Origin of the sequence: Actinoallomurus sp. NPDC050550 (genome assembly GCF_040655075.1) — a bacterium.
GTDB lineage: Bacteria > Actinomycetota > Actinomycetes > Streptosporangiales > Streptosporangiaceae > Actinoallomurus.
In genome coordinates, this window is the sequence record NZ_JBFAJC010000065.1 from 1 (window position 1) to 55871 (window position 55871).

Annotated in this window: 59 protein-coding genes and 1 pseudogene (1 of these 60 running past the window's edge); 28 read left to right on the forward strand and 32 right to left on the reverse strand. The window is 70.0% G+C overall.

The genetic code is table 11. The annotated features are described in order from the left end of the window. Positions 1-122: 122 nt before the first annotated feature. From AB0I04_RS47150 to AB0I04_RS47165, 4 genes are all read left to right on the forward strand, one after another. Positions 123-263, forward strand: a complete 141-nt coding sequence (locus AB0I04_RS47150) for a putative leader peptide (protein ID WP_360900580.1) — start codon at positions 123-125, stop codon at positions 261-263. 255 nt (positions 264-518) lie between these two features. After that, a complete protein-coding gene (locus AB0I04_RS47155; RefSeq protein WP_360900584.1) occupies positions 519-2357 on the forward strand; it encodes a 2-oxoacid:acceptor oxidoreductase subunit alpha in 1839 nt (612 codons plus the stop codon). Further along, positions 2354-3385 (forward strand): 2-oxoacid:ferredoxin oxidoreductase subunit beta, encoded by a 1032-nt coding sequence (locus AB0I04_RS47160; RefSeq protein ID WP_360900587.1) that lies wholly within the window; start codon positions 2354-2356, stop codon positions 3383-3385. The genes AB0I04_RS47155 and AB0I04_RS47160 overlap by 4 nt, the downstream gene beginning before the upstream one ends. A 46-nt stretch (positions 3386-3431) precedes the next feature. Continuing rightward, positions 3432-4232 carry a crotonase/enoyl-CoA hydratase family protein gene (locus tag AB0I04_RS47165; RefSeq protein ID WP_360900590.1) on the forward strand — a complete coding sequence of 267 codons (801 nt, stop codon included), beginning with the start codon at positions 3432-3434 and terminating at the stop codon, positions 4230-4232. Here the strand turns inward: AB0I04_RS47165 and AB0I04_RS47170 are convergent, their stop codons facing one another. From AB0I04_RS47170 to AB0I04_RS47205, 8 genes are all read right to left on the reverse strand, one after another. Continuing rightward, positions 4233-5471, reverse strand: a complete 1239-nt coding sequence (locus tag AB0I04_RS47170; RefSeq protein WP_360900593.1) for a hypothetical protein — start codon at positions 5469-5471, stop codon at positions 4233-4235. Positions 5472-5522: 51 nt separating this feature from the next. After that, entirely contained in the window at positions 5523-5717 is a 195-nt protein-coding gene (locus tag AB0I04_RS47175; protein ID WP_360900596.1) for a hypothetical protein, read from the reverse strand. Between the two features lie 66 nt (positions 5718-5783). Further along, positions 5784-6329 (reverse strand): hypothetical protein, encoded by a 546-nt coding sequence (locus AB0I04_RS47180; RefSeq protein ID WP_360900599.1) that lies wholly within the window; start codon positions 6327-6329, stop codon positions 5784-5786. A gap of 13 nt (positions 6330-6342) precedes the next feature. After that, the gene (locus AB0I04_RS47185; protein WP_360900602.1) at positions 6343-6855 is read right to left on the reverse strand and encodes a hypothetical protein; all 513 of its coding nucleotides are present in this window, start codon (positions 6853-6855) and stop codon (positions 6343-6345) included. 3 nt (positions 6856-6858) lie between these two features. Then, entirely contained in the window at positions 6859-7575 is a 717-nt protein-coding gene (locus tag AB0I04_RS47190) for a hypothetical protein (protein WP_360900605.1), read from the reverse strand. Beyond that, a complete protein-coding gene (locus tag AB0I04_RS47195; RefSeq protein WP_360900608.1) occupies positions 7572-9032 on the reverse strand; it encodes a HAMP domain-containing sensor histidine kinase in 1461 nt (486 codons plus the stop codon). Before AB0I04_RS47195 ends, AB0I04_RS47190 begins: the two co-directional genes overlap by 4 nt. Further along, positions 9029-9703, reverse strand: coding sequence for a response regulator transcription factor (locus AB0I04_RS47200; RefSeq protein ID WP_360900611.1), 675 nt, complete (start codon positions 9701-9703; stop codon positions 9029-9031). Before AB0I04_RS47200 ends, AB0I04_RS47195 begins: the two co-directional genes overlap by 4 nt. A 46-nt stretch (positions 9704-9749) precedes the next feature. Next, positions 9750-11516, reverse strand: coding sequence for a hypothetical protein (locus AB0I04_RS47205; protein WP_360900614.1), 1767 nt, complete (start codon positions 11514-11516; stop codon positions 9750-9752). Positions 11517-11648: 132 nt separating this feature from the next. On the opposite strand from AB0I04_RS47205, the gene AB0I04_RS47210 reads away from it, so the two are divergent. Further along, complete coding sequence (locus AB0I04_RS47210) at positions 11649-14351, forward strand: alpha/beta fold hydrolase (protein WP_360900617.1); 2703 nt, start codon at positions 11649-11651, stop codon at positions 14349-14351. Continuing rightward, positions 14348-15196 carry an ABC transporter permease subunit gene (locus AB0I04_RS47215; RefSeq protein WP_360900620.1) on the forward strand — a complete coding sequence of 283 codons (849 nt, stop codon included), beginning with the start codon at positions 14348-14350 and terminating at the stop codon, positions 15194-15196. The genes AB0I04_RS47210 and AB0I04_RS47215 overlap by 4 nt, the downstream gene beginning before the upstream one ends. Before the next feature lie 9 nt (positions 15197-15205). Here the strand turns inward: AB0I04_RS47215 and AB0I04_RS47220 are convergent, their stop codons facing one another. Continuing rightward, positions 15206-16036, reverse strand: coding sequence for a maleylpyruvate isomerase family mycothiol-dependent enzyme (locus AB0I04_RS47220; RefSeq protein ID WP_360900623.1), 831 nt, complete (start codon positions 16034-16036; stop codon positions 15206-15208). Positions 16037-16508: 472 nt separating this feature from the next. Between AB0I04_RS47220 and AB0I04_RS47225 the strand changes: the two genes are divergently transcribed. Beyond that, complete coding sequence (locus AB0I04_RS47225; protein WP_360900626.1) at positions 16509-17759, forward strand: IS256 family transposase; 1251 nt, start codon at positions 16509-16511, stop codon at positions 17757-17759. Between the two features lie 478 nt (positions 17760-18237). On the opposite strand, the gene AB0I04_RS47230 is transcribed toward AB0I04_RS47225, so the two are convergent. Together AB0I04_RS47230 and AB0I04_RS47235 are read right to left on the reverse strand one after the other, a co-directional pair. Beyond that, positions 18238-18387, reverse strand: a complete 150-nt coding sequence (locus AB0I04_RS47230; protein ID WP_360900629.1) for a hypothetical protein — start codon at positions 18385-18387, stop codon at positions 18238-18240. A gap of 194 nt (positions 18388-18581) precedes the next feature. Further along, positions 18582-18794, reverse strand: a complete 213-nt coding sequence (locus tag AB0I04_RS47235) for a hypothetical protein (protein ID WP_360900632.1) — start codon at positions 18792-18794, stop codon at positions 18582-18584. Between the two features lie 17 nt (positions 18795-18811). Between AB0I04_RS47235 and AB0I04_RS47240 the strand changes: the two genes are divergently transcribed. Continuing rightward, positions 18812-20272 (forward strand): amidase, encoded by a 1461-nt coding sequence (locus AB0I04_RS47240; RefSeq protein ID WP_360900635.1) that lies wholly within the window; start codon positions 18812-18814, stop codon positions 20270-20272. A gap of 142 nt (positions 20273-20414) precedes the next feature. Continuing rightward, positions 20415-21056 carry a hypothetical protein gene (locus AB0I04_RS47245; RefSeq protein ID WP_360900638.1) on the forward strand — a complete coding sequence of 214 codons (642 nt, stop codon included), beginning with the start codon at positions 20415-20417 and terminating at the stop codon, positions 21054-21056. Between the two features lie 45 nt (positions 21057-21101). On the opposite strand, the gene AB0I04_RS47250 is transcribed toward AB0I04_RS47245, so the two are convergent. From AB0I04_RS47250 to AB0I04_RS47260, 3 genes and pseudogenes are all read right to left on the reverse strand, one after another. Continuing rightward, on the reverse strand, positions 21102-21515 hold the full coding sequence (locus AB0I04_RS47250) for a metallophosphoesterase (protein WP_360900642.1): 414 nt from the start codon (positions 21513-21515) through the stop codon (positions 21102-21104). Between the two features lies 1 nt (position 21516). Beyond that, positions 21517-21753 (reverse strand): annotated as a pseudogene (locus AB0I04_RS47255) (metallophosphoesterase); the annotation flags it as partial. Between the two features lie 130 nt (positions 21754-21883). After that, entirely contained in the window at positions 21884-23362 is a 1479-nt protein-coding gene (locus AB0I04_RS47260) for a helix-turn-helix transcriptional regulator (protein ID WP_360900645.1), read from the reverse strand. 36 nt (positions 23363-23398) lie between these two features. On the opposite strand from AB0I04_RS47260, the gene AB0I04_RS47265 reads away from it, so the two are divergent. Then, a complete protein-coding gene (locus AB0I04_RS47265) occupies positions 23399-23860 on the forward strand; it encodes a hypothetical protein (protein ID WP_360900648.1) in 462 nt (153 codons plus the stop codon). A 140-nt stretch (positions 23861-24000) separates the two neighbouring features. Continuing rightward, on the forward strand, positions 24001-24663 hold the full coding sequence (locus AB0I04_RS47270) for a class I SAM-dependent methyltransferase (RefSeq protein WP_360900651.1): 663 nt from the start codon (positions 24001-24003) through the stop codon (positions 24661-24663). A gap of 333 nt (positions 24664-24996) precedes the next feature. Here AB0I04_RS47270 and AB0I04_RS47275 read toward each other — a convergent pair whose 3' ends face one another. The 3 genes from AB0I04_RS47275 to AB0I04_RS47285 are packed head-to-tail and all read right to left on the reverse strand — an operon-like array spanning position 24997 to position 26098. After that, positions 24997-25323, reverse strand: coding sequence for a hypothetical protein (locus tag AB0I04_RS47275; RefSeq protein WP_360900654.1), 327 nt, complete (start codon positions 25321-25323; stop codon positions 24997-24999). After that, positions 25320-25616, reverse strand: a complete 297-nt coding sequence (locus AB0I04_RS47280; RefSeq protein ID WP_360900657.1) for a hypothetical protein — start codon at positions 25614-25616, stop codon at positions 25320-25322. Before AB0I04_RS47280 ends, AB0I04_RS47275 begins: the two co-directional genes overlap by 4 nt. Further along, on the reverse strand, positions 25613-26098 hold the full coding sequence (locus AB0I04_RS47285; protein ID WP_360900660.1) for an ATP-binding protein: 486 nt from the start codon (positions 26096-26098) through the stop codon (positions 25613-25615). Before AB0I04_RS47285 ends, AB0I04_RS47280 begins: the two co-directional genes overlap by 4 nt. Positions 26099-26192: 94 nt before the next feature. Between AB0I04_RS47285 and AB0I04_RS47290 the strand changes: the two genes are divergently transcribed. Both AB0I04_RS47290 and AB0I04_RS47295 read left to right on the forward strand, forming a co-directional pair. Beyond that, entirely contained in the window at positions 26193-27128 is a 936-nt protein-coding gene (locus AB0I04_RS47290; RefSeq protein WP_360900663.1) for a helix-turn-helix transcriptional regulator, read from the forward strand. Positions 27129-27155: 27 nt separating this feature from the next. Next, entirely contained in the window at positions 27156-27248 is a 93-nt protein-coding gene (locus AB0I04_RS47295) for a DUF397 domain-containing protein (protein WP_360900666.1), read from the forward strand. A 284-nt stretch (positions 27249-27532) separates the two neighbouring features. On the opposite strand, the gene AB0I04_RS47300 is transcribed toward AB0I04_RS47295, so the two are convergent. Beyond that, entirely contained in the window at positions 27533-27985 is a 453-nt protein-coding gene (locus AB0I04_RS47300; RefSeq protein ID WP_360900669.1) for a GNAT family N-acetyltransferase, read from the reverse strand. 511 nt (positions 27986-28496) lie between these two features. On the opposite strand from AB0I04_RS47300, the gene AB0I04_RS47305 reads away from it, so the two are divergent. After that, positions 28497-29831 carry a nitroreductase/quinone reductase family protein gene (locus AB0I04_RS47305; protein ID WP_360900672.1) on the forward strand — a complete coding sequence of 445 codons (1335 nt, stop codon included), beginning with the start codon at positions 28497-28499 and terminating at the stop codon, positions 29829-29831. 152 nt (positions 29832-29983) lie between these two features. Here the strand turns inward: AB0I04_RS47305 and AB0I04_RS47310 are convergent, their stop codons facing one another. The 3 genes from AB0I04_RS47310 to AB0I04_RS47320 are packed head-to-tail and all read right to left on the reverse strand — an operon-like array spanning position 29984 to position 33561. Then, a complete protein-coding gene (locus AB0I04_RS47310; RefSeq protein WP_360900675.1) occupies positions 29984-31582 on the reverse strand; it encodes an alpha/beta hydrolase in 1599 nt (532 codons plus the stop codon). Between the two features lie 39 nt (positions 31583-31621). Further along, entirely contained in the window at positions 31622-32617 is a 996-nt protein-coding gene (locus tag AB0I04_RS47315; RefSeq protein WP_360900678.1) for an ABC transporter permease, read from the reverse strand. Next, entirely contained in the window at positions 32614-33561 is a 948-nt protein-coding gene (locus tag AB0I04_RS47320) for an ABC transporter ATP-binding protein (protein WP_360900681.1), read from the reverse strand. Before AB0I04_RS47320 ends, AB0I04_RS47315 begins: the two co-directional genes overlap by 4 nt. Before the next feature lie 119 nt (positions 33562-33680). Here AB0I04_RS47320 and AB0I04_RS47325 point away from each other — a divergent pair, with 119 nt between their 5' ends. The 10 genes from AB0I04_RS47325 to AB0I04_RS47370 all read left to right on the forward strand — a co-directional run bounded on the left by AB0I04_RS47325 (position 33681) and on the right by AB0I04_RS47370 (position 43928). Further along, positions 33681-34841 carry a histidine kinase gene (locus AB0I04_RS47325; protein WP_360900684.1) on the forward strand — a complete coding sequence of 387 codons (1161 nt, stop codon included), beginning with the start codon at positions 33681-33683 and terminating at the stop codon, positions 34839-34841. After that, positions 34838-35485, forward strand: coding sequence for a response regulator transcription factor (locus AB0I04_RS47330; RefSeq protein ID WP_360900687.1), 648 nt, complete (start codon positions 34838-34840; stop codon positions 35483-35485). The genes AB0I04_RS47325 and AB0I04_RS47330 overlap by 4 nt, the downstream gene beginning before the upstream one ends. An 89-nt stretch (positions 35486-35574) precedes the next feature. Continuing rightward, complete coding sequence (locus AB0I04_RS47335) at positions 35575-36525, forward strand: ribose-phosphate pyrophosphokinase (RefSeq protein ID WP_360900690.1); 951 nt, start codon at positions 35575-35577, stop codon at positions 36523-36525. A 160-nt stretch (positions 36526-36685) separates the two neighbouring features. Next, entirely contained in the window at positions 36686-38119 is a 1434-nt protein-coding gene (locus AB0I04_RS47340; protein ID WP_360900693.1) for a serine hydrolase, read from the forward strand. A 196-nt stretch (positions 38120-38315) separates the two neighbouring features. After that, on the forward strand, positions 38316-38840 hold the full coding sequence (locus tag AB0I04_RS47345; RefSeq protein WP_360900696.1) for a DJ-1/PfpI family protein: 525 nt from the start codon (positions 38316-38318) through the stop codon (positions 38838-38840). A gap of 106 nt (positions 38841-38946) precedes the next feature. Beyond that, on the forward strand, positions 38947-39540 hold the full coding sequence (locus AB0I04_RS47350; protein WP_360900699.1) for an HD domain-containing protein: 594 nt from the start codon (positions 38947-38949) through the stop codon (positions 39538-39540). A gap of 180 nt (positions 39541-39720) precedes the next feature. Next, on the forward strand, positions 39721-41520 hold the full coding sequence (gene asnB / locus AB0I04_RS47355; RefSeq protein WP_360900701.1) for an asparagine synthase (glutamine-hydrolyzing): 1800 nt from the start codon (positions 39721-39723) through the stop codon (positions 41518-41520). Between the two features lie 83 nt (positions 41521-41603). Next, positions 41604-42461 (forward strand): hypothetical protein, encoded by an 858-nt coding sequence (locus tag AB0I04_RS47360; protein ID WP_360900704.1) that lies wholly within the window; start codon positions 41604-41606, stop codon positions 42459-42461. 249 nt (positions 42462-42710) lie between these two features. Next, positions 42711-43325, forward strand: coding sequence for a glyoxalase (locus AB0I04_RS47365; protein ID WP_360900707.1), 615 nt, complete (start codon positions 42711-42713; stop codon positions 43323-43325). A gap of 150 nt (positions 43326-43475) precedes the next feature. Next, positions 43476-43928 (forward strand): DUF1801 domain-containing protein, encoded by a 453-nt coding sequence (locus tag AB0I04_RS47370; RefSeq protein ID WP_360900710.1) that lies wholly within the window; start codon positions 43476-43478, stop codon positions 43926-43928. A gap of 61 nt (positions 43929-43989) precedes the next feature. Here AB0I04_RS47370 and AB0I04_RS47375 read toward each other — a convergent pair whose 3' ends face one another. Continuing rightward, positions 43990-45279: a D-arabinono-1,4-lactone oxidase gene (locus AB0I04_RS47375; protein WP_360900713.1), complete on the reverse strand. Its 1290-nt coding sequence runs from the start codon at positions 45277-45279 to the stop codon at positions 43990-43992. Between the two features lie 219 nt (positions 45280-45498). Between AB0I04_RS47375 and AB0I04_RS47380 the strand changes: the two genes are divergently transcribed. Both AB0I04_RS47380 and AB0I04_RS47385 read left to right on the forward strand, forming a co-directional pair. Continuing rightward, positions 45499-47274, forward strand: a complete 1776-nt coding sequence (locus AB0I04_RS47380) for an ABC transporter ATP-binding protein (RefSeq protein WP_360900716.1) — start codon at positions 45499-45501, stop codon at positions 47272-47274. Continuing rightward, positions 47271-49076, forward strand: a complete 1806-nt coding sequence (locus AB0I04_RS47385) for an ABC transporter ATP-binding protein (protein WP_360900719.1) — start codon at positions 47271-47273, stop codon at positions 49074-49076. Before AB0I04_RS47380 ends, AB0I04_RS47385 begins: the two co-directional genes overlap by 4 nt. A gap of 140 nt (positions 49077-49216) precedes the next feature. Here AB0I04_RS47385 and AB0I04_RS47390 read toward each other — a convergent pair whose 3' ends face one another. Beyond that, entirely contained in the window at positions 49217-49306 is a 90-nt protein-coding gene (locus AB0I04_RS47390) for a DUF397 domain-containing protein (RefSeq protein WP_360900752.1), read from the reverse strand. Continuing rightward, positions 49303-50070 (reverse strand): helix-turn-helix transcriptional regulator, encoded by a 768-nt coding sequence (locus tag AB0I04_RS47395; RefSeq protein ID WP_360900722.1) that lies wholly within the window; start codon positions 50068-50070, stop codon positions 49303-49305. Before AB0I04_RS47395 ends, AB0I04_RS47390 begins: the two co-directional genes overlap by 4 nt. A 39-nt stretch (positions 50071-50109) precedes the next feature. On the opposite strand from AB0I04_RS47395, the gene AB0I04_RS47400 reads away from it, so the two are divergent. Next, positions 50110-50550: a hypothetical protein gene (locus AB0I04_RS47400; RefSeq protein WP_360900726.1), complete on the forward strand. Its 441-nt coding sequence runs from the start codon at positions 50110-50112 to the stop codon at positions 50548-50550. Between the two features lie 218 nt (positions 50551-50768). On the opposite strand, the gene AB0I04_RS47405 is transcribed toward AB0I04_RS47400, so the two are convergent. The 4 genes from AB0I04_RS47405 to AB0I04_RS47420 all read right to left on the reverse strand — a co-directional run bounded on the left by AB0I04_RS47405 (position 50769) and on the right by AB0I04_RS47420 (position 53178). Beyond that, positions 50769-50972, reverse strand: a complete 204-nt coding sequence (locus AB0I04_RS47405) for a hypothetical protein (protein ID WP_360900729.1) — start codon at positions 50970-50972, stop codon at positions 50769-50771. A 130-nt stretch (positions 50973-51102) separates the two neighbouring features. Continuing rightward, positions 51103-51819, reverse strand: coding sequence for an HD domain-containing protein (locus tag AB0I04_RS47410; RefSeq protein ID WP_360900732.1), 717 nt, complete (start codon positions 51817-51819; stop codon positions 51103-51105). A 79-nt stretch (positions 51820-51898) separates the two neighbouring features. Further along, a complete protein-coding gene (locus tag AB0I04_RS47415) occupies positions 51899-52534 on the reverse strand; it encodes a hypothetical protein (RefSeq protein WP_360900734.1) in 636 nt (211 codons plus the stop codon). Positions 52535-52608: 74 nt separating this feature from the next. Continuing rightward, positions 52609-53178, reverse strand: a complete 570-nt coding sequence (locus tag AB0I04_RS47420; protein WP_360900755.1) for an RICIN domain-containing protein — start codon at positions 53176-53178, stop codon at positions 52609-52611. Positions 53179-53221: 43 nt separating this feature from the next. Between AB0I04_RS47420 and AB0I04_RS47425 the strand changes: the two genes are divergently transcribed. Next, positions 53222-53605, forward strand: a complete 384-nt coding sequence (locus AB0I04_RS47425) for a hypothetical protein (protein ID WP_360900737.1) — start codon at positions 53222-53224, stop codon at positions 53603-53605. Positions 53606-53862: 257 nt separating this feature from the next. Here the strand turns inward: AB0I04_RS47425 and AB0I04_RS47430 are convergent, their stop codons facing one another. The 4 genes from AB0I04_RS47430 to AB0I04_RS47445 form a co-directional block, all read right to left on the reverse strand. Next, positions 53863-54288 carry a pyridoxamine 5'-phosphate oxidase family protein gene (locus tag AB0I04_RS47430; RefSeq protein ID WP_360900740.1) on the reverse strand — a complete coding sequence of 142 codons (426 nt, stop codon included), beginning with the start codon at positions 54286-54288 and terminating at the stop codon, positions 53863-53865. 85 nt (positions 54289-54373) lie between these two features. Then, on the reverse strand, positions 54374-55543 hold the full coding sequence (locus AB0I04_RS47435; protein WP_360900743.1) for a hypothetical protein: 1170 nt from the start codon (positions 55541-55543) through the stop codon (positions 54374-54376). Between the two features lie 101 nt (positions 55544-55644). Then, positions 55645-55785: a hypothetical protein gene (locus tag AB0I04_RS47440; RefSeq protein WP_360900758.1), complete on the reverse strand. Its 141-nt coding sequence runs from the start codon at positions 55783-55785 to the stop codon at positions 55645-55647. 46 nt (positions 55786-55831) lie between these two features. Beyond that, a protein-coding gene (locus AB0I04_RS47445) for a hypothetical protein (RefSeq protein WP_360900746.1) crosses the window boundary here: on the reverse strand, positions 55832-55871 show its end. The gene runs 218 nt beyond the window's last position; only the last 40 of its 258 coding nucleotides appear in the window; its start codon lies off the right edge, out of view; the stop codon is at positions 55832-55834.

Sequence of the window (55871 nt, forward strand, 5' to 3'; positions counted from 1 at the left end):
GGCTTCACCGGGGCCGGGGGCGGGGGGCCGCTGCGCCGCGGGGGGGGCGCGGGGGGGGGGGCCCCCGCCCCGTCGGCCCAGGGCCGTCGGCCTCGCGCCGACGATCCGCCGAACCCGGTGACATGCCGTCGCCGCCCCGCTTCGGGGAGCGCCCAGGGCGAGGCCCTATAGTTCGGCACGTGCCCCCACTCCTGCTCTTCGCACGGCTGCACGTCGACCTCTGCCGGTCGGCGAGCGCCCTGTGTCCGGGATCGGCGGCCTGATCCGGCCGCCTCTGGCGGCGCGCCGAGGCGCCTTCGCATGCATGGCCATGCCCTGACCTGGGAAATCAGTACGGTCGGGGACGTCGACGGGGCGGATCACTCGGCGCTGCGACGCATCTCACAAGCCTGGCTCTAGCAGCCGATGTTGAAATATCCATGTGATCCGGGACGTAGCATGAAGGTAAGCCTAAGTGGCACGTCGGACGCGGATGCCTCCCTCCGCCCGAGTGCCGCTCGTCGAGGAGGTCCTGCTCTGTGACCAAACAGGTCCGGCAACTCGACCGCGTCATCATCCGTTTCGCCGGTGACTCCGGTGACGGCATGCAGCTGACCGGCGACCGCTTCACTCAGGAGACGGCCGCCTTCGGCAATGACCTGTCAACACTGCCCAACTTCCCCGCCGAGATCCGCGCGCCGGCCGGCACGCTGCCCGGCGTTTCCAGCTTCCAGCTGCACTTCGCCGACCACGACATCCTCACGCCGGGTGACGCGCCGAACGTTCTCGTCGCGATGAACCCCGCCGCGCTGAAGGCCAACGTCGGTGACCTGCCGCGCGGCGCGGACCTCATCGTGAACACCGACGAGTTCACCAAGCGTGCCCTGGCCAAGGTCGGGTACGCCGCGAACCCGCTCGAGGACGGCTCGCTCGACGAGTACCGCGTGCACTCGCTGCCGCTGACGTCGATGACGGTGAAGGCGCTCGAGGACTTCGACATCTCCAAGAAGGACGCGGAGCGGGCGAAGAACATGTTCGCGCTCGGTCTGCTGTCCTGGCTGTACCACCGGCCGACCGAGGCGACGGTCCGCTTCCTCGAGGTGAAGTTCGCCAAGAAGCCGGAGATCATGAAGGCCAACATCGCGGCCTTCCAGGCGGGCTGGAGCTACGGCGAGACGACCGAGTCGTTCTCGGTGTCGTACGAGGTGAAGCCGGCGACGCTGCCGCCGGGGCTGTACCGCAACATCTCCGGCAACATGGCCCTGGCGTACGGGCTGATCGCTGCGAGCGTGCGGTCCGGACTGCCGCTGTTCCTCGGCTCGTACCCGATCACGCCGGCCTCCGACATCCTGCACGAACTGTCCAAGCACAAGCGGTTCGGCGTGCGCACCTTCCAGGCCGAGGACGAGATCGCGGCGGTGGGCGCCGCACTCGGCGCGTCGTTCGGCGGTGCGCTCGGCGTGACGACCACGTCCGGTCCGGGCATCTCGCTGAAGAGCGAGACGGTGGGCCTGGGCGTCTCGACGGAGCTGCCGCTGATCGTCATCGACGTGCAGCGGGCGGGCCCGTCGACGGGCATGCCGACCAAGACCGAGCAGGCCGACCTGCTGCAGGCGCTGTACGGCCGCAACGGCGAGGCGCCGGTGCCGGTGGTGGCGCCGAGCACGCCGTCGGACTGCTTCGCGGCCGCCATCGAGGCGGCACGGATCGCGGTGAAGTACCGCACGCCGGTGATCGTGCTGTCCGACGGTTACCTCGCGAACGGCTCCGAGCCGTGGCAGTTGCCGGACGTCGACTCGCTGCCGGAGATCGAGCCGGCGTTCGCGCAGGCGAGCGAGGAGGAGTTCCAGCCGTTCAAGCGCGACCCGGACACCCTGGCGCGGCCGTGGGCGGTGCCGGGCACTGCGGGGCTGGAGCACCGCATCGGCGGCATCGAGAAGGCCGACGGCAGCGGCAACATCTCCTACGACCCGAACAACCACGACCTGATGGTGCGGCTGCGCCAGGCGAAGATCGACGGCATCGCCCGCGACATCGCGCCGCTGGCCGTCGACGACCCGTCGGGCGACGCGCGCGTGCTCGTGCTCGGCTGGGGCGGCACGTACGGCGCGATCACCGCGGCGGTCCGCCGCATCCGCAACTCCGGAGAGCAGGTCGCGCAGGCGCACCTGCGCCACCTGAACCCGTTCCCGGCCAACCTCGAAGAGGTGCTGCGCTCGTACGACAGGGTGGTCGTGCCGGAGATCAATCTGGGTCAGCTCGCGCTGATCCTGCGCGGTCGCTTCCTCGTCGACGTGATCGGCTACAACCGCGTCCGCGGCCTTCCGTTCAAGGCGGAGGAGCTCGCGAGCGTCATCCGGGATGTGATCAACTCATGAGCGACCCTCTCGCCCTCGTTCCGAAGGACCCCGAGCGGCAGACCGCGAAGGACTTCAAGACCGACCAGGAGGTCCGCTGGTGCCCCGGGTGCGGTGACTACGCGATCCTCGCCGCGGTGCAGGGCTTCCTGCCGGAGCTCGGTCTGAAGCGGGAGAACATCGTCTTCGTGTCGGGCATCGGCTGCTCGTCGCGGTTCCCGTACTACATGAACACCTACGGGTTCCACTCGATCCACGGGCGCGCCCCGGCGATCGCGACCGGGCTGGCGTCCTCGCGCCCGGACCTGTCGGTGTGGGTGGTGACCGGCGACGGCGACTCGCTGTCGATCGGCGGCAACCACCTGATCCACGCGCTGCGCCGCAACGTCAACCTGAAGATCCTGCTGTTCAACAACCGGATCTACGGGCTGACCAAGGGCCAGTACTCCCCGACGTCGGAGGTCGGGAAGATCACCAAGTCGACGCCGCTGGGGTCGCTGGACTCCCCGTTCAACCCGATCTCCCTCGCGATCGGCGCGGAGGCGTCGTTCGTGGCCCGGACGATCGACTCCGACCGCAAGCACCTGCAGTCGGTACTGCGGGAGGCCGCCCAGCACAACGGCACGGCGCTCGTGGAGATCTACCAGAACTGCAACATTTTTAACGACGACGCGTTCCTGCCGCTGAAGGATCCACAGACCCGCGACGACGTGACGATCCGGCTGGAGCACGGTGAGCCGATCGTGTTCGGCGCCGACGGCGAGAAGGCACTGCGGCGGTCGGCCTCCGGTTCGCTGGAGGTCGTGCCGGCGGACTCCCCGGACATCGTGGTGCACGACGCCAAGAACCCGGACCCGTCGCTCGCGTTCGCGCTGTCGCGGCTGGACTCGCCGACGTTCGAGCACACGCCGATCGGGATCTTCCGGCAGGTGGAGCGCCCGTCGTACGACGAGCTGATGCGCGCCCAGATCGACGAGGCCATCGCCCAGCAGGGCGCGGGCGACCTGGCCGCCCTGCTCGGCAGCGGGGACACCTGGCGCATCGACTGACCCATACCGTTCCGCCCGCACGCGAATCATGGAATCGTTCTGTGTCATGAGCGTGCGGGTGGAAAAGCAGGGGCCGGTGACAACGGTGGTGCTGGCCCGTCCCGACGTGCGCAACGCCGTGGACGGGCCGACAGCGCGGGCGCTGGCCGAGGCGTTCCGCGCGTTCGACGCCGACGGTGAGGCGAGCGTCGCCGTGCTGTGGGGCGAGGGCGGCACATTCTGCGCGGGTGCCGACCTGAAGGCGCTGGGCACCGAGCGCGGTAACCGGGTCGACGCGCCGAGCGCCGGAGCCTCGGCCCACGACGTGTCCCATGCCGCCGAGGGCCCGATGGGCCCGACCCGGATGCGGCTGTCCAAACCGGTCATCGCGGCGATCAGCGGGCACGCCGTCGCGGGCGGGCTCGAACTCGCGATCTGGTGCGACCTGCGCGTCGCCGAGGAAGACGCCGTCCTCGGGGTGTTCTGCCGCCGCTGGGGCGTCCCTCTCATCGACGGCGGCACCGTACGCCTGCCGCGCCTGATCGGCGCGTCCCGGGCGGCGGACCTGATCCTGACCGGCCGTGCCGTGCCGGCGCCCGAGGCGTACGACATGGGCCTGGTGAACCGCGTCGTGCCGCCCGGGCGGGCGCGAGAGGCCGCGGAGGAGCTGGCCGCGCAGATCGCGGCGTTCCCACAGACCTGCCTCCGGCACGACCGCATGTCCCTCATCGAACAGCAGGGGCTTGACGAGGACGCCGCGATCTCCAATGAGTTCCGGCACGGCAGGGCCGTGCTCGGGGAGACCGGCCTGACCGACGTCCAGCGGTTCCGCGACGGTGTGGGCCGCCACGGCTCGTTCGACGGCTGATCAGACCGACAGAGGTGTGCGCGAGGCCGTCGTCTTCGTGGTCGCGCCCGGGGTCGCCGACTGGGTGGGCGAGGTCGTCGAGGAGTTCGGGGACGTCGTCGTCGAGTTCGACCCCGTGGTCGGCCCCGTCGTCGGAGGGGTCGTCGGCGCGGTGGGCGGAGTGGTCGTCGCCGGAGGTTGCCAGGTCGGCGCCGGCGAGGGCGCCGGCACCGCCTTTCCGTCCTTGAGGCGAGCGACGATGTCCTCGGCGGCGCTGCGGGTGAGGTTGCCGGTGATGAGCACCCGTCCCTTGGTGATGGGGGCGTCCACCCGGGGCGCGGCCACGACCTGTTCGCGGACGGTCAGCGCGAAGGCCCGTCCCGCGGCGTTGCGGGTGAGGTTCTTCAGCGCCCTGCCGTCGGCTGGGGTCAGGCTGAGGGAGACGGCGTATCCGCCGGTTTTGGCCTTGGCCCGCTCGACGTGGATGTCGTTCACCCGCTTGATGGTGATGCCGGTCGCCAGCTCGTAGCAGACGGGGCCGAGGTTGCTCTGGCCCGCGATCCCCTGCACGCCGGCCGGGCACTGCTGGCCGACGAGCTGCTGGGTGACGGGGTAGATCTTCAGCGGCGCGGGAAACTTCGCCGGGTGCTCCTGGGAGAACGCGACGATCAGCGTCCCGGTCAGCGCGATCGCGGCGATGACCAGCCACAGGATGAGGACGATCGCGATCAGCCCCGGCCGTGTGCCGGCACGCCGCGCGGTCCCCGCGGCCGACCTGCCGCCGATGCCCCGTGTGGCACCCGCGGCCGGGCCGCGATCCGACCGACCGCCGCCGCGCCGCCCGATCCGCATCACCGACCTCCGATCCTCCCCCGTGGAGGACGGTTCGCCGCCGCCGGCGGTTGTCGTGTCGGCGCGAACCGGCGGCATGGGGGCCGGAGTCGGCGGCCAGGGCCGCGTGGCGGTGCCCTCGGCGTCGCCCGCCGTCCCCATGGCAGGCCCGGTGGTCTTGGCGCCGCTCGCCGACGCCGGAGCGGACGAGGGCGGAGGCAGCGGGCGCGTGGCGCCCGTCCCGGCGCCGCTCGCCTGCGCGGAGGCGGTCTCGGCGCCGCTCGCCTGCGCGGGGGCGGTCTCGGCGTGGCCCGTCGATTCCGGGGTAGGCGGCGCCACGCGTCCGGACTCGGCGTCGTCGGCCGGCTCGGGGGAGTGCCCGTGCGGGGAGGCCGGTCGGCGCGCCGACCGGTGAACCGCGAACCTCAAGGTGTCGTCTCCTCCGCGTGGGGGGCGGGCGGAAGTCTCGCCTGGATCAGGTCATCGTCGAGTCAATCGCATCATGGGGAAGGCCCGGCGCGCCAGGGTCGTCGGCGCCGTCTCCCCGCCCTCCTCCGTCTCGCCGCGGGACCCCGCTCGATCGCACCGGGACGACCATCCCATGTTTTCGCTGGTCTTGTCCGGGTAGCCGCCGGTTTCGACGAGGTCGCCATGGTGCAGGTCGGCGCTGAACACCAGGACTTCTTCATGTCCTGGGCCGAACGTGAGCTGCTGCCGGCGCTGCGGTCGCGGTGAACCCGGTCACGACGCCATCAGGTCGGCGTACTGGGAGCACTTCCTCTCGCGGTCGACGGTGATCGCCCAGCCCGGCGGAGGATTCTGGTAGTCCCACCTGGGCTGGGTATCGCCGGGGCCTTTGTACGTCCAGCCGACCAGCTGTACCCGGCGAACGGCCGGCTGGGCGGTCCCGGAGCACACGATCTGGGCCTTGACCAGGCGCGATAGCGGTGCGTCGCGATAGTAGTCGACGACGAGCAGGCCCTGGTGGAAGGTGATGTCGAGCAGGCTGATGTCGTCGGCGGGGTTGCGCATGCCGCCCGCGAACTCCGTGGACGTCGCCCCGCGGCTCCACAGGTCGTACAGCGCCGCCTGTGGGGCGCCGGGGAACGCGACGCGGCGCACCGGGACCAGCCGCTCGCTGCGGGCCAGGTAGACGGTCGTCTGCGGGACGGCCTGCTGGGCCACGGCCGGTTCCCCCGCCCCGATCACCCCGGTGGGCCGTACCCCGCAGGCGGTCACCAGCACCGCCAGGACGAAGGCGACCGCGAAGCGCAGGACTTGTCTCATTCGATCTCCCCGCTCAGCCGGCCAGGTACCGGCCGAACGAGGAACACCGCAGCGGCCGCCCCAGGACCGAGGCGCCCTGATCGGCGAGCTGGACGCGCTGGACGCCGGGCTGTGCCGTGCCGGAGCACACGATCTGGGCCCGGAGCAGGTCCGTCACCGGCCGGCGGGAGGAGAACGAGGCCATCAGGACACCCGGTGGGAGATCTCCCCTGTTGAAGATCGCGTGGAACTCATCGAGGTCCGCCAGCGGATTCGACATGCCCTGTGCCTCCTCCGGAACCTTGGCGCGCTGTTCCCACAGGGCGTTCAGCGCGGCCTGCGGGGCGCCGGGGAACGCGACCCGGCGCACCGGGACCAGCCGCTCGCTGCGGGCCAGGTAGACGGTCGTCTGCGGGACGGCCTCCTGAGCCACGACCGGCGCTCCGGAACCGATCACCCCGGTCGGCCGCACCCCGCAGGCGGCCACCGGCGCCACCACGATGAGCGGGACCACGCTGCGCAGGGCTCGTCTCGTTCGGTGTCTCATGGCTCAGCCCACCAGGTATCGGCTGAAGTGCGAGCATTTCGGCGACTGCACGTGGGCGGTATGGATGTCGATCAGCCGCACGAGCCGCACGCTGGGCTGGGCGGCTCCGGAGCACACGATCTGCGCGCGAAGCAGGTCCGACACCGGCCGGCCGGTCAAGAAGAAGACGGTGAGGACCCCGGAAGGCATGCCGCTCCTATCGAAAACGACATCGAACTCCTTGAGGTCCGCCAGCGGATTCGACAACCCCTGAGCGGCCTCCGGCACCTTGGGACCCTCCTGCCACAGCGCGATCAACGCGGCCTGCGGAGCGCCGGGCAGCGCGACCCGGCGTACCGGCGTCAGCCGTCCCTGCCGCGCCAGGTAGACGGTCGTCTGCGGCACGGCCTGCTGCGCCAATGCGGGGTCTCCGGCGCCCATCACGCCGGTCGGCCGCACTCCGCAGGCTGCGACGAGGAGCCCGGCGAGCAACGGCAGACCGTCGCGGACCCGTACGGGCGGCAGGCCCTGGCGGAACCGCGCGAGCCGCCGGCCGTGCCGGACCCGCTCGGGCGGCAGACCCTGTTGGACCCGCGCGAACCGCAAACCGTGCCGGACCCGCACGGGCGGCAGACCGTCGCGGAACCGCGCGAACCGCAAGCCGTCGCGGACCCGCTCGAGCGGCAGACCCTGGCGGAACCGCGCGAGCCGCCGGCCGTGCCGGATCCGTGCGGGCGTCATGCGGTCTCCGCCGGGATGTCGGGGAGCCACAGCTCGAACGTCGTGCCCGTGTCGGTGTCGAGGAGGTGCAGCTCGCCGCCGTGCAGCTCGGCGTTGGCGCGGGCGATCGCCAGGCCCAGGCCGCTGCCCTCACTCCGCGTCCGCGCGGCGTCTGCCTTGTAGAACCGCTCGAACACGTGCTTGCGCACATCCTTGGGAATGCCGGGGCCGCTGTCGGAGACGCGGAGCCGGATGCCGGGCCCGTTCGGCACGTACGAGCGGCGCAGCCGTACGGTGACCGGAGGTTCGCCGTGCCGGAGCGCGTTGCCGACCAGGTTGGCCAGGATCATGTCGAAGCGGCGCGGGTCGACGCGGGCGCGCAGCTCCGGGACGAGGTCGGTCTCCACCTTCTCCTGCCAGTCGCGCAGCCGCAGGCTCTGCTGGACCAGCTGCGACATGTCCACGTCGTCCAGAACGAGCGCCGCCGCCCCGGCGTCGAACCTGCTGATCTCCAGCAGGTGACCGATCAGGGTGCGCAGCCGGCGCGTCTCCTCCGCCACGAGGCCGGCGGCCGTCGCGGCGCTCCCGGTGGCCTCCTCCTCCAGCGCGTCCGTGACGGCGGTCATCGCGGTCAGCGGCGTGCGCAGCTCGTGGGACACGTCGGCCACGAAGCGGCGGGCCGAGCGTTCCATGTCGCGCAGCTCGGCGACGCTGGCCTCCAGGGCCTCGGCGCTGGAGTTGAAGATCCGGGCGAGGCGCGCCAGCTCGTCGCGGCCCCGGACCTCGACCCGCCGGTGCAGGTCTCCCGCGCCCAGTCCCTGGGCGGCGGCGGCCAGCCGCCGGACGGGCCGCAGCACGCTCCGCGCGGCGAGCAGGGCGAGCAACAGGGCCACGAAGACGGCCGCGCCGCCCCCGACGGCGACCGAGGTGGCCATCCGGTCGAGGTCGTCGCGTTCCCGCGTGAGGCTCACGATGACGTACGCCTCGATCGGGCTCGCGACGCGCGAATTGGTGGTCGGCAGGTAGACCGGCGTGCCGACGACCAGGTACGGAATGCCGTGGAAGCTGATCCGCTGGAAGTAGATCTGCTGTCCTCGCAGCGGCCGGGCGAGCTCGTCGTGGTGGCCCGCGCCGCGGACCGTGGCGATCAGCTTGGGCGGGATGCGGAGATGAGGGAACCTCGGGCCGCTCGTGGCCCATCCTCCGGGCTCGTTGCCGAGCACCCAGGACTGGCGGTCGGTTTGCCGGGCCAGGGCGTCACTGATCGGCTGGAGAAGGTCGGCGGTCAGCGTCATGTCGGGCAACTGCGTCGGCACGGTCTGGGCCAGGGTGGTCCGCACGTCGTTGACGACGGCGTTCTGCACCCGCTCGAGCATCGCCAGCCGCACGAGCCAGTACGCGATCCCCGCGGTGATCGCCGAGGCCAGCAGCGCCACGGCGGCGAACGCCGCGACGAGCCGTGCGCGCAGGCCGATCACGGGGCGACGAAGCGGTAGCCGAAACCGCGCACGGTCTCGATGAACTTCGGCCGGGACGGCACGTCCTCGACCTTCGACCGGACGCGCTGGACGGTGGCGTCCACGAGCCGGGAGTCGCCGAGGAAGTCGTGCTCCCAGACGGAGGCGAGGAGTTGCTGGCGGGTCAGCACCTGTCCCGGGTGGCGGGACAGCTCGAGGAGGAGCCGGAGCTCGGTGGCGGTGAGGTGCACGTCCTGGCCGGCCCGCCGCACCTTCATCGTTCCCCGGTCGATGACCAGGTCGCCGTAGGTGGAACGGTCCCCCGGGTCGCGCTCGACCCGGCGCAGCACCGCCCGCAGTCGCGCGTCGAGCACGCGCGGCTCGACCGGCTTGACGACGTAGTCGTCGGCCCCGGCCTCCAGGCCGACGACCACGTCGATGTCGTCGCTGCGGGCGGTGAGCAGGATGATCGGCAGTGAGTCCTCGGCGCGGATCCGCCGACAGACCTCGACCCCGTCGATGCCCGGGAGCATGACGTCGAGGATGACGAGCTCCGGGCGCTGCGTGCGCACCTGCTCCAGCCCGAGTTCGCCGGTCTCCCGGGCGGTCACGGAGTGTCCGAGCCGGGACAGCGCGAACTCCAGAGCCGCCCGTGCGGAAGGGTCGTCCTCCACCAGCAAGATTGTCGCCACGGGGCCCATTATCAGGACCGCAAGCGCAGTGGTCAGAACAAAAGGATCATGTCACAACTCTGTGACAGGACGAACTTTTCCAGGCCGCCCAGGGTGCGGGGGCCGTTCCCGAGGCCGTGACCCGCCAGCCGACGGGGTGCCGTGGCCACGACGTCGCGGGCGCCGCACCGCCCGTCACCGGCACGATCACCATGCAGGTCCCCTTCGGCGGCTGCCCGTTCGCCGCGTGGAAGAAGGTCAGCGGCGTCCACCAGACCTGGTACGCCTGCCGGACCCACACGCGCCACGTCAGGCTCGCGTCGACCGCCACCCCGCCGTACCCCGGGCCGGCCCGGAAGATCGGCTCACGCGGCGGCAGCCAGGGCTTCGCGATGACGGTGGCGGCGACGAGATTGAACGCCGCGAGCCCCACGGCGATCGTCCACGCCGAGCGGGGCGTGTACGCCACGGCGACCAGGACGCCCAGCAGCGCGAGTGCCGCCAGGGAGGCCGTGCCGAGCTGCAGAGACGTCCAGTCCCAGGTCAGGAAGCACGTCTCGGGGAAGTCGAAGGCGATGAAGTTGTAGTCGGTGAGCCGGTCCCCGGCGTAGACCGCGGCGGACAGCCCCGCCCCCGCGCACACGACGCCCGCCGCGAGGGCGTACCCGACGCTGGACCGGCGCCGCCGCATGAGCACCGCGAGGCCGCACAGCGCGTGCGCCACGGCGAGACACGCCAGGTAACGGCCGTAGAAGTAGTTGCCGACCCGGTGCTCGTCCGGCAGTGCCGCCGAGGACGCCAGGGCGGTTCCGAAGGTCGCGGCCAGCAGCACTCCGGACAGGACCCGGGCGGCCGGGTCGCTCCGGGGCCGCCACAGCGTACGGGCGGCGGCGACCAGCCCGATCCCCGCCAGGCCCCACGTCGCGACGACGAGGTACCAGATCTGCCCGGCCGCGCCGAAGACCGCCCATTCCAGGCCCCCGACCGTGGTGAGCCGCGCGGACAGCAGCCCGCCGAGGTCGCGGACGCCGTGCGGATAGAGCGCGGTCCGTACCGCGCCGTTCAGCGCCCAGCCCGCGGCCGCTGCGGCGAAGGCGACGGCCCCCGGAACCAGCGCCGCCTTTACCGCCGGACGCCGCGTGACGAGACCGTACGTCACGACTCCCGCCACGACGAGAAGATGCACGGCGAGGATCACGGTGCCGCGCGCGTGCGTCGTGTAGGCGTAGGCCGCGGCCAGGCTCGCCAGTGAACCGGCCACCGCCACGCGCCGCCCGTCCGTGTCCTGGAACCAGGCACGGACGAACGAGTGCAGCGCCAGCAGCCAGCCGAGGATGAGCGTCGGCAGCACCGCGTCGGTCAGCGCGAGCGGGCCGAACACCGTCGCCGCGGGCAGCAGCGCGGCGGCGAAGGCGAGCACGTACGCGTGCGGCCGGGGCAGCCGCATCCGGCGCAGCGCGGCCACGGCCAGCGGGAAGATCGCGGCGCCGACGAGGGCGTTGATCCCCAGCACGATCCGGTAGCAGGTCTGCGGGTCGTGGCTCAGCCAGAACGCCGGGCTGACCAGCAGCGGATACCCGCCCTGGTAAAAGGTGCTGCCCGACAGGTCACCTCCCGGACCGCCCGCCAGCCACCGCGCGGCCAGCAGATAGCCGCTCTCGTCCGGGAACGCCGCCGGGACGCCCTGCCCACCGGCGAGGACCAGCCGGATGCCGACCTGGGCCAGCCAGCCCGCCAGGACGAGCAGCGGCCAGGACGGCCGCCACGTGCGGACCGACGGCGATGGCCGCGGCCGGTCCGGTGTCCGGACGTCGAGAGTGCTGGAAATGGTCATGCCGACCAAGATCGCGAACGAGTGTCATGGCGCCGTCCGCACGATGTCCGCGTTCTGTTACACGGGCGAGGGTCTTGCTTCGTGAGGCAGGGACGGTGGGCGGCCTGTTTCCACGGGCTAGGGTCATGCGTCATGAGGCGGGGACGGTGGGCGGCGGTCGTCGGCGTGGTGGCTGCGGTCGCCGGGGGCATCACCTGGGCGGCGTCGGGCGACACGCCGCACGTACGGACGTTCGACCAGCGCATCCAGGTCGTGGACGGCCCGAAGAACGACCAGCACGTCGGCCTGGACACCACGTTCTTCGCGCCCGCCGGCGGGGGACGCGCCCCGGCGGTGCTGCTCGCGCACGGGTTCGGCGGCAGCAAGGACGACACGCGGGACGAGGCCGAGCGGCTGGCGCGGCACGGGTACGCCGTGCTCACCTGGTCGGCGCGCGGCTTCGGCCGCTCGGACGGCGAGATCACCCTCGACTCCCCCGACTACGACGTGAAGGACGTCCGGCAGCTGATCGACTGGCTGGCCCGCCGCCCGGAGGTGCGCCTCGACGGCCCCGGCGATCCCCGTGTCGGTCTCGCCGGCCAGTCGTACGGCGGCGGGATCACCCTGTTGTCCGCCGCGTACGACCGGCGTATCGACGCCATCGCCCCGCAGATCACCTGGTACGACCTCGCCGACTCCCTGTTCCCCGACGCCACGGGCAAGGGCGCGGCGCTTCCCCCCGACCAACCGACCCCGACCGACCTCCCGGGCGGCGTGTTCAAGAAGGTCTGGGCCGGCGTCTTCTTCACCGGCGGCGCGTCGTCCACAGCCTGTGGACGATTCCTGCCGTCGCTGTGCGCGATGTACCAGAAGGTCGCCGAGACCGGGCGGCCCACACCCGAGGCGATCGCGACCCTGCGCCGGTCCAGCCCCTCGTCCGTGGCCGGCCGGATCCACGTCCCCACCCTCCTCGTCCAGGGCCAGGCGGACTCCCTGTTCCCCCTCGACCAGGCCGACGGCAACGCCCGCGCGGTCACCGGCGCGCCGGTCAAGGTGGTCTGGTTCCAGGGCGGTCACGACGGCGGCGACCCGGAGACCGCGCGCGTCCGCGACCTCGTCACCGGCTGGTTCGACCGCTACCTGAAGGGCGGGCCCGCGTCGACCTCGCGCGGCTCCGCGCAGGGGACGGACGGTCCGGCGAAGGAGGCGGGCGGTTCGGCGGCGGAGACGTCCGGTGGCTTCACCGTCACCCGCACCGGCGGCATCGACTCCTCCACTCAGCGCGTTGTCGTCACCGCCGCGACCGCGCCCCGCTACCCCGGCCTGTCCGGGACCGCCCACCGTACGCTCCCGCTCGGCGGGCAGGAGCAGACGATCCAGAACCCGGCCGGCGGCTCCCCCGCGTCGATCTCCACCCTGCCGGGCCTCGGCGCGCTCGGCGGTGTCAGCGGCTTGGGCACAGGCGGCGTCCAGCTCGACATGCCCGGCCAGTCGGCGGCGTTCGACACCGAGCCACTCGACGCGCCCGTGCAGCTGACCGGCTCGGCGCGGGTACGCGTCCGGGTCGCCGGCGGCCCCGCGACGCTGTTCGCGAAGGTGTACGACGTCGGGCCGGACGGCCAGGCCGAACCCGCCCGCCGCCTCGCCGCGCCCCTGAACGTCACCGGCACGGCGGACGTCGCGCTGCCGCCCATGGACCACCGCTTCGACCAGGGACACCGCATCCGCGTCGTCTTCGGCACCACCGACATGGGATACGCCTCACCGGCACGGCCCGCCTCGTACCGGGTGTCCGTGGACTCCCCGCTGACCGTCCCCGTCGACCCGGCGCTGCGTACGCCACCGGTACCGCTGCCCTGGTGGGTCTGGGGTCTCCCGGCGATCGCCGTCGCGGCGGCCGTGGCCCTGGTGGCCACCGGGCGCGGGCGGCGCCGACGCCGTGGCGAGCGCGGCGACCCCGCGGTACCGCTGGAGATCGCCGGGCTGACCAAGCGGTACAAGAACGGCCACCTCGCCGTGGACGACCTGTCCTTCCGCGTCGAACCCGGACAGGTCTGCGGCCTGCTCGGCCCGAACGGTGCGGGCAAGACGACCACCCTCCGCATGCTCATGGGCCTGATCCACCCCGACGCCGGCCAGATTCGCATCTTCGGCGAGCCCGTACGCCCCGGGGCGCCGGTGCTGTCCCGGCTCGGCTCGTTCGTCGAAGGACCCGGCTTCCTGCCCCACCTGTCCGGCCGCGACAACCTGGAGCTGTACTGGAAGGCCGCCGGACGTGGCGAGGCGTACCTCGACGAGGCCCTGCGGATCGCCGGACTCGGCGACGCGATCCGCCGTCCCGTCCGCACCTACTCCCAGGGCATGCGGCAGCGGCTCGCCATCGCCCAGGCGATGCTCGGCCTGCCCGACCTGCTCGTCCTCGACGAACCGACCAACGGCCTCGACCCGCCGCAGATCGCCGAGATGCGCGAGGTCCTCGTGCGGTACGCCGCCGAGGGCCGCACCGTCATCATCTCCAGCCACCTGCTCGCCGAGGTCGAACAGACCTGCACCGACGTCGTCGTGATGCACCGCGGCACGCTCGTCGCCGCCGGCCCCGTCGCCGAGATCGCCGGCCACGACGGCTCCGTCCTGATCGGCACCTCGGAGGTCGACCGCGCCATGAGCGTGCTGACCGTACTCGAGGGCGTCGACGGCGCGGAGCCGTACGACCCCGGCGTCCTGGTGCGCCTGAACGGCTCCGCGCCGTCGGCCGTCGTCGCGGCGCTCGTCGCCGCCGGCGTCCCGGTGGATCGCGTGATGCCCCACCGTCGCCTGGAGGACGCGTTCCTCGCCCTGATCGGGGAGAGCTCGTGAGCGAAGACCTCACCTACCGCAGGCGCCGGACGCTGCCGCTGCGCGTCGAGGCAGTCCGGCAGCTCCGTCGGCGCCGGACCTGGCTCGCCTTCGCGGTGCTGCTCGTCCTGCCCTGGGTGCTCGCCGCCGCGTTCAAGATCGGCGGCTCGCCGTCGGCGAACGACGCCAACACCCCCGGCCTCGTCACCGTCGCGACGGCCGGCGCGCTGAACTTCACGGCGTTCACGCTGTTCGCGTCGTCGGGCTTCCTGCTCGTGGTCGCGGTGGCGCTGTTCTGCGGCGACACCGTCGCGAGCGAGGCGGGCTGGGCATCCCTGCGCTACCTGCTCGCCGCCCCGGTGCCGCGCACGCGACTGCTGCGCCAGAAGCTCATCGTCGCCCTCATGTACGCGGCACTGGCCGTCGTCAGCCTGCCCGTGATGGCGATGATCACCGGGATCTACGTCTTCGGCTGGGCCCGCCTGCGGGTCCCCGGCGGCGACGTCGCCCTGCCCAACGACACCGCTCTGACCCGGATGCTGATCATCGTCGGCTACATCCTGGCCTCGGAGCTCGTCGTCGCGGCGCTCGCCTTCCTGCTGTCGGTCACCACCGACTCTCCCCTCGGCGCGGTCGGCGGCGCGGTGGGCCTCGTCATCGTCAGCAACATCATCGACGCGGTCACCGCGCTCGGCCACTGGCGGGAGTTCCTGCCGACGCACTGGATGTTCGCCTGGACCGACGCCCTCCAACCACACCTGGAGTGGACCGGCATGATCAAGGGCACGGCCCTGTCCGCGTCGTACGCCACCGTGTTCATCGCCCTGGCCGTCCGCCGCTTCCGCGCCAAGGACATCGTGAGCTGATCCCCGGTTCTAGGCGACGACCGCGAGCAGTGCCGTGACGGCCGTGGTGAGCTCCGGGTCGCCGCTCACCGTCGAGCGCTCGCGGGCCTGCTCCACGGTGACGCCTCTGGTCGCCAGCCGCCAGAATGTGTCCTGGTCCATCGAGACGCGCGCGGCCGGCTCCCCGGTGGGCTCGGCCATCCGCCATCGCCCGCCTTGCCGGACCGCACCCCATCGTCCGCCGGCCGGTCCGGCCACCTCCAGGTGAGTCGTGGTGCCTTCCGGCCGGTCGTGCGTGCGCAAGGTGTACGGCAGGGCGCGCGCGAAGATGTCCAGCACCGGAGCCATGAGGCCCGGTTCGGTGGCACCCGGAATCGAGACGGCGTCGCGCACCTGCTGCTGGTGGACCCAGAACTCGGTGTACTCACGGCCGATGTCCAGCCAGGTGGGGCTGTCCAGGTCGGTGGCGGCCCAGGACACGTTCAGGCCGGCAGGGGCCAGGAGATCCCGCGCCGCCCACATGGCGTCCAGCCGCGGCCCCAGGTGATCCAGGAGTTCGATCATCAGTTGCGGGCTGAGCTGCCGGGACGCCCGGACGAACTCCTCATTGACGCGCGCCAGATAGGCGGGAAGCGTCTCGTCATCGGCGAACACCGCGCCGCCGTACCCGTCACGGCCGCCGGACAGCCGGCGCATGAAGTCGTTGAGCACATGACCGACGACATCGTGCACATCCCAGCCGGGACACACGGTCGGCCTGGCCCAGTCGGCGGGGCCCAGCGCGCCGAGAAGCTCGACCATGGCCTCCCGTTCACGTGGGAACAGGGGACGAACGTCGACGGCCGGACCGAAGATCACCATGACAGGACCCTATTGACCGTCGTCATATCCTTCACGGACTTTTCCGTTGGTGCGGCCATTAGCGGGCGTACGAATCTCGCGGAGCGGGGGCAGCTGTCCTCGAAGCGAACACACCGGACTTCGAAACACGGCCTAGAACGAGCCGTGACCAGCACAGTCGCCCCTAAAAGCATGCGATCGGTGCCGCGGCGTGACTGACGGGGACGGTGTGGGTGACCCAAGATGGCCCGCTGAGGTGAAGCAGGAAGGATGTCGGCTCTGGGAGGTAGTTGGGCACGCTGTTGTCCAGCGCCAGGCCGCTTTGAAGGTGGGTGCTGGGGGCGATCGCCAAGGTGCTACCCGCGAAGGTGGCGAGCAATGCTCGGAACCTGTGGATCAGCCCGGGGGGCGCGGAGGGCGTACCTTCCCGAATGATCCTGTGATGGTCTCCGGGTAGGCCTGCGTTCGCAGCGCGGGTCGGGAAGGCACGCCCGTGCTCAGCGTAGTCACCGATGACGGCTCGACCCAGTCCAGCTCCTTGATCGACGAGATCGTCCGCGAGGGCGCCCGCAGGATGCTGGCCGCCGCGCTGGAGGCGGAAGTCAACCAGTACATAGCCGAGTTGGCGGCCGAGACCGACGAGCAGGGGCGGCGACTGGTGGTCCGCAACGGCCACCACCGGCCCCGCACCGTGGTTACCGCGGCTGGGCCGGTCGAGGTCAGGGCCCCGCGGGTGAACGACCGGCGCGTGGACGAGGCCACCGGCGAGCGCCAGCGGTTCTCCTCGAAGATCCTGCCGCCGTGGTGCCGCAAGTCGCCGAAGATCTCCGAGGTGCTGCCGCTGCTCTACCTGCACGGCCTGTCGTCCGGAGACTTCGTGCCCGCGCTGGAGCAGTTCCTCGGCTCGTCGGCCGGCCTGTCACCCGCGACGGTGACCCGGCTGACCAGGCAGTGGAGCGACGATCACGCCGCCTTCCAGGCCCGCGACCTGTCGGACCGCGACTTCGTCTACGTGTGGGCCGATGGTGTGCACCCGAAGGTGCGGCTCGGGCAGGCGCACTCGTGCGTCCTGGTGTTGCTGGGAGTCCGGCTGGACGGCACGAAGGAGCTGATCGCGCTCGCGGAGGGGCTGCGGGAGTCCACCGAGTCGTGGGCCGACCTGCTGCGTGACTGCGGCCGACGCGGTATGCGGGACCCCGAGCTGGTGATCGGCGACGGCGCGATGGGTCTGTGGAAGGCCCTGGCCGAGGTGTTCGCGGCCGCCCGCCATCAGCGGTGCTGGGTCCACAAGGCTCGGAATGTCTCGAACGCCCTGCCGAAGTCCGCGCAGCCGGGCGCGACGAAGGCGATGCAGGAGATCTACAACGCCGAGGACCGCGCGCATGCCGAGCGGGCGATCGAGGCGTTCGCCAGGACCTACGGCGCCAAGTGGCCCAAGGCGGTCGCGAAGCTCACCGAGGACCGCGAGGAGCTGCTGGCGTTCTACGACTTCCCGGCAGAGCACTGGATCCACCTGCGGACCACGAACCCGATCGAGTCCACGTTCTCCACCGTCAAGCTCCGCACCAAGGTCACCCGCGGCGCCGACAGCCCGGCCGCGGCCCTCGCGATGGTGTTCAAACTCGTCGAGTCCGCCCAGCAACGCTGGCGGGCGATCACCGGAGCCCCGCTCGTCGCCCTGGTCCGCTCCGGGGCCAAGTTCGAGAACGGCGTCCTGGTCGAGCGCGCGGAGGCCGCCGCCTGATTACAGACCCCGCATGTGAACGCTGACCTGCTCCTCGTTCGATGGCAGTTCAGGATGGCCGTCCAGCCGACAGTGGGTTCATACTCGGCCCTCGAGCAGCAGTGGAACAGAGAACGGCGTTTGTACTGTGCGTGACTGGTCAGTACGTTGGTTGAGAACTTCCGGCGGCCGGGGGGGGCGTGTCCCTACCCCGCTGTCAGCGATTCAAGGTCAGGGCCGACTGCAGCTCACCCCTAATCCATTTCGATCCAGGGATCCGCTAGGAGCTGACTCCGGGGGCCGCGGCTAGGTCGGCGGCTAACGTCGAAGGTCCACAATCTCCGATGCGTTGAGGGCGCTGGGAGGCCGAGCATGGCACCGACTGCGGCCTACGACGAGATCGCTGACTGGTATGAGAATGAGCTCACCAGCATCAGCCCTCGCATCCAGAAGGGCGGACGTGTCCGCCCCGGGGAATGGCCGGGGCGGACGGGGCTGGTCAGAACATATCCATGGCATCTGGGGTGATAAGCGTGCCGGTGGCCGTCGTGGACACCTCGCTGCCCGTGCCCGTCGCGGCGTGGGCCGCCGGCAGGGACAGCGCGGTGAAGGTGAGGGCTACGGCCATGGTGATGGCAAATCGCTTCATTGACTCACTCCATAAGAGGTGATGGCGAGCGGCGCCCGCCACAGGCAATTGTGTCGAACGCACCCGTTTCGGCTCAAGATCGAAGTCATAGACATTCGCGGGCCCTGTATGCGCGGCTGGCACCCCCCGGAGGGCCGTCGTCGCGGAAGGCAGCTGCCGCCACGGCGGAGACTGCCGACTTTCTCCTCGATGACCTAGCGGACGATGGCCAGCCGCTTGCCGCCGCGACCGCCGTCCTGACCAGCGACCTGTTCCAGGCTGCGTTCAACATCGTCGATACGGCCCTTGATGCTGGCAGAAGTTGTTGATGATGTGGTCTGTATTCGATGTGGCTCCTCGGAATCTGGCTCCTCGGAGTGGCCGGGGGTGGCGGCTCTACGTTCCACCGGCGTCGGCTGCGCGGGCATAGGATTGATCTTTCGGAATGGGGCGTTTCGGGGGGATAGTGGTGCGCGGGTTGGCGATGGAGACGCGGTGGCTGGACGCGACCGGGCAGGCCGAGCTGGTCGCGTCGGGGCAGGTGACGGCGCTGGAGTTGCTGGAAGCGGCGATCGAGCGGATCGAGGCGCTGGACCCGGCCATCAACGCGGTTGTCATGCGGTGGTTCGACATGGCCCGCGAAACCGCGTCGGGACAGCTGCCAGACGGGGTCTTGCGCGGGGTCCCGTTCCTGCTCAAGGACTGGGTGGCGGCGTGTGCGGGACAGCCCCTGTGCAACGGCAACCAGCGGCTGAAGGAGCTCGCGCCGCCCTCGCCTGCCGACACCACGCTGGTCTCCCGCTTCCGGCGGGCGGGGTTGGTCATCGCCGGCCGCACCAGTACGCCCGAGTTCGCCAACCAGGCGACCACCCAGTCACGCGCATGGGGCATCACCCGCAACCCCTGGAACCTGGCCTACTCTCCCGGCGGATCCAGCGGCGGCGCTGCTGCGGCGGTCGCGGCGGGCATGATCCCGGTGGCGCACGCGACCGACGGTTCGGGATCCATTCGCATTCCGGCCGCCTGCTGCGGGCTCGTCGGTCTCAAGCCGTCCCAGGGACGGATCAGCGCCGGCCCGTTCGGCGACGAATCCGGATCCGGCGTAGAGCTGTGTGTCAGCCGTACGGTGCGGGACACCGCCGCCGTGCTGGATGCGGTACACGGCCCTGGCGTGGGCGACACGGTCACCGCGCCCGCACCCCGCCGACCCTACCCCCAGGAACTGTCCGGCGACTCCGGCCCACTGCGCATCGGGCTGCTCGACCACTATCCCCGCGGCGGCGCCGTCCATCCCGACTGCGCCCAGGCCGTACGCCAGACCGCCCATCTCCTGCAGGCGCTGGGCCACCACGTCGAGCCGGCCTTCCCCACCGCCCTCGCCGATCCCACGATCACCGACCGGCTCAGCATCGTGGCCTCGAGCCATATGGCCCAGATGATCGCTCGGCTCTCCGAGACACTCAGACGCGAGGCCACCCCCGACGACGTGGAGCACCACACCTGGGCGCTCGCGCGGAAGGGACGTGAAGCCGGCGCGGTGGAGTACGCCCAGGCCCTGGCCGCCCTCACCCGCCACCGGCGCGCCATGCACCAGTGGTGGGCCGACGGCCACGACCTGCTGCTCACCCCGACCACCGGCGAACCACCCGCGCCCCTCGACGCCTTCACACCCGACCCCACCGACCCACTGGCCAACCGCCACCTGCAGGCGAAGTACACGGCCTTCACCCGCGCTTTCAACCTCGTCGGCCAGCCCGCGATCAGCCTCCCGCTGCACTGGAACGACGCCGGACTGCCCGTCGGCGTCCAACTCGTCGCCGCCTACGGCCGGGAGGACCAGCTCATCAACATCGCCGCACAGCTCGAAAAGGCCAAGCCTTTCAGCTCGGTCAAGCCCTGCAACTAGATAGCGGCCGCTTCCCACATCCGAACGACGGACGGCGGTAACTCCGCCCGAACCGGCTCGCTATCGCCGTTGGCCGGTCGGTTGTTGGTCAAGGGCCTACTCGACGACACGTCAGCATCTTGACAGGATCAGAGCCGCGCAGATGCGCGACGACACGCCCGCAGGAGCGGCCATCGAGCCAGCCGAGACTGCCTTCCGAGGGGGACGGGATATGGCGGCACTATGGGAAGCCTTGATCACGACGGGCGGTTCGGCGGGCGCGGCGATCGCCGGTCTATTCATTGGAGGTGCCGTCGGGCGCCGGGGCCAGAGTTGGCAGTGGCTTCGGGACACCCGGACGGCTGCATACGGCGACTTTCTCAAGCAGTGCTCGCGGCTGGAGATCGAATTGCGTGAGGCCTATCTCGCGCAGCGCGACAACGAGGCCGACTGGGATGCCGTCCTCGCCACACAGGTCGCCGTGAGTCTGGTCGCCGATCCCGAGACTGCGCTGGCTGCTGTCGCTCTCACCGATGCGCTCAACGCGATGGCTTCGCTCAGCGACGGACCCAGGCCCGACGACCATGACGATTTTCGGCGTGCCCTGGAGGCCATTGCGACAGATCAGATCGCCTTTGTGAACGCCGCCCGACGTTCGTTGGACGTTTCGCAGGCACCGTTGAATAGACTCCTGGGCGGTCCGCCGGCATGGCACGAGATCAAGCCGTATCTGACGAACGGCACGACACCAATCCCGAACCGGCGCAAGGGCAAGAACCTTCCCACACCTGCCAGGCAAGACTGAGGGCTCCAGCAACGGGAGCTCACAAACCGGCTCATCATGATCAACTTACGAGAGCGACGGTGAGCTCAACTGATCCACAAGTATTGACAATTGCTCGAAGGTGGCGGTGATGGGGCGGTGCACGTGGCCCGCCAGGACACGCGCGACATTGCGGTTCCGTGCGACCACATCGGCCAGTTCCTCGCCGTCATCAAGCCGCATCCCATCAAGAAACGGGATGCCGACCGCGATCGGAGGATGGTGCAGGCAAACGACTGCCGGAGTGTCCGGTCTACGGGCGAGGACCCCGTCGAGCCACTCCAACTGCGAGGCCCCCAGGTGACCACCGGCCAAGCCGGGCACCGCGGAATTCAGGCTGATGACGGTGAACGCAGGATGCTCTACCGCGTAGTGCATCTTCGCCGCATCGCCAAGAAAGCGCGTGCCGCCGAATTCGTCCCAGCAGCGCTGCAGGGTCATCGTGGTTGCCGGCCACCAGGTGCAGCGGTAGCGGAAATCGGCCGATCACCTCTCGCAGCGCCTTGTACTCCTCCGGACGGCCTCGGTCGACCAGGTCGCCGGTGATCACAGCGCAGTCGGGCTGCGGGTCGAGCGTGAGGACACGGCCGAGCGCTCGGTACAACCCCTCTGCGGGAGTACCGGCAAGCGCGCCGGTCGTGATGTGCGGATCGCTGAGATGCGCGATGGATGCGGTCATCCTCGAAGGCTCTAGCGCCGGTCCGGCCACGGCAATCGATCACGCTCAGGGCGAATTGCCGACCATCTGGGCGCAGCACCTTCGCAAGAGGCTCTCAGTCCCGCACGCCACGACCGGCATGCGGGCCGCGTCAGATCGGGACGCCGACGCGGGTCGCGAACGCCCGCAATCCCGGCAGGGTGCCGCGCCGGTCGGTGCGAAGGAGATCGGTGGTCATGTGGCGGACGGGTGGCCGGTAGCGGACCTCGGCGGGCGCGGCGCGTTCGGCGGTGAGCAGCGCCCGGTAGCAGGCTTCAGGCTTACCCCATTGGTGCCAGGCGCGGGCGACGTCGACCCAGTACCGGCCTCGGCGTTCAGCGGTGGGAATTGTCGCGGGATTCACGGTCTTGGCGTGCGCAATGGCGGCGCCGTTGTCACCGAGGACCTGGGCGATGCTGACCCGATACAACGCGACGTTGGTCGGTCCGAACGCTGTATGGCGATAGTTCGCGTCTTGGCCGAGCCTGGTCGAGGCTGCCTCGGCCGCGCCGATGAGGTCATGGGCTCCGCTCCGGTCACCATCGACGGCGGCGGTGTAGGCGGCGGTCTGCAGCAGGGTTCCGTACATCGACAGCTGCTCGGGGGTGGCGTTGTGCCCGGGAGCGAGGTCCTCGGCGGTACCGATAAGCAATGCATGGGCCCGGCCCGATCGGCCGGTGCGGCGCATGACGGTGGCGACGCTGCGGCGGGCATCGGCCAGGACGAGCGCGTCACCGGAGGCCTCGGCGGCCTGGGCGGCACGGTCGGCGGTCGCCCAGGCGAGCTGGTCATCGTTCAGCTTCACCATGAAGCTGGATGCGACGATGTAGGCGTCGGCGAGCAGCGCGTCGGCGGCCAGGCGCTCGTCTCCATCGGCGTGGTCGCAGGTGGCGGTTGCGGTGCCGATCAGATGTGGGAGCTCGGCGGCGAGCCGATCGTAGCGGGCGGCCTGGAATAGCGCCCGGGCCCGGCCGGTCGCGGTGCGCAGCGTCGGCAGAGGGACCGGCTTGGTGCCGTCGAGTCCGTGGCCGTATAGCAGGTTCTCCAAGCCGCCGGTCGGGTCCGCGGCCCGAGCTGCGCGGGCCGGGCCCGGCAGGCTGAGCGCACCAGCGGCTGTCAGACCGGCGGCACCGGCAAGGAATTCACGACGTCGCACCGGGTCGTCTCCATCCTCCCAAGGGGCGTCGGCGACCACAGTAGGCGCATGGGCATCGCAGGTCACGCGTTCGCCGGTATCAGGCAGCAGACCGAAGGCCTGCGGCGGTAAAGCCAGAGCGGTGGCGAAGCGGCGTAACACCATGGTGTCGGTCAGCGGCACGAGACCCCGTTCGTACCGGGAGACCTGCGAGGCCGAGTATCCGGTCCGGCGTCCGAGCTCAGCAAGAGTCAGGCCATGGGCGTGTCGAGTGCTCCGCACGATCGCGCCGGCATCGCGGCGGCCATGTGAGTTCATCGGCTGCTCCGCGCGCATAGTCCCCGACCTCACGGTAACCGCGGCGACCGTCGTCGACCAGCCTTGTTTGCACGGCACGCAAACCGTTGCCGCAACCTGCAAGAACATCTTCTGCGCCGGCCAGGCGGGGCGTGTCATGGATCCACAGCATCCCCAACCACGAGGGAGACCCTCATGGCGACCACAGCACCGGTCCTGGCCGTCGAGCAGGCCGACACCAAGCGGGACCCACAGTCCTTCATCACGCCGGAGGTCTGGGACCGGCAGATCGCGCTCCTCGTCCGCGACTACCCATTCGACAAGGTCATGGCCGAGCGTCTGTTCGGCCAGGCCATCGCCTACCTGATCACCGCCATGGAGAAGTTCGGCCAGCGCCTGGAGATCGGGTGCGGCGAACTTGTCGACACCGCCGTCCACGCCTTCATCCTCGACACAGTCAACTACCGACAGTTCTGCCACAAGTACTTCGACGGAAGGTTCCTCGAGCACGTCCCGGAGATCGATCGCAAGTACGACGGCTCGGTCGAGCGCACCGCCCACGTCATCGCGGCCAACGGGTTCGAGGTCGACTGGCCGCTGTGGGAGGCCGACTTCAGCAAGTGCACGCCGTGCTACCCCGGCAGCGACTGCCACTGACCAAACGCCGAGACAGGGCCGGAGCCGGAAGGGCTCCGGCTCTTCCCGCATCGATAGACGCAAATCCCTGAACCACGGTCGGCGATCGCCGGGAGCCGCTACCGTGACGCGGGTCTCGTCACCCACGTCACAAGGCTCCCATGGTCACCATCAACGACTACGCCGGTTACTGGGACCGCTACGCCGCCGGCGTCGCCACGGACGCGCCCGAAGAGTCGTTGAAGTACGCGTTCGGCTGGACCCAGTACGAAGGACACGGCCCTGGTGATGAACTGCTGGGTGAACCCGCCACCGCGTTGGAGCTCGGCTCGGGCCGCGGCAACGCCGTGGCCGCGCTGGCCACCAAAGGCATCGACGCCACCGGAATCGACATCTCATCCGTCCAATGCGAGCAGGCGAAGCGTCGCTGGGGTCACCTGTCCGGTGCTGGGTACGTATGCGGTGATGTCGTTGACCACCTCATCGATACCGACCGACGGTGGGATGCGATCTACTCGATCTGGGGCGCGGTGTGGTTCACCGACCCCGAGCGGCTGCTGCCCCTGACCCGAGACCACCTCACGCCCGGCGGGAAGCTGGCGTTTTCACACGCCCCGGCCGTCCCGAGGAGCTACGGTGCCCAGGGCTTCTACGCGGCAGGATTCACCGGCCGACAGGTGTGGGCCTACCGCTGGGCTTACGAACCCGAAGGCTGGACGGAGATCCTCCGCCGGCATGGCTTCGTCGACATCTGTGCCCGTGTCGAGCCCGCTCCCGATCCGGACCACATCGGCACTCTGATCGTCGAGGCTCGACGCTCGTAGACAGCGATGTTCTTCACCATCCAGTAGCGCTTTGCCGACCCCGACCCCGACTCCGGGCGTCCGCGACACAACTTGGGGGCGTGGCGTCTGGGGGCCGCCAGGCCCGTCCCCTCAACCGGACCCGGCGGCGGTGTCCCGGCCGGGCACAAAACGGCTGGCCAGCCAGGACGTCCGGCTGGCCGCCGGACGGGGCCGCTCATACCCCGTCCGGCGGCCGTGGTGGGCCGTGTGGCGAGCGCGATCTTCCCCGCCAGTCGTCTCGCGATACGACCCGGCGGCCCGTCTGGCCCGTGCGGCCGTCTTCAGGGGGCTGAGACGGCCGTACGGGGGTCTCTAGGTGCTCTTGCCGAGCTCGGCGAGGAAGTGCCGGGCTGTCTCGGGATCCAGCTCAATCAGCTGCCGGAGGGTCTGCTCCCTGAACAGCCCGCGTGGTGGCTGCCCCACCACGGGGAGGGTGTCAAGCAGGTGCTGCAGTCCCCGCAACTCCTTCCGGTAGATCGCGTCACGCTTCCGCAGAAGCTCCGCCGCGTCCTTACCGCGGATGACAAACCGGCCTGCGCTCCTGGATGTCGCAATCCACTGATCGTTACGCCATTCGACGTCGAACCCAAGCAGGTACGGCGCCTGAGCAGGCGCGTCAGCTTTCGGTCCGCCGCTCACGCTGCCACCGCCAACTCGGCCGCGCGGCATTCGAACACCAACTGTTGCGGGTCTGCGGCGAACAGGATCGGCGTCGCGGTGTCGAACCGGGCGATGGCCATGTATTCGCGCCGGTACCAGCACCACATCACCAGCCACTGAAGGCACAGGCCCTGGAGGTTCGCCAGCTGCTCGGGGCTCGGATCGGGGGCGCAGGCCGGGATGTCGATGGCCGCGTCGTCGACCATCGGGCGGAACGCCGGGGCGGGCCGGAGGAGCAGTCGGAGGAGCGCGGCGAAGAGTCGGAGGATCATCGCGGCCTCCTGATCTGCTTCAGCTCGGCGGGCGTCAGTGTGACGCCGGGCGCGGCCATGACGACGTGCACGGTCTTGCTGTGCTGCTCGTAGACCACCCAGCGCACGGCGGCTTCCTCATCGACGATGTGCAGGCCTCGGCCGTGCTCGGCGAACTGGCCGCCTTGGTCGGAGGCCGCCATGGGCCGAAAGTCCGGATCGGTGACGGCCAGATGCACGTAACGGCACGTGACGACCAGGTCAACGCCGATCGGATACGCCTCGTCCGGCCAGGGGCCGAACGCCTCAGCGGCGACGATCGCGTTGGTCACGATCTCGCTCGTGATAAGGGCGACCTCGTACGAGTCGTGGGGGAAACCAGCGACCGTGTTCGTGGCGAACTCGCGGGCCTCGCGTGCGTACTCGGGCAGGGCCCGGACCGGGAGCCATGACGACGGTGGGGATGGGGAGTGGTCGGTGATGACCGCATGGTCAGGTGTCACAGGGGGATCACTCCCCGTCAGTAACGCCAGGCTGGGTGGGCCTGGCTGGGTGGGTACACGCGTTTAGCATGCACCCGTCAAGCGTATTCTTCAAGTGAAACTTTCACTTGAATCGAAATGTAGCCTTATGTCTGCTGCCCTGCCGACTGCCGTCAGCTCCCCTACGATCGACGCCATGCCAAGGAGCACGCCCACCCTGAGGCGACGCCGCCTGTCCGCCGAATTGAAGCGCCTACGCGTCGCGGCCGGCATCGAGGTTGAGACGGCGGCCGAAGCGCTGGGCTGCTCGACCGACAAGATCCACTGGATCGAGCGTGCGGGCTGGACAAAGCCGCGATGGCGCGATGTCCGCGACCTGCTCGACACGTACGGCGTCACCGATGAGGCCGTGCGGGACGAGCTGATCACCCTCGCAAAGGAAGGCGGCCAGAAGGACTGGTGGACGCCGTACAGTCGGACGCTCTCAAAGAAGTACACCGCCTACATCGGGCTGGAGGCCGAGGCGTCAGAGGTGCTGACGTTCCAGCCGCTGATCATCCCTGGCCTGCTGCAGACCGACGATTACGCCCGCGAACTGATCCGCACCGGCGCGGCTGAGCTGTCCGCCGACGAGGTCGAGAAGCGCGTCGAGGTCCGCGCGGAGCGCCGGAAGATCCTCGAAGGCGAGGACCCGGTACGGCTGTGGGCGATCATCTACGAGGCGGCACTGCGGTGCTCGGTCGGCGGGTCGGAGGTAATGCGGGCGCAACTGGAGCGAATCGTCGAATTCGCCCAGATGCCGAAGGTTACGGTGCAGGTGCTGCCGTTCGAGGTGGGCGCCCATCCGGGCCTGTCTGGTCCGTTCACGCTGCTGTCGTTCCCGGAGGGTGACCCGGACGCCGCCTACATCGAGACGGCTGGCGGGGAACTGCTTCTGGAGGAGCCGGCCGACGTGGACCCGTACAAGCATGTCTTTCGGCGACTGAACGTCAGGGCGATGACACCGGAAGATACGATCACGATGGTGTCCGAAGAGGCGGCACGTGCCTAACCGGAACGACCTGAGAGATGTGTACCCATGCCCGATCGTGATTCCGCGCGCCTGGACTGGCGCAAGTCCTCCCGCTCTGGTCAGCAGGGCGAATGCGTCGAAGTCGCCGTGGTCGGCTGACCTCGCGCACGAGAAAGCCCCCGGACGAACCCAGCCGGGGGCCTCTCCATGTGTACCCGCGTTCAGCGTGCCCCGCCGGGCCGACATCCGGCGATCAGGAGCCGAAGCTCTGATCACAGGTCACGATCGCGAACTGCCCGCTGCTGCACCGAGAGGTCTTGCCGCGCCGGACCTTGAAGCTCTTCTTCCACGGCAGATGCGCGCCCTGCCGCTTCCTGGCCGCTCGCGGCGCTGTTTCGCAGCTCGTCGATCAGCTTCGCCGAGACTTCCGCACGCCACCTTGATCAGTCGGACGGCGCGCTCAGCGGGCGTACGAAGCGCGCAGAGCGGTGACAGGCGTCCTCGAAGCCGAGGTTCCGGTAGAAGGCATGTGCGCCGCTCCGGTGCCGCGAACTGGTGAGTTCGAGGTCCTCGCAGCCGAGTCGGCGCGCCTCGGTTTCGATAAAGCTCATCAGGCGGGCACCGATGCCGTGCCCGCGGGCCTCTTCACCCACCACCAGGCTCACGACGCGACCGCGCCGACCAGCTCGTTCGAAGAACGGGATCGCGTGGAACGCGAGCACGCCGACTACACGGGCGTCCAGCGTCGCGACGACGACGCGGCTCAGCGGGCTCTCCCGCCACTCCGCGATCCGGGCGGCGGCGTCCTCGACGGTCGACGGGTAGCCCAGCTGCGTCAGGAGCTCGGCGATCACCGGTGCGTCGGCGTCCACGGCATCTCTGATCAGGACGTCCATTCGTCCCTCCTCCCCTTCACGGAGCGTTTCATACGGCCGTGCGCCCGGACGAGACGGCGGCGAGAGTACCGCGGCCCTAGACGCGATGGCCGACCGCGTGTGGGCGATGCGGCCTCTGATGGCTTCTTGACGTTCGGCGCGGTCTTTGCGTTGAATGTCGTCGGTGCCGCGTGGCGTACGCAAGAGAGCCCTGGTGGAGGACTGCGGGCCAGACCGCGTACGAGTATGCGAGCACCGGGAGAGCCCGAAGGGGATGATGCAGGTGGCCGCCTACCGCATGGATCGCGCCTAGCCGCATCCGACGCCGTTCGCGTCGTTCCTGTCCTGCGCCCTTGCCTGAGCGCCGTTTTCCGAACGCCGTGAGCTGAACGCGTCGTATCACCCGCGCCCGTCGTCCCTCGGGGCCGTCGCCTTTCGCTGCTTCGCCGCTGCCGTTCGTCGAACGGGCGCGCCATTTCCGCCATTCATTCATCGTTCGTTCCGTCATGCGGCAACGCAGCGAAGGAGAGTTTTGACCACACCGTTCGTTGATTTCAATCAGCAGGTCATCGAGGAGTTCCGCGCCAACCATGGGCGCGTGGGCGGCATGTTCGAGGGGGCTCGGCTGATCCTGCTCACCACGACGGGCGCTCGCACCGGACGCCCCCACACCACCCCGGTCGGTTTCCTGCCCGACCCCGGCCGGCTGCTGGTGATCGCGTCGGCCGGCGGTGCCGATCGGCACCCGGCCTGGTACCACAACCTGGTGGCCAACCCGCGCGTCACCGTCGAGACCGGCCTGTTCACGCTGGTGGCCGACGCGGTCGTGCTCGAGGGGGCCGAGCGCGAGGAGATCTGGGCGCGCGCCGTCGAGTCCGACCCGGGCTGGGCTCAGTACCAGCGGAAGACCGCGCGGGTCATCCCCGTCGTCGCGCTGCACCCGGTGCGGATGAGCCACGCCGACCTGCCGGAGGGCGGCCTTCTCAAGCTCATGCGGCAGGAGGACCGCTTGACGGCCAACCGCGTCACCGGCCCCGACACCTTCGACACCGTACTCACCGCGCTGAGCGCGGGCCCGCCGCCGCTGCCGCCGGGTGCCGACACGTCCGAGCCGTTCACGCTGCCCGTGCCGGGCCGCTGGGCGAACGCCTCAGGCCGCGCGCCGCAGGAGGCGGGCGTGGTGCTGTACGTACACGGCGGCGGCTTCGAGCAGCGCATGCCCGCGTTCGAGCACCCGATGGCCTACCACCTGTCGAAGGCGGCCGGCCGTCCGGCGTTCAACGTGGACTACTCGCTGGCCCCCGAGCACCCCTTCCCGGTCGCGCACGACGAGGTGGTCACCGCGTACCGCGCGCTGCTGGCCGAGGGCGTACCGGCCGAACGGACGGTACTGGTCGGCGAGTCGGCGGGAGCGACTCTCGTACTGGAGATGCTGCTCACGCTGCGCGCGGAGGGCGTGGCGCTCCCCGGCGCGGTGGTGCCGGTCTCGCCGATCACGGACTTCACGTTGACGAACCCGTCGATCGACGCCCCGGCGGGCCGGGACGCCGTCGGCCGGGAGGTTCTGGAGCACGTCGTCGGCCAGTACCTGAACGGGCGGCCGAACGACCAGGCACCGCAGTCGCCCATCCACGGAGACCTGGCGGGCCTCCCGCGCATGCTCCTGGTGGTCGGCGGCGACGAGGCCCTGCTGGACGACTCCCGGCGCTACGCCGAGGCGGCGGCCGAAGCGGGCGTCGAGGTCACGCTGGACGTCTACGACGGCATGCCGCACGCGTTCCACATCGCGGTCCTGCCGGACCCGCAGCTCCCGGTGGGTGCCACCTTCCTGAAGCGCCTGTCCGCCTGGCTGGGCGAGGACCGGTAGCACGGGCGCGGCGACCGGCGGAACACATCCGCCGGTCGCCGCGGCCTGTCACGAGGGCGGACGCCGAGGGATTGATCAGGCCGGTCAGCGAGCGTACGGCCGGCGGCGGGAGCACAGGCCGGTGTCCTGTGCTCCCGCCGCGCGGACGTGCGTCAGGAGAAGGGGACGACGTCCTGCTTGCAGACGGTGCCGACCGGCGGCAGGGCACCGGTCAGCAGGTACCGGGTCTCGTGCTCCAGGGCGCAGGCGCTGGGATTGGAGAAGACCGTGTGGCCGTATCCGTCGACCGTCAGCAGGCGGGCCCGGGCCAGGGTCCGGGACACCGTGACCGCCTGCCGGTAGGAGGTGGCCGGGTCCTTGGTGTTGTTGAGCAGCAGGATGGGGTTGGCCGTGCGCCGGTTCCACGGTCCGGCGTAGCGGTCCCTGCCCAGCGGCCATCCCGCGCACGGTTCCGTGGCCCACGCCGGGTCCAGGGCCGAAGGTCCGGACCTGGCGTAGGCCAGCCGCGCGGCGGCCTCGTAGGCGCGCGGGTCACGGGGGTTGGGGCTGTCGGAGCAGACGGTGGCGAGGAACTGTTCCCGCCCGGCGTAGGGGGCCGACGAGGAGGCAGTGGTCCGGGCCTTCTTCGTCACGGCGGATGAGGTGGTCCGCCCGGACGACTTCTCCCACATCTGCTGAAGCAGGTCGGCTCCTTCGCGCCACATGGACACGCTGCCCAGGGGCAGGCTGAGCACCCCGCACGCGTAACCGCAGGTCTGCGTGTCCGGCGGGGTGCCCATCGTCACTGGATGCTGCCGCAGCCGGCGCAGGAGCGTGTCGTACTTGGCGCGCGTCGCCACCGGGGTGCCCGCGGAGAAGGCGCACGCAGCCGTGGACGCCTTGCCGCACAGGTCCAGGAAGTCCTTGAGGACCGCGGCGGACGCCTGGTCGTTGCCCTCGCGCACGAAGCTCGGCAGCCCGCCGCTCGCCTGGGTCCAGGCGACCGGGCCGACGTTACCGTCCAGGGCCATCCGCCCGACCTTGGCCGGGAAGAGATTGGCGTACGTGGTGCCGAGCAGGGTGCCGTACGACAGGCCGACGTAGTTGAGCACGGGGTCGCCGACGGCCTGGCGCAGCAGGTCCATGTCGCGGGCCACGTCGGCCGTGCTGACGTGCTGGATGAGGTCGGGATCGCGTTTCGCGCATCGGGTGGCGAAGCGCGACCACGTGCTGATCCAGGCGGACGTCTCCCGCGCCCCGACGGGGAAACCGATCGGCGCGCCGGACAGGAACGCGCTCTCCGCCTCAGTCGTCGGGAAGCAGCGTACGGCGGTGCTCTCGCCGAAGCCTCGGGGGTCGAAGGCGACGATGTCGTACCGGGCCCGCCAGGTCGAGGGGACGTGCGCGTAGGCGGCCGTGAAGCCCGCGAGCTGCGCGCCGGGGCCGCCCCCGTTGACGAACAGCGAGCCGATGCGGTGCGCGGTGTCGGTCGCCCGGTGCCGCATCACGGCGACGCTGATGGTCCTGCCGCGCGGGTTCCGGTGGTCCAGGGGGATCCGCGCCGTGGCGCACTGGAAGTCCCCGTCGCAGGAGCGCCACGTCAGCCCCGGAGCCGACGCCGCGGTCGTCGCGGCCTCCCGCCCGTCCGCCTGCGAGAGCGCGACGGGGATGGAGACGGCGGCGAGCAGAACGGCCGTCCAAACGGTGGCGGGCCGCAGGAGCCGGCGCTTGGCGGGATGTCGGCGGTCGGTCGAGGTGTGGTCGATCGGCATTCTCAGAGTGCCCTTTCGGGATCGCGGCGGCGTACGGGGTCAGGCCAGGCGGCGGCGGAGCCACCACGTGCAGAGTCCGGCGAGGAGGAGAGCGACGGCGAGGTAGATCACCGTCTCCTCCCACTGGAAGGTCCAGAAGCGGTCGGCGGGGTGGAAGTCGACCCGTTGCCGGTAGCCCATGTCGGTGAGCCTGGTGAAGCAGTCCTGCGACCCCTGCCGGGTCTGCAGCGGGCACTTCTCCACCCAGGAGGGCGGTGAGACGACCTGGCCGGCGGCGTTGACGGTGTGCTGGGCGACGATCCAGGCGCCGGGCTCGTCGACCCGCACCGTGAGGTTCCCGCTGATGTCGATGAGGGTGAGGTTCGCGGAGCTGATCTTCGTGGTGACGTGTTCCGGTGGCAGCAGGTGCGACCGGACTTCGAAGCCCATGGTGGCCTGGACGACGGTGAAGAGGGCCAGGACGATCGCCATGGCGGGCAGGGTCCGCCGGACGATGACGCCGATGGTGACGCCGAGGACGAAGGCGAACGCGGCGTAGCCGAGGGGGACTACCCCGCGCGTGTCGAAGATCAGGACGTGCATGCGCGGGAGCAGGAAGATGCCGTGGCCGGGGGCGCCGCTGTTGGCGGCGATGGCCGCGTCGATCGGCCGGTTCCACCAGGTCACCGCGAGGCTGAGCAGCCCGGTCGCGCCCACCGCGGTCAGCCCGACGATCCCGAGCTTGGTGACCAGCCAGCGGGTGCGGGTGGTCAGGGTCCAGGCCAGCCGGTGCGTTCCGGCGTCCAGCTCCCGGGTGATCAACGGGGCGCCCCAGAACGTGCCGATGATGGCCGGGGTGAAGAGCACGGCGAAGGTGCCGATGACGTACAGGCTGCTCTCGGTGCTCCCCAGCTCGTCGAGGAAGGCGCGGCCGTGGGCGTTGTACAGGTGGACCATGTGCGGGCCGGTGGCCGCGAGGAGGGCGGCGAGGACGACGACGGCGCCGAACACCACCACCGCCTGGGTACGGAGTTGTCGCCAGGTGAGCCAGATCATCGGTGTCCCTCCAGGAGCGGCGTGGAGCCGCCCATGTAGGCCAGGACGAGGTCTTCGAGCCCGACCGGCGCGACCGCCCATCCATGGCCGTCGACAGGGGTGGCCGCCCGGGCGTGACCGTCGGCCGAGGCGGCCGCCCGGCCGGTGCCGTCGATCGGGGTGTCGGCGCGGACGAGCAGGGTGGTCTGCCGGTCGGTGCGGTCGACGGAGACGGCGTGCACGCCCGGGGGAAGGGCGGCCGGGTCGAGGTGCGGGGCGCTGATCAGGTGGTGTGCGGCCAGCAGTTCGCGGACGTCTCCGGCGACCCGCACGCGGGAGCCGACGAGCACGATGAGGTGGTCGCAGACCAGTTCCACGTCGGAGACCAGGTGGGAGGAGTGCACGACGCTGATCTCCCGGCCGGCGGTGGCGTCGCTCAGCTCCCGGAGGAACTCCCGCCGGGCGAGCGGGTCGAGGGCGGCGACCGGTTCGTCGAGGATCAGCAGCCGGGGCCGCTTGGCGAGCGCGAGCGTGAGGGCGAGCTGGGCGCGCTGGCCGCCGGAGAGGTTCCCGGCCCGCTGGTCAGAGGGCAGGCCGAGCCGCCGCACCCGGTCCCGGGCCACCCGCATGTCCCAGCCCGGGATCAGCCGGGAGCCGAGTGTGAGGTGCTCGGCGACGGTCAGCCGGGCGTAGGTCGGAGTGTCCTGGGCGACGAAGCCGACCTTGGCCAGTTGTGCCGGGTTCGCGCCGGGGCGGCTGCCGCACACCTCGATCGTGCCGGACGTAGGTGTGAGCAGGCCGGCGGCCAGGCCCAGCAGCGTCGACTTCCCGGCCCCGTTGGGGCCGACCAGTCCGACGACCCGTCCCGCCGGGATGTCGAGGGTGCAGTCCGAGAGCGCCCAGCGCCGGCGATATCGCTTGCCCAGCTCCCGGGCCCGCAGGATCGTGTTCTCAGTGGATGGCATGCGGTTCACTCTGCGGGCCCCGGCCTGGCGCGCCCACCGGCCGGAAGTACGGTTCGCGCCGAACCGGTCGTACTTTCGGCTGATCCGCCACGCGGCGGACTTCCGTACGCTGAACCGTCATGGACCTGCTGGATCGCCTGGTCGAGCGGCCCCGGATCGCCGTGAACGCCGGGCTCGGCCTCGTGTTCGCGGCGGCGCTGGGTTATGAGATCCGCGCCATCGCGGAGCGGCACGGCGACTGGAGGTCGATCCTCGCCGTAGGGGCGGTGGTGTCCGTGGCCGCCCTGCTGCGGGAGCGATCCCGTACGTGGGCCGCGGCGGTCGGGCTCGCCGTCACCGGAGTGGCCGAGCTGGTCGCCTGGCGCTGGGGACTGCCCGGGCAGCCCGCCGGTGCGGCGATCCTCGCCCTGGTCGTGCTCATCGCCTCCGCGATTCGCGCGCTGCCGGTCCGTACGGGGGCGGCCATCGCGGCGGGCGGGGTGGTCGTGGTGGCCGGGAGCCTCGAGCGGTACTCCCACTTCCTCGCCACCGGCGCCCCGGTGTCGTACTCGGCGACCTGGATCATGGCACAGGCATGGGTCGCCGCAGTAGGCGCCGGGTTGTTGCTGCGCCGCCTGGACGCGCGTCGCCGCGCCGCGTTCGAGGCCGTACGGCGGGGTGAGCGCCTGGAGCTGGCGCGGGAGCTGCACGATTCGGCGGCCCACCACATGACCGGCGTCGTGCTCCAGGCGCAGGCGGCCCGCATCGCCGCCCGCCGGGGCGCCGCGACGCTCGACGACACCCTGGCGGGCATCGAGACCGCCGCCACCGAGGCACTCGTGTCCATGCGCCAGGTCATCGGCCTGCTCCGGGACGCCGACGACGCGGCCGGGCTCGCCCCCGGCCCGGAGGGGCTGACCGAGCTCGTCGACCGGTTCGCCGCGCGCGGCCCCGCCGTACGGCTGCACCTGCCCGACGGGCCGCCGGACCCGGCGTGGCCACCGCAGGTCACCACGACGGTCTACCGGGTCGTCCAGGAGTCGCTCACCAACATCACCCGCTACGCCTCCGGCGCGCGGGAGGTCACCGTCGCCCTCGCCCACGACCGGCGCGACATCACCGTCGAGGTCACCGACGACGCGCCTCCGGCGGGCGCGCCGCGCTTCCCCCACTCCGGCGGGCACGGCCTCGTCGGGATGCGCGAACGCGTCGAGGCCCTCGGCGGCACCCTCGACGCCGGACCCCGCCCCAGGGCCGGCTGGTCGGTGCGCGCCACCCTGCCCGCCCCGAGCCGGTCATGACCACCCGGGTGCTGATCGCCGACGACCAGGCGATGGTCCGCGGCGGGCTGCGGCTCATCCTGGAGGATCAGCCGGACATCACCGTCGTCGCCGAGGCCGCGGACGGCGCGGAGGCCGTCGCCCTGGCCCGGCGGCTGCGTCCCGACGTGTGCCTGGTCGACATCCGGATGCCCGGCCTCGACGGTATCGAGGTCACCCGGGCCCTGGCCGGTCCGGGCGTCCGCGAACCGCTCCGGGTCGTCATCGTGACCACCTTCGACCTCGACGAGTACGTCTACGGGGCGTTGCGGGCCGGCGCCGTCGGGTTCATCCTCAAGGACGCCGGCCCGGTCCTGCTCGTCGAGGCCGTGCGGGCCGCGCGCACCGGGGACGCCCTGATCTCCCCGTCGGTCACCGTACGGCTCCTCAAGCACCTCGCGCCCACGAGGAGTTCGGCGCCGTCGGCGGTGCCACTGTCGGAGCGGGAGACCGAGGTCGTCCGAGCCATCGCCCGCGGCCGCACGAACCGGGAGATCGCCGCGGAGCTCTTCATTTCGATCAGCACCGTGAAGAGCCATCTGGCCGGCGTCCAGCTGAAGCTCGGCGTCCGCAACCGGGTGGAGATCGCCGCCTGGGCCTGGGAGAACGGACTCGCGCACGCCTGACCGGCGGGTAGCCGTGTCGCGACTGGAGCGTGACGAACGGGCCTGTTTCGGGCATCATCGGGGGTCGGACGCGCGGGGAGGCGATGCTGGTGACCGGTTCCGATCTCGATGAGCTCCTGGTGTTCGGTGGATCGGGCAGTCCACGGCTCACCGCCGCGATCTGCGAAAGCCTGGGCGTGGAGCCGGGCCAAGGGGAGGCGATCCGCTTCTCCGACGGCAACCTGTTCGTGAAGGTCAACCAGAACGTCCGGGGACGGCACGTGCACCTCGTGCAGTCCACGGTCTTCCCGGCCAATGACAACTTCATGGAGCTGCTGTTCTGGATCGACGCGTTCAAGCGGGCCAGCGCCGCGTCGGTGACCGTGCTGATGCCTTACTTCAGTTACGCAAAAGCCGATAAAAAGGACGAGCCCCGGGTGTCGATCCGGGCCCGGGTGTGCGCCCAGTCGATCGAGGCGGCCGGCGCGGACCGGGTCGTCACGATGGACCTGCACGCCCCGCAGATCCAGGGCTTCTTCACGCGGCCCGTCGACGACCTGTACGCCCTGCCCGTGCTCACCGAGGCCATCGGCGCCTCCGGAGATCTCGTCGTCGTCTCCCCCGACGCCGGTTTCGCCAAGCAGGCCCGTAAGTACGCCAAGCGGCTCGGCGCACCGATGGCCATCGCCGACAAGGAGCGCATCGACCACACCGAGACGGCGCGGGTCGTCGACCTGATCGGCGACGTACGCGACCGCGACGCCGTGATCGTCGACGACTTCACCATCACCGCCGGCACACTGGCGGAGGTGGCCGAGTGCCTCGTGGAGCGCGGTGCGCGGAGCGTGCGCGCGGCCGTGACTCACGGGGTGTTCACCGGCAAGTCGATGGAACGCCTCGACTCCAGCCCGATCACCCGGCTCTACGTCACCGACACCGTGGAGAACCAGCCCGTACGGCTGTCGCCGAAGGTGCAGAAGGTCTCGGTCGCGCCGCTGTTCGCCGAGGCGATCGCCCGCATTCACCGCCGCGAGAGCATCAGCGTCCTGTTCGAGTCGTGACCAGGGCCGTCTCCTCCTGATACCGCGACGTCGCGGCCGAGGGCCGGGCCGTTCCATCGGGTCCCGGCTGGGCACGCGTCGCGAACGACGCTTTGCGAACGCTTTGCAAAGGATCTCCAAAAGGCGTGCACATACGTAGCCGTATGGTTATGTTGTCAAAATGATCTTGAAAGCAAGTCGCAGGCGTCGTCGTGGCTGGGTCGCGATGGGCGGTGCCGTCATGCTGCTGGCCACCGTCGCACAGCCGGCGCACGCGGCCGAGCCCGAGAACAGCGGCGTCGCGCAGATACTCCAGAAGACCATCGCCGCACTGAAGTTCGGCGAGGTCCTGGACACCGAGCCCCCCACGTCGACCCAGGCCGCCCGGTCGTCCTCCGTCGACGTCGACCCGGAGAAGAAGCTCGCGGGACGAGACCGCGCGCCCAAGCTGAAGGCGGCGGCCGTCGCGGCCGCCACGCAGATCCACCAGCAGCCGAACGTCGATGTGACCGTCCTCGAACTCGACGACAACGGCCGGCTCGTCTCCTCCGGCACCGTCGTGACGAGCCCGACCTACAAGAACGGCATCGTCGTCCCGGTGGACAAGAACTTCCACACCACCGCGGTGCGCTACCGGCACTGGGACACCAACCTCTGGAACACCAACAACGGACAGGGCGACACCGACGTCGTCCCGGGCCGCGAGAACGCGCCCATCGACTTCATGTCGCCCTACCCGGCGTCGACCCTCAAGCTGATGGTCGGCTTCGGCATCCTGCAGCTGGTGGACAAGGGCGTCATCAAGCTGGACGACACGTACGCCTACCAGCCGACGCAGGCATCCGATCTGTGCGGCACCGCCACGACCGACACCGTCCGTAACTACTTCGACCGCATGATCACCGTCTCCGACAACGGCTCGGCGTGCGCGATGATCAAGCTGTTGAACGACAAGGGCGCGATCGACGGCCTCAACCAGACGTTCCAGGACATCGGCCTGGAGACCATGCAGCTGAAGGACACCAACCCCGCCAACGGCGGAAACTGGACCTCCGGCATCAACATGTCGTCGCTGGACACCGCCAAGCTGCTGGCGCTCATCAACGGCGTCTCGGGCACGGCGTGGACCACTCCGAACGGCAAGCCGGTCACCAGCGACGTCCTCAGCCCGTCCTCGCGCGAGTTCTTCATGAAGGAACTCGGCGATCAGGGCTGGAACAACGTCCTGTCGACGACGAACTACTGCGGCTACACCTACCCGACGGCCGGCATGCCGCAGCGCATCTCGCAGCGGTGGATCGGCGCCGACGGGACCGTGACGGTCAACAGCGACCCGACCGACGGCAAGTACCAGTACCCCGTCCAGCCCTGCCAGGACGCCGCCCAGGTGACCTTCGCCCACAAGACGGGTCTGTCGGAGAACGCGGTGAGCGACGCGGGCATCGTGAAGTCGCTGCCCGGCAAGCCGAACCGGCACTACATCATCACCGCGTTCAGCAACCTCGGCTACCGGTACATCGACGTAGACCGCCAGGACATCCAGCCGGCGGTCAACCGGACCGAGAAGTTCGCGCAGCTCGGCCGCATCATGGACGCCTACGAGGCGCTGCACTGACCCACGCGTGACCCACCGAGGGGGCCGGAGCTTCCGGCCCCTTCGGCCTGCCCACCCACGACCGATCCCCGGCCCTTCCCTGCCGACAACCGACCCTTGGCCCCGTCGGCCTAGCTGCCGACGACCGATGCCGGCCCCCTTCGGCCTAGCTGCCGACGATCCGCCCTCGGCCCCGCCCATCCCTCCGGACGCGGCGATGGAGCGCGGCCCGGTCCGTACGGACGGCGCCCTCACCGTCATGGCCGAGGCGGCGCTGGGGGAGATCGACCGGTGCGACGTCCTCGTCGTACCGGGCGGGCCGGGCACGCGTGAGGTCGTCCTCGGCGATCAGCGGTACGTCGACTGGGTCCGCCGCGTGCATCCGACGACCCGGTGGACGACGTCGGTGTGCTCGGGTTCGCTGATCCTCGGCGCGGCCGGACTGCTGCACGGTCTCGACGCGACGACCCACTGGGGCGTCCGGAAGGAACTGGAGGCGACGGGCGCGCGGTACCTCCCGGAGCGCGCCGTCGAGCAGGGAAAGGTCATCACGGCCGCAGGCGTCTCCGCCGGCATCGACATGGCGCTGACCCTCGCCGCCCGGATCGGCGGCGAGGTCGCCGCGCAGGCGATCCAGCTGTGGATCGAGTACGACCCGCAGCCGCCGTTCGACAGCGGCTCGCTCGCCAAGGCGTCCCCGGAGGTCCTGGACTTCGTCGCCACCCACCTGGCGGCCGGCTGACCCTTACTCGGATCTTCAGCGCGAGATTGCTCTTCGCTTACCGTCTGATCTGGGAAAAGTCGTCTACCGTGAGATACCCGGACGGCCGAGAGTGAAGGGGGCTGGCATGCCGGACGAGCTGACGCGCTTGACGGAATTCGCCTACGAGATCGGGCTGCTCAAGCGCTACAAGCGGACCGGCTGGCTCGTCGCGGGCGTCGCCGCGCCCGAGAGCATCGCGGACCACTCCTTCCGGGCCGCCGTGCTCGCCGGCGTCCTGGCCGCCATGGAGGGCGCGAACCCCGAACGCGCTGCCCTCCTCAGCCTTTTCCACGACAGCCAGGAGACCCGGCTGACCGACATCCCGTACCTGGCCAAGCGGTACGTCACCCGGGCGCCCAACGAGAAGGTCACCGCGGATCAGGTGCAGGGCCTGCCGGATCCGGTGGCCGACCTGATCTCCGGCTCGGTCGCGGAGTACGAGCAGAAGACCAGCCTGGAGGCCCGCTGCGCCCGGGACGCCGACAAGCTCGACTGCCTGCTGCAGGCCATCGAGTACCGCGACCAGGGACACCACAACATCCAGCCGTGGATCGACAGCTCACTCGCCGCACTGCAGACGCCGTCGGCGAAGAAACTCGCCGATGAAGCCCTCGGCACCGGGTCGCTCGAGTGGCTCCCCGCGGTCGTGAACGGCGGGAACGGATCCGCGGCCGACTGACCACGGCGAGCCGACGAGCGAACGGAGTGGCCGGTGAAGGACGAGCCGGCCGCGCGACGGCGCACGCTTCGGGCCGGAGGTCCAGCCCCCAGGGGGGATGAGGTTTGTAACTTCCATATTTCTGACATCTGGAGTTAACGTCGGTCATGTGCATGATGCAGCTATCTGGGAGGTGCTCCGATGTGCGGCATAGCCGGCTGGGTGGACTACGAGCGCGACCTCACCGGGGAGCGCGCCACCGCACTCGCGATGACACGGACGATGGCCTTCCGGGGCCCCGACGACGAAGGGCTCTGGATCGAGCCGCACGTCGCGCTGGGGCACCGGCGACTCGCCGTGATCGACATCGAGGGCGGCACGCAGCCCATGAGCGACGGTCCCGTCACCCTCGTCTACAGCGGTGAGGCGTACAACTTCCGCGAACTCCGCCGGGAGCTGGAATCCCACGGGCACCACTTCCGCACCCGCAGCGACACCGAGGTCGTCCTCCAGGCGTACCTCCGCTGGGGCGCGGACCTCGTCGAGCGCCTGAACGGAATGTACGCCTTCGCCCTGTGGGACCGGCGGACGGAAGAGCTCCTGCTCGTCCGGGACCGGATGGGCATCAAGCCGCTCTACTACGCGCCCACCCCGCACGGAGTGCTGTTCGGCTCCGAGCCCAAGGCCATCCTGGCCAACCCGCTGCTCACCCCGCGGCTCACGGACGACGGCCTTCTCGAGCTGCTGACCAACGCCAAGACCCCGGGCCACGCCGTCTTCGACGGGATGTACGAGGTCGAACCCGGACACGTCGTCCGCGTCTCACGCGACGGCGTCACCGACCGGAGTTACTGGGCGCTGACCGCGCGCGAGCACCCCGACGACGTCCCCACGACCGTCCGCCGCGTCCGCGAACTCCTCGAGGACATCGTCGAGCGGCAGCTCATCTCCGACGTGCCGCTGTGCACCCTCCTCTCCGGCGGCCTGGACTCCAGCGCGCTCACCGCGCTCGCCGACCGCGCACTCGGGACCGGCACCGTACGGTCCTTCGCGGTCGACTTCACCGACGAGGGCGGCGGGTTCGTGCCGGACGCCATGCGGGACACGGCCGACGCGCCGTACGTCCACGAGGTGGCCAAGCACGTCGGGTCGCACCACACCGACGTCGTCCTCAGCAGCGACGAACTCTCCTCGCCGCAGGTCAACGAGACCGTGATGCGCGCCCGCGACCTGCCGAGCATCGGCGACATGGACACCTCGCTGTACCTGCTGTTCGCCGAGATACGGCGGCACTCCACGGTCGCGCTGTCGGGCGAGTCCGCCGACGAGGTCTTCGGCGGCTACCGCTGGTTCCACGACCCGGAGGCGATCGCCGCCGAGACCTTCCCCTGGATGCTGGGCATGTCCTCCGGGCAGGAGCTTTTCGACGGGGAGCTCAACCGGCGGACGCAGGCATACCTCGCCGACCGGTACCGCGAGGCCCTCGACCAGGTGCCCCGGTTGCCCGGCAAGACCGGACACGAGCGGCGGATGCGGGAGGTCTGCTACTTGCACCTGACCCGGATGGTCCGGTTCCTCCTTGACCGGAAGGACCGGATGAGCATGGCGGTCGGCCTGGAGGTACGGGTGCCGTTCTGCGACCACCGGCTCGTCGAGTACGTCTTCAACACCCCATGGAGCCACAAGACCTACGACGGACGGGAGAAGAGCCTCCTGCGCGGCGCGGTCGCCGACCTCCTCCCCGAGTCGGTCGCGCAGCGGCGCAAGAGCCCATACCCGGCGACGCAGAACCCGAGCTACGAGCGGACCGTCCGCGACCGCCTGTCCGGCATCCTCGCCGACCCGAACGCCCCCGTACGGCCCTACCTGACGGAGAGCGCCGCCCGTGAGGCCCTGCGACGCCCACTCGGCCGAGCCAGCCTCCAGCAGGACCGTGCGGCCATGGAACGCATCATCGCCCTGAACGACTGGCTGACGGCCTACCGCCCGCAACACGTCTGAGCGGGAGCACACAATTCGCCATTTATGGTGATTGTCGACTGATCGATTCGCAGTGAAGGCATGGCCGGTCTAAAGTCCCGGCCATGCCTTCACTTGAGCACGAATCTCTCGCCATGCTCTTCCAAAATCGCCCCAGCCTCGCGGCAGAGATTCTCCATAACGCATTAAAAGTCGATGTCCCGGACTATAAGCGTGCTCGGGTCGAAACCGGCGACCTGACCGAGTGGAACCCGGCGGAGTTCCGCGCCGACGCCGTGGTGGTCTTCGAGGCTGTTGCCCCGGTGCTGGCCGTGGTCGTGGAGATCCAGCTCCGGCGCGACAAGGGCAAGCGGTGGCGCTGGCCGGTGTACCTCGCCGGCCTCCGCGCACGGACACGCTGCCCGGCGATCCTGCTGGTCATCTGCACCGACGCCGGCATCGCCGACTGGTGCGCCGAGCCGATCGACCTCGGCCATCCGGACTGGACCCTGACCCCTCTGGTCCTCAAGCCGGAGGCCGTCCCGGTCGTGACCGACGCCGCAGAGGCAGTCCGCGATCCAGAGCTGGCGGTCCTGTCGACCGTGACGCACGGCGCCGCCTACGACCGGGCGCGAATGTTCCATGCCCTGCTCTCCGCCGTCGCCGCATTGGAGGACGTCGACCGCGCGGAACTGTACATTGACATTGTGCTCAGGGCTCTGCCCGGGACGCCCGCCACCGAACTGGAGGCAATGATGAAAAGCGATGCATCTCCCTACAAAAGCGACTTGGCCCGCCGTAACTACGCCCGAGGCGCGGCCGAAGCCAAGGTGGAGGCCATCCTCACAGTGCTCGAGGTTCGCGGCGTCCCGGTCCCCTCCGAAGCACGCGAACGCATCACGGCCTGCACCGATGTCGCTCAGATCGAGGCCTGGCTCAAACGCGCCGCCATCACCCGCACGGTCAACGCGCTCTTCGACTGATCGGTGCTGCCGGTCAGTCGAGGTCGGCGAAGAGTTGACGGGTGACGAAGCCGTTGGTGAAGGTGCCGTTCGGGTCGTAGCGGCGGGCGAGGGCGTGGAAGTCGGGTAGCCGCGGATACCTGAAGCGCAAGGCGCATGGACCATGATCGCCGGAGACCGCGAGATGGCGGCGTGCGGAGCGCGGCCGGTGCGCAGACCGGTCAGGAATCGAGAAGCGCCGGTCACGGGGTCGTTCCTAGCCTGATCGGCATGACTTCCATCGAATCCGTCATCCTTGAGGTGGCCGACCCCACCGCCGCCGACCGCTTCTACACCGAGGCCTTCGGCTTGGACACTCAGATCCGCCTGCGGGCCTCGGAGGCGCCGACGACCGGCTTCCGCGGGTTCACGCTGTCGCTCACCGTCTCCCAACCGGCCAACGTCAACAGCCTCATCGACGCCGCACTCGACGCCGGCGCCTCGCCGGTGAAGCCGGTCACGAAGTCGATGTGGGGCTACGGCGGCGTCGTACAAGCCCCGGACGGGACGATCTGGAAGGTCGCGACCTCCTCGAAGAAGGACACCGGCCCGGCCACCCGGCAGATCGACGAGATCGTGCTCCTGCTGGGAGCCGCGGACGTGGCCGCGAGCAAGCGGTTCTACCTCGACCACGGCCTCACCGTGGCGAAGAGCTTCGGCCGCAAGTACGTCGAGTTCGCCACTGGGTCGAGTCCCGTCAAGCTGGCGCTCTACGGGCACCGAGCCCTTGCCAAGGACGCCGGCGTCTCTCCTGACGGCACCGGATCGCACCGGCTCACCATCGGCGGCGACGCCGGGCCGTTCACCGACCCGGACGGGTTCGTATGGGAGCCGGCATCGCGCTGAGCCGGGCGGCGCAGGCCCGCACGCCGTGGCCTTCTCGATCGGCCGTACGTGCGCGTCGGCCGCCTGCACGCTGGGCCCGGTGCCGGTGGGCCGGCACAAGGTCCCCTCTTAAGATTCCGAACATCAAGCCCCTCAAGGGAGAAATCTGTCATGAGCAGCACCGATAGCGGCAAGTACGAGGGATTCACGGCCGAGGAGCGGGCCGCGATGAAGGAGCACGCCAAAGAGGGGAAGAAGGCGGCGCGCCGCGGCTCGAAGGCGGACAAGGCGGCGGAGGCGGCGCGGGACGTGCTCGCGAAGATCGCCGAGATGCAGGACTCGGATCGGATCATGGCCGAACGCGTCCACGCCGTCATCACGGCCACCGCGCCGGCCCTCGCGCCGAAGCTCTGGTACGGGATGCCCGCCTACGCGCTGGACGGCAAGATCGTCTGCCACTTCCAGGGCGCGGAGAAGTTCAAGACGCGCTACGCCACGCTCGGGTTCAGCGACCAGGCGAAGCTGGACGACGGCCCGATGTGGGCGGCCGGTTTCGCCCTGACCGAGGTGACGCTCGAGGTGGAGGCACAGATCGCTGCGCTCGTGAAGCAGGCGGTGAGCTGAGGCGCGCTCGGTGAACGACCGGATCGACCCCGGAGACTCCCTGGCTGATCGGTGCTGCCGGTCAGTCGAGGTCGGCGAAGAGGTGGCGGCTGACGAAGTCGTTGGTGAAGGTGCCGTTCGGGTCGTAGTGGCGGGCGAGGGCGTGGAAGTCCGATAGCCGCGGATACCTGGAGCGCAAGGCGTCGGCCGGGGTGGTGAAGAGCTTGCCCCAGTGCGGTCGGGCGCCGAACGGCTCCAGTCGCTCCTCCAGGAGCCCGATCACGGGGAGCACGGCGTCGGAGTCCTTGACCCAGGTGAAGTGGATCGCCACCGTGTCCTCGCCGTAGGCCGTGCTCATCCACAGGTCGTCCGCCGCGACCGTCCGGACCTCGCAGACCTGCAGGACGGCGGCGACCCGGTCGCGGACCTCGTTGACCGCGTGGAGCGCGTCGACGGCGTGCCGGTGCGGCAGGAGGAACTCCGTTTGCAGCTCATCGCCGCTGCTGCTCGGGGCGAAATCGGGCCGGAAGTGCGGCAGCCGTTCGAACCACGGGCCGGGAACGCCCAGCTGCTCGGTGCAGGCAACGGCGGACATACCGGGGACCGGATGCCGCGGCCCGTCGGCGGGCCGGGCGCCGAACCAGTCCTCGGCCATGGGACGCTCGGCCGCCGGATCGACGCGTTCCTTCACCCACACCTGGTCCATGCGCGGCGCACGCCAGGTCGTGAAGAGGCTGACGCTGTACGCGCCGGAGACGACGTCGGAGAAGTGCTCGTCCAGGACCTCCAGCGGCAGACCCTCATAGACCCGCTGCCGCATCTCGAAGGCCGGCTCGACGTCCAGCGTCACGCTGACGACGATCCCGAGGGCACCGAGTCCGACGACGGCCCCGTTGAACCGATCACCGTCCCGCTCCCGGCTCAGCGAGACGAGGTCGCCGCCGGCCGTGACGATCTCCAGCCCGGAGACCGCCGTGGCGAGGTTGCCGTTCCCGTCGCCCGAGCCGTGCGTCGCCGTCGCGATCGAGCCGGCGACAGAGATGTGCGGCAGGGAGGCGAGGTTGTGCAGGGCGTATCCCTCGTCGTGCAGTCGGCGGCTCAGCTCGGCGTACCGCACATTGGCACCGACCTTCACCCGGCCGGCGGCGCCGTCGATCTCGATCGTCGGGGGCAGCTTCGCCAGCGAGATCAGGCTGCCGGGCGTGTCGGCGATGTCGTTGAACGAGTGCCCGCTGCCCAGTACCCGGAGCTTCGAGTCGTGTGCGGCCAGGCTCCGTACCTCCTCGAGTGAGGCCGGATGGCAGACCTCCTCCGCCTGGAACACGATGTTCCCCGACCAGTTCCACACGCCCTCGGCCACCGGACCACGCACCCTTCGTCCGCCCAGACCGCCCTATGCGATCAAAAAACGCCCAAGTCGCACCATAAGCCCTGAAGGCCGGACCGGCATCGCGGAAAATCCGTTGCTCGCGGCCGATGCCGGATGGTGTACTCCCGGCGAACCACTGGTCGACCGAGGAGATGGTCATGCGCCCTGCGTTCATGTCCCCCCAGCAGGCAATCGCCACCTACGCAGAGGACATGACGCTTCGTGCGACCCTTCCGACGACCGGCCCGGAGAGACGCCGGTAGGACCCCGCCGACCACCGTCCTGGGCTGCCTGCGCCCGGGACCCCGCGCGGGTGCCGCGCTCGTCGCCGCTGTCACGGCCGCGACCGTGCTCCCGCTCGCCGCGCCCCAGATCACCCGGCGTTTCGTCGACGACGCGATCGGCGGCGCCGGTACCCGGCATCTGGCGTTCGTCGCCGTCGGCTACCTGGCCCTCGCCGTCGCCGGGCAGGCCGCCCGGACACTGACCGCCTGGCTGGCGAGCCGCCTCGCCTGGGACGGCACCAACCGCCTCCGCGAGAGGCTGGCCGAGCACGCGCTCGGTCTCGACATGGCCTTCCACGGGCGGCGCACGCCCGGCGAGATGATCGAACGGGTCGATGGCGACGTCGTCGCCATCGCCGAGTTCGTCGTCGCCTTCCTGCTGGACGTCGTGGCCGGCGTCCTGCTGCTCGCGGGCGTGCTCGTCGTCGTGCTGACCGTCGATCCGCGCGTCGGGGCCGCGCTGCTGGCGTACTGCGTGCTGATCGGGTTCGCGATGGCCCGTGCGCAGAAGATGGCCGTGCCCTCGGCCGCCCGCTCCCGGGCGCAGTACGCGGCGCTGTACGGCGACATCGAGGAACGGCTGGCCGGTGTGGAGGACATCCGTGCGAACGGCGCCGGCGAGCACGCCGTGAACCGCGTCCACCGGACGAGCGGGCGCATGTACCGCGCGGAGTTCCGGTCCGAACGGATCGGCAGCGGTCTCCTCGCTGGAACGTCGCTGGCGTTCGCGGTGGGCACGGCGCTGGTGATCGGCCTCGCCGCGTGGGGCCGTCGGTCCGGTGCGTTCACCGTGGGCACCGGCGTGCTGTTGTTCCAGTACACGCAGATGGTGCGGACGCCGTTCGAGCGGCTGATCGACCAGCTGCGGCAGTACCAGGCGGCCCTGGCGGGCGTCGCCCGGGTCCGGGACCTGCTGGCCGAACGCCGTACGCTGCCCGAACCCGCCGACCCACGGCCGCTGGCCGCGTCCGGCCCGCTCGGCCTGCGCCTGGACGGCGTGGGCTTCGCGTACGCCGACGACGGCGAGCCGGTCGTGTCCGGAATCGACGTCACGCTCGCACCCGGCGAGACACTCGGCCTGGTCGGCCGTACGGGCAGCGGGAAGACCACCATCGCCCGGCTGATCCTGCGCCTGTACGACCCGACCGAGGGCGCGGTCCTCATCGGCGGACTGGACCTGCGCGACGCCGACCCGGCGTCCGTACGGCGGCGGATCGGCGTCGTGACCCAGGACGTGCAGCTGTTCGCCGCGAGCGTCCGGGACAACCTCACACTGTTCCGGCCGACGCTCGCCGACGACGACCGTCTCCGGGAGATCCTCGCCGAGGTCGGTCTCGGCGACTGGCTGGCGGGCCTCCCCGACGGGCTCGACACCGCGCTGGGCGGCGACGCGACCGGGGTGTCGGCCGGTGAGGCGCAGCTGCTGGCGTTCGCCCGGGTGTTCCTCACCGACCCCGGCCTCGTGGTGCTGGACGAGGCGTCGAGCCGGCTCGATCCGGCGACGGAGCGGCGCATCGAGCGGGTCGTCGACCGGCTCCTCGCCGACCGGACCGGTGTGCTCATCGCGCACCGCCTGTCCTCCCTGGCGCGGGTGGACCGGATCGCGGTCGTCGAGGGCGGCCGGATCGTCGAGTACGGCCGCCGCGAGGAGCTCGCGGTGGACCCCGGCAGCCGGTTCGCGCGGCTCCTGAGCGCGGCGGAGGTGGCGCGATGAGGCCCGTACCGTTCGTGATGTCCCGCCTCACCCGTTCCTCCGGGCTGGGCCGCTATGTGGCCGGTGGCCTGCTGTGGCTGCCGCCGTACCTCTTCCCCATCGGCGGCGGTCTGCTGCTGAAGGCGGTGTTCGACGAGCTCAGCGGGGACCGTACGGTCGATCTGCGGGCGGCTCTGTGGCTCTGCGCAGCGTTCGTCGGGCTGGAGGTCGTCCGCGGCGTGGTGTTCGTCACCGCGTGGGCGTACGGCGTCTACTGGTGGATTGCGGCGGCGACCACGCTGCGCGTCAACGTGCTGCGCTCGATCCTCACCGCGCGCGGAACCGCCGCGGATCGGCTGCCGCACTCGTCGGGCGAGGCGGTCGCGCGGCTACGCGACGACGTCGACGACCTCGTCCAGGTCACCGACGACCTGGTGGACCTGACCGGCACCGCGCTGTTCGGCCTCACCGCCCTGGCGATCATGGTGGCGATCGACCCCGCCGTCACACTCGCGCTGGCGCTGCCGATGATCGCCGCCGGTGTGCTGAGCCGGCTGCTCGGCGGGCTCATCCGGCGACTCCACCGTCGCGCCCGGGAACTCGGCGCCGTGGTGACGGCCCACATCGGCGAGACGTTCGCCGGCATCCTGGCGATCAAGACGGCCGGGGCCGAGGACGCGGTGCTGCGGCGCCTCCGCGACCACAACCGCCGACGGCGGAACGCCGCTGTCAAGGACCGGCTGACCACCGACCTCCTCGACACCGCGACGGGCGCGACCGTCGAGATCGGCATCGGCCTCGTCCTGCTCATCGCCGCCCCCGCGATGCACCGCGGCGACTTCACGGTGGGCGACCTCGCGCTGTTCACCACCTATGTCGGATGGCTTACGGCGCTGCCGCGCTCGGCCGGAACGTTCCTGTACCGGCTGCCCCAGGCCTCGGTCGCCGTCGAACGCCTCCGCCGGCTCATGGCCCCGTACGAGGACGTCGAAGACCTGGCCCGGGTCAGCGGCGTGTGGTTCCGCCGCGAGCCGCCGCCCGTCCTGCCGCCACCGCCCCACCACGACGACCCACTGCGAGTCCTCGAGGCCCACGGGCTGACGGTGCCCGACCGCCTGCACACCGTCGATCTGCGGATCGAGCACGGATCGTTCACCGTCATCACCGGTGCCGTCGGAGCGGGCAAGACCACCCTCGTACGGGCGCTGCTCGGCCTGGTGCCGCTCGACGCCGGGACGATCACCTGGAACGACCGGCACGTCGACGACCCGGGCACGTACCTCGTCCCCGGACGCGTCGCGTACGCGAGCCAGGTCCCCCGGCTGTTCTCCGACTCGCTCCGGGAGAACATCCTGCTCGGCCGGCCGGCGGACGACGACCGGCTCGCGACCGCGGTCGGACTCGCGGTGTTCGACAAGGACCTGGTCGGCATGCCGGACGGCCTCGGTACCGTCGTCGGCCCTCGCGGCGTACGGCTGTCGGGCGGCCAGGTACAGCGGGCGACGGCCGCGCGCGCCCTCATGCGGTCGCCGGACCTGCTCGTCGTCGACGACCTGTCCTCCGCGCTGGACGTCGAGACGGAGAAACTCCTCTGGGACCGGCTCGCCGACGCCACCCGGGACGGGCGCGGGCCCGCGACGCTGCTGGTCGTGTCCCACCGCCGCGCGGCCCTCGAACGCGCCGACCAGATCCTCGTCCTCGACCGCGGCCGCGTCGTCGGCTGCGGGCCGCTGGACGAGTTGCTGGAGGGCTGCCCGGAAATGCGGCGCCTGTGGACGGACGAACTCATCACCGAAGCCGAGGAACAGGCGGACGTCCACTGATCCGGTCCCAGACGGGTGGGCGTCGGCCCACCCGCCTGGGACCTCAGCCGAGCAGCTCGGTGTGCGCGACATCGAGGAGGTCGGCCGAAAGTCGTCAGCCCTTCAATCCAACTCGTCCCGGCCGGCGTACGGAAGTCATTTCACTCGTCGTCGCGTGTCACAACGACCGTCGAAAGTTCCACGCAGTTACCACCATCGTTGCCACTACGGCTCGACTTGCGCCATGTCACGTCGTCCAACGTTCCGCCGCCTTCTCGATCAGCTCTATTGACGCCTTGACGGATAGCGCCTGCGACCGCAGTGATTCCCAGGCTGCGGTGAGCCGCGCCAGGTCCTCCCGACTGTCGGTGACGAAGCCGCGCGCCGCCGTCTCCACGTAGGCTACTGCGGCACCGTCGGACATTGTGGCGAGCACCCAAGCGCCTTGTACGCCCGCATGATTCTCCTGGGGCACGATCTGAACGGTGACCGTGGGCGAGATGATGCTTATCAGGTGCCGAAGTTGTTCGCGCATCACGCGCGGAGAGCCGATTTCGCGGTAGAGCACTGACTCGTCGAGTACGACGTGGAGCGCTGGCGGACTGTCGCCGACGAGAATGCCTTGGCGCTCGATGCGGACCGCCGCAGCCGTTTCGTCGCCGTAAAGCATCGCGGTCGCGTACTCCGGGGTCTGGAGGAGGCCGTAGATGACGTTCGGCTCGAAGGCGCGCAGGATGGTCGCGCTTGCCTCGAGCGGCACCCAGTCGCGGAAGTAGACCGGGAACCCGTTGCCCCTGCGGTAGTCCAGGAGCCGGGCCAGGGCACCGCCGGTCTGCAGGCGTTCGTCGCACGCCTCCGCGAACTTCTCGGCCGCCGGGGTCTGCCCCGTCTCGATCTGGCTGATCAGCGACTTGGAGTAGGTGATCTCGTCGGCCAGCTCCTGTTGCGTGAGCCCCGCGCCCTGGCGATAGTGCCGCAGCTCACGCCCCCATATCGCCATCGGCGTAAATTTCATGGCACGCCCCGTATGCCGGAATTACTCGATGTTCAATGCGTGGAATCCGGGATCCGGATCTATCGCAGAGCTTACGGATTGTCAGCGGCAATGGTGTCGGATTCGACGAAAGGCCGCGACGCTGGAGGGCTAACAGCCACTCCAGAGAGGAATCCGGCCGTGCCACACGAAGACGTCCACACTCACCCAGAAGATCGAGTGACGATGACGAAAGAGGAGGCGCATCGGCTCATGTATCGCCTCGCGGATGCGTGCAGGCAACGAGGGCTCGACGCCCTCCAGCTCGCGCCCACACGCGTCCGCGTATCGCCTCCCGACGCCGCACACCCGGAGATGACAGAGATCATCACTCTCAAAGCGGGCGAGGACGGCCGGCTCTTCTTTCATTGGAGCTGGGACGAGAAGATCTGCCCGGCGGACGACCTCGAATGGGCGGCCCACGTGATCAAAAACGTGGTCGCTCCGGAGGCCATGCCATGAATCCACCGGAGCTCACGCCCGAAGAACGTCTGATGCGATCGCTCGAGGACTTCCGTAGGGCGCTCTACGGCCGCCGGACGGTCGGTGTGCTGCGCATCGCGGATCTCGCCCACCTCCGCGTCCTGATCGACAGGTATCCCACCGAGGCACGAGAGATGCTCGCGACTACGTGTCGCGAGAGTGATCGTCGGCAATCGATGCCACGCTACCCTCACTGATCACCGGTGATCAGACGCGCTCTCTCGTCTGCGGGTCTTGTTCTGTTTCCAGAACAACGGGCCCGGCAGGTCGACCCGGTGGGCGCGGGCACGCGAGTTCCACGACCAGCGCCCGATCTTGATGGTCCACGAGGAAAAACCGTGCTCGGTGAAATTGAGGATCAGGGGACTGAACTTCTGGCTCTTGCGGAACATCACGCCCATCGTCGTGCTCCCTCCATGACTCGACCGCAAATGTCGCAGAAATGCCCCGTACGTTACTCATCAAACGCACACCCCCGCCGACCTCGGATTACGCCGCTTCGCTCACGGCGGCCATCCCAAGAACGGACTGTCAGCGCTCGCCGGGGCCTTGGAGGATGGCGGTGAAGCGCTCGTCGGCGCGGTCGAGTTGGCGCATGATGTGCAGCCGGATCGGGGCCGTCAGTGGGGTGTCGGGGCGGTTGACCAGTTCTTTCAGCTCCGGGACGAGCGGGCGGTACTTCATGGCGAGTTTGCGGAGCTTCGGGCCGGTGGTGTGAATGAGCCCGACACCGTTGTCGGTGAAGTCGGACACCTTGATGACCCGGGCCGCGGGGTGGCGGTCCAGGCTGGCGACGACATGCGCTCGATACTGAGCGTGAACGTCGCGGGTCCGGTCGTACGTCGGGTTCGTCACGGCACGTACGAGCCCGGCGACGCGTGGACCGAACTCGGCGGACAGGACGTCCAGGGCCGTCTCGGTGGGGTCGTCGTGGCCCTCGCCCGCGAGTTCGACGGGATGGTCCTCGACGGAGTCGTGCAGGAGGGCGGCGACGAGGATGTCGACGTCGTTCACCTCGTAGTGGCACATCACCCGCAGTGTGACGCGCAGCAGATGGTTGACCACGGGTTCGCGCGCCCGGCGGTCCTGGCGGTGGAGGTCGCTCGCCAGTGACAGCGCCTTGTTGAGCCGGCGCCAGTCCGGCTCCGCGAACCGTTCGATCTCACGGGAGAACCGATCGCGCAGGCCGGCCTCGCCGTACACCTCGGTGATCGTGTGCAATGGAAGTGTCTGCAGGTAACTGGGCACCGTGCTCCCCTCTCACGGGGCGAAGCCTCACCTGGGAGCGTTCGGCCGTCCCGTGTGAAAACTGGGACGCCGCAAAGGATCAGCCGGTTCCGGGCCCGGGCGGGCCGGGCGGCGGCCCTCCGGGACCCGCGGGCGGCTGCCAGCCCTGGGGAGCCGGGCCGCCTGGTCCCGGCGGCGCGTACGGCGGGGCGCCCATTCCCGGACCGGGCTGGGCCGGCCCGTGCGGAGGGGGCTGGTTCCAGTAGCCCTGCGGTGGAACGGGAGCGGCGGCAGTACGTGTCGTTCTCGAGACGCCCACCGCGGTGAGCACCGCCGCCGCCGCGATCGGCACGAGGTTGAGCAGGAGCGAACCGGCCGTCTGGAGGGTGAAGTAGTCGGTGAACGTACTGGCGTTCACCGGGAGGTGGTGAAGGAGCCAGATGACCGGGCGAGCGATCAGGTCACCGATGATGCCGGCGATCAGTGCGACCAGGCCGGCCACCGCCGCGAGGCCGTAGTGCCTGGGGCGGCCCAAGATGGTGGCGCCGCCGACGAGGGCACCGATGACCAGACCTTGCAACCCGCCAAGGAAGTAGTACACCGCTTGGCTCGACGTCTTTACCGTGTAGGAGAGGACGAGGTTCATGGCGAACTCCGCCACCACGCCCACGACGCCGCCGAGAACGAGGAAGAGGGGGGCGGTGGTGCTCCCGCCTCGGGTTTGATGATGCATCACCGCGCCACCTTCCGTATCGCGGGCACTATAGCGTCATACGCAGCGAAAAGGTCATGTGCCAATGCGTGCGGCTCTCAACGAGGGGCCTCACCCCGCGGGCTGATCAGGACGAACTGCTCTTCCGTAGCGTCGCAGGGGCGCTGGATGACTTCGGCGCCCTGGTCCGCCATCGCGGGATCGAGACCGAGGCAGTCCTGGGACGGCCCGGCGAGCGACCGTAGCCGGAACGACGGCCGGGTCGACGCTCGCTCCACCGAAAAGCGTTGGTCGGGCGCCGAGTCACTACACGGCCTCAGCCGTACGACGGTGTGCTCCAATGGGCTGTTCAAGCTGAGGCAGGACCTCTTTCCGGCGCGCTGTGAGGCGGACTGGATCTGGTACGTGCTGCCGCCGAGCATGCGGATCCAGAAACGCTGCTCGTCGTTGCTCATCGTGCACGTCCACTGAATCACGATGGGTTGCCAATTGCGATCGTTGCCGATGTCGAGGCACTTGTCGCCATGATCGGTGGTCGATACCGGCTTGATCCGGTACCAGCCGTCCGACGGCCCCGTGCGGGCGGGCGCGGCTGCGCCCAGTGCCGGGCGGCCATGGTTCTTCTCGGTTCCGAACAGACCGGTCGCGGTTCCGATGGTGACCAGCAGAGCGCCGGTGCCGTGTCCATGGAAGCGACATGGAGTTCAGCCGGTGCTCCGCTTCGAAGAAGCGGCGGAGGGATTCTTCGGTCTGGAAGGTGGCGAGCGCCTCATGGCACTCGGCGGCGACCTGCGGCAGACGCCAGAGGCAGAGCGGGTAGCGGTGGCAGGTTTCGATGAACAGCTGAAGACCTTGTCGCCCCGTCAACTCCTCATCGCTGTCGAAGACGACTCCGATCTGCCCGAAGTAGTCGTCGAGCAACTCATTCAGTTGCGGAAAACGGCAACTGAGCTCCCAGCTCGTCGGGATCGCGGTAGCCAGCTTCGACGCGTGTCCGCGCTTCCAAAAATCGACATGATCGGCAATTTCTCGAAGAACCGCCGGCATTTCCACGGGCGACGTGTTCCGGGGAAAGTTCTCGACTTGCTCGGGTAGGTCGTGCTCGGAGCCGGAGGCGAACACGTCCGCGGCCGAGCGAAGTTGCTCCGCGACCTCGTAGAGGGTCCTGCCGCCTCGCTGCTCGGCAGCCCATAGGGCTCGGATGGCCGGTTCAAGGGCCTCATCCCGCTCCTCCACGTCGGCGGGGATGCCTTCGTGCTCGAAGGCAGAGAGCAGGAGCCTGGCACCGTGGAGGCGGTAGTAGTCGCCGTTCGACATTGGCTTCTTTCGCAGAGTCCTGGATCCCGCGCCTATCAGGCCGGGCCCAGGTCGGCGGACAGCCAGTGTTCCGGACGCATGTAGATGGCGCTGTGCTCGCCGAGCTGCGTGCGTTCGTACTCCAGGAAATCGGCGACCTTGTCCGGTGGTAGGTACCGCGCCGCCATCTCCCGCGAACGCTCGACGCTGGCTGCGGCGGTCCTGATCACTGGCCCCTCCACCGACACGTAGCGGACGGTCGGCTCGGTCCGCTGCACCATCAGGCTGAACCGGCCCGCGGCGTCGATCGCACGGGCCTTCCGCGAGCCGGGCTCCGTGAGCACCCACAGCTCACCGCCCGGGCTGTACTGGTACCAGATCGGGACGGTGAGCGGCGCACGATCCGGCCTCTCGACCACCGACAACGCACCGATGTGGGGTTCTGCCAGGAACTGTTCCCGTTCTTCTACCGAGAGCGCCATAGTCCTGGATGCTAGCCAGCGGGTCTGTCAAAACCCCTTCTCGTCACCGCATGAGGTGGGTCGATGGCAGACGGGCAGGCGAGCGCTACCCGAGGGGCCCGAAGTAGCTGTGGAAGGTGATGTCGCCGACGCGAACGGAGTCGCCTTTCGTCGCATTACCCTGTTCATCTGTCGTGAGGGCGGTGACGTAGGACAGCTGGGTTGAGCGGTCACCCGCCTTGAGAGACGGCGGATCGTGCTCTGACTCCGCCAGGAACCGCCTGGGGTGGTCGATCGAGACATCCCGGGAAAGAGGTGGGTCCGCCCGAACGGAGAGTCCCACATCGGCGTCGACGGTGGGGGCGCGACCGGCATTCCCCGGGTCCCAGCCATTGGGCCGTGGTTCGAGGTGTGTCCAGGTAATGACCAATGAACCGAAGCGTACCGGTCCGGGCACGATCGGTTGCACATCCCATCCAAGCGAACTTGCGCCCATCATGGGCCCCAGAAGGATAGGCGCATCTTTATACAATGTCATTTCACGCAAATTACGACGCGACTGGCGAGAGTAGTACTGCGTTTCCTTTAGGTCCATGCGAGGCGGCTGCGGTTGCCCGAGCACTTGGCCCAGAACACCCGACTCCACAAGAAGACTTTTCACCAGGCCGGCCGCCTCCATAACGCCGCCGCGGGCCTGGGCCGCTTCGTCCTCAACGCGTTTCCAGAATCGGCGGTTCTTCGAAGCACCCTCCTGTTCCAATCGGAGCGCCACCTTCCCGTGCGCCTCCCCAAAGGCGGCGCACAGGTCAAGCGCCGTCGCAGTGACCGCGCCGTTCAGCTGCGCCCATGCCGTCTTCGCCGCGTCCGGGCGCCCCAGCGCGATGGCGGACAGCAGGACGTAGCGCTCGGCCACCGCGGTCTGCAGCGACGAACGCGCGGAAACGGCCGCCTCCCGGAATCGCTCCCGTGCGTTGGTCAACTCCTCGGTTCGCGCAAGGGGGTCGTGGGCCGCGCCCGCTTCCAGCAGGCCGCGCAGACCCAACGCAAGCGACACCTGGTATCGCTGGTCCAAGACCTCGTCGAGTCGCCGCTCAATGCCGCTCAACTGCTGCTCTATCCCGGCCAGGCGCTCAGTCAGCCGATCCTCACTGGCGGCCAAGGTTCCAAAGAGCTCACTCGCAAGGTCGCCGAGACCCTGCCGGCCGGTGAGCGAACCGACCACCCGCTGCACCCCGTACTTCCCAACAAGAACAGTGACCGCCGTCAGCGCCTCCACGACCCACATACAACAGCCCGGCACCGCCCGAACACAACCCGGCGCGTGCCCCTCCCCACGCTCCCCCGACCACCAGCATCACGGCCAGGGCAGCTGGAACTTCATCCTGCCGGCGAACCCCGCCGAACACACCTGACGGGACTGGCGACGCCGACCGGGCAGGACAGGCCGGTGCCGCCGACGCCGCAGTAGCCGTTCGGGTTCTTGGCGTCCGACAAATACCGCTGGTGGAAGCGATCCACGAGGGTACTCCTTCCATCGGGCCATCGCTGTCCCGAGATCAACCGCTCAGCCTGCCCAGATGATGTCGATGATCCGCAGGGTCTCG

Coding starts and splice junctions, on each gene's coding strand:
- AB0I04_RS47250 (WP_360900642.1), bottom strand. CDS start 21,515: ATGACCCTGCAGCGCTGCTGGGACGAATTCGGCGGCACGCGCTTTCTT.
- AB0I04_RS47310 (WP_360900675.1), bottom strand. CDS start 31,582: ATGCCGATCGACCACACCTCGACCGACCGCCGACATCCCGCCAAGCGC.
- AB0I04_RS47345 (WP_360900696.1), top strand. CDS start 38,316: ATGGAGCGCGGCCCGGTCCGTACGGACGGCGCCCTCACCGTCATGGCC.
- AB0I04_RS47210 (WP_360900617.1), top strand. CDS start 11,649: ATGAGGCGGGGACGGTGGGCGGCGGTCGTCGGCGTGGTGGCTGCGGTC.
- AB0I04_RS47150 (WP_360900580.1), top strand. CDS start 123: ATGCCGTCGCCGCCCCGCTTCGGGGAGCGCCCAGGGCGAGGCCCTATA.
- AB0I04_RS47405 (WP_360900729.1), bottom strand. CDS start 50,972: ATGGGCGTGATGTTCCGCAAGAGCCAGAAGTTCAGTCCCCTGATCCTC.
- AB0I04_RS47300 (WP_360900669.1), bottom strand. CDS start 27,985: ATGGACGTCCTGATCAGAGATGCCGTGGACGCCGACGCACCGGTGATC.
- AB0I04_RS47240 (WP_360900635.1), top strand. CDS start 18,812: ATGGGGCGTTTCGGGGGGATAGTGGTGCGCGGGTTGGCGATGGAGACG.
- AB0I04_RS47165 (WP_360900590.1), top strand. CDS start 3,432: ATGAGCGTGCGGGTGGAAAAGCAGGGGCCGGTGACAACGGTGGTGCTG.
- asnB (WP_360900701.1), top strand. CDS start 39,721: ATGTGCGGCATAGCCGGCTGGGTGGACTACGAGCGCGACCTCACCGGG.
- AB0I04_RS47385 (WP_360900719.1), top strand. CDS start 47,271: ATGAGGCCCGTACCGTTCGTGATGTCCCGCCTCACCCGTTCCTCCGGG.
- AB0I04_RS47395 (WP_360900722.1), bottom strand. CDS start 50,070: ATGAAATTTACGCCGATGGCGATATGGGGGCGTGAGCTGCGGCACTAT.
- AB0I04_RS47230 (WP_360900629.1), bottom strand. CDS start 18,387: ATGAAGCGATTTGCCATCACCATGGCCGTAGCCCTCACCTTCACCGCG.
- AB0I04_RS47295 (WP_360900666.1), top strand. CDS start 27,156: ATGCCCGATCGTGATTCCGCGCGCCTGGACTGGCGCAAGTCCTCCCGC.
- AB0I04_RS47365 (WP_360900707.1), top strand. CDS start 42,711: ATGACTTCCATCGAATCCGTCATCCTTGAGGTGGCCGACCCCACCGCC.
- AB0I04_RS47235 (WP_360900632.1), bottom strand. CDS start 18,794: ATGCCCGCGCAGCCGACGCCGGTGGAACGTAGAGCCGCCACCCCCGGC.
- AB0I04_RS47220 (WP_360900623.1), bottom strand. CDS start 16,036: ATGGTGATCTTCGGTCCGGCCGTCGACGTTCGTCCCCTGTTCCCACGT.
- AB0I04_RS47370 (WP_360900710.1), top strand. CDS start 43,476: ATGAGCAGCACCGATAGCGGCAAGTACGAGGGATTCACGGCCGAGGAG.
- AB0I04_RS47160 (WP_360900587.1), top strand. CDS start 2,354: ATGAGCGACCCTCTCGCCCTCGTTCCGAAGGACCCCGAGCGGCAGACC.
- AB0I04_RS47245 (WP_360900638.1), top strand. CDS start 20,415: ATGCGCGACGACACGCCCGCAGGAGCGGCCATCGAGCCAGCCGAGACT.
- AB0I04_RS47325 (WP_360900684.1), top strand. CDS start 33,681: ATGGACCTGCTGGATCGCCTGGTCGAGCGGCCCCGGATCGCCGTGAAC.
- AB0I04_RS47350 (WP_360900699.1), top strand. CDS start 38,947: ATGCCGGACGAGCTGACGCGCTTGACGGAATTCGCCTACGAGATCGGG.
- AB0I04_RS47185 (WP_360900602.1), bottom strand. CDS start 6,855: ATGAGACACCGAACGAGACGAGCCCTGCGCAGCGTGGTCCCGCTCATC.
- AB0I04_RS47190 (WP_360900605.1), bottom strand. CDS start 7,575: ATGACGCCCGCACGGATCCGGCACGGCCGGCGGCTCGCGCGGTTCCGC.
- AB0I04_RS47340 (WP_360900693.1), top strand. CDS start 36,686: ATGATCTTGAAAGCAAGTCGCAGGCGTCGTCGTGGCTGGGTCGCGATG.
- AB0I04_RS47360 (WP_360900704.1), top strand. CDS start 41,604: ATGCCTTCACTTGAGCACGAATCTCTCGCCATGCTCTTCCAAAATCGC.
- AB0I04_RS47280 (WP_360900657.1), bottom strand. CDS start 25,616: ATGATCCTCCGACTCTTCGCCGCGCTCCTCCGACTGCTCCTCCGGCCC.
- AB0I04_RS47330 (WP_360900687.1), top strand. CDS start 34,838: ATGACCACCCGGGTGCTGATCGCCGACGACCAGGCGATGGTCCGCGGC.
- AB0I04_RS47270 (WP_360900651.1), top strand. CDS start 24,001: ATGGTCACCATCAACGACTACGCCGGTTACTGGGACCGCTACGCCGCC.
- AB0I04_RS47430 (WP_360900740.1), bottom strand. CDS start 54,288: ATGGCGCTCTCGGTAGAAGAACGGGAACAGTTCCTGGCAGAACCCCAC.
- AB0I04_RS47205 (WP_360900614.1), bottom strand. CDS start 11,516: ATGACCATTTCCAGCACTCTCGACGTCCGGACACCGGACCGGCCGCGG.
- AB0I04_RS47320 (WP_360900681.1), bottom strand. CDS start 33,561: ATGCCATCCACTGAGAACACGATCCTGCGGGCCCGGGAGCTGGGCAAG.
- AB0I04_RS47180 (WP_360900599.1), bottom strand. CDS start 6,329: ATGAGACAAGTCCTGCGCTTCGCGGTCGCCTTCGTCCTGGCGGTGCTG.
- AB0I04_RS47260 (WP_360900645.1), bottom strand. CDS start 23,362: ATGACACGCCCCGCCTGGCCGGCGCAGAAGATGTTCTTGCAGGTTGCG.
- AB0I04_RS47265 (WP_360900648.1), top strand. CDS start 23,399: ATGGCGACCACAGCACCGGTCCTGGCCGTCGAGCAGGCCGACACCAAG.
- AB0I04_RS47315 (WP_360900678.1), bottom strand. CDS start 32,617: ATGATCTGGCTCACCTGGCGACAACTCCGTACCCAGGCGGTGGTGGTG.